Annotated in this window: 43 protein-coding genes and 1 tRNA gene (2 of these 44 only partly in view); 33 read left to right on the top strand and 11 right to left on the bottom strand. The window is 35.5% G+C overall.

What is annotated here, in order from left to right:
• A protein-coding gene (locus AAC601_RS06485; protein ID WP_340152819.1) for a LemA family protein crosses the window boundary here: on the bottom strand, positions 1-582 show its 5' portion. It extends 15 nt beyond the left edge of the window; only the first 582 of its 597 coding nucleotides appear in the window; the start codon lies at positions 580-582; the stop codon falls past the left edge of the window.
• Positions 583-729: 147 nt separating this feature from the next.
• On the opposite strand from AAC601_RS06485, the gene AAC601_RS06480 reads away from it, so the two are divergent.
• From AAC601_RS06480 to AAC601_RS06445, 8 genes are all read left to right on the top strand, one after another.
• Positions 730-1,863: a serine hydrolase gene (locus tag AAC601_RS06480; RefSeq protein WP_340152818.1), complete on the top strand. Its 1,134-nt coding sequence runs from the start codon at positions 730-732 to the stop codon at positions 1,861-1,863.
• A 7-nt stretch (positions 1,864-1,870) separates the two neighbouring features.
• Positions 1,871-2,056 carry a hypothetical protein gene (locus AAC601_RS06475; RefSeq protein WP_303271115.1) on the top strand — a complete coding sequence of 62 codons (186 nt, stop codon included), beginning with the start codon at positions 1,871-1,873 and terminating at the stop codon, positions 2,054-2,056.
• A 229-nt stretch (positions 2,057-2,285) separates the two neighbouring features.
• Positions 2,286-5,426, top strand: coding sequence for a hypothetical protein (locus tag AAC601_RS06470; RefSeq protein WP_340152817.1), 3,141 nt, complete (start codon positions 2,286-2,288; stop codon positions 5,424-5,426).
• Positions 5,423-6,880 carry a hypothetical protein gene (locus AAC601_RS06465; RefSeq protein WP_303271113.1) on the top strand — a complete coding sequence of 486 codons (1,458 nt, stop codon included), beginning with the start codon at positions 5,423-5,425 and terminating at the stop codon, positions 6,878-6,880. Before AAC601_RS06470 ends, AAC601_RS06465 begins: the two co-directional genes overlap by 4 nt.
• The gene (locus tag AAC601_RS06460) at positions 6,843-10,013 is read left to right on the top strand and encodes a High-affnity carbon uptake protein Hat/HatR (protein ID WP_303271112.1); all 3,171 of its coding nucleotides are present in this window, start codon (positions 6,843-6,845) and stop codon (positions 10,011-10,013) included. Before AAC601_RS06465 ends, AAC601_RS06460 begins: the two co-directional genes overlap by 38 nt.
• On the top strand, positions 10,000-11,031 hold the full coding sequence (locus AAC601_RS06455; RefSeq protein WP_303271111.1) for an outer membrane beta-barrel protein: 1,032 nt from the start codon (positions 10,000-10,002) through the stop codon (positions 11,029-11,031). The genes AAC601_RS06460 and AAC601_RS06455 overlap by 14 nt, the downstream gene beginning before the upstream one ends.
• A complete protein-coding gene (locus tag AAC601_RS06450; RefSeq protein WP_303271110.1) occupies positions 11,028-12,215 on the top strand; it encodes a hypothetical protein in 1,188 nt (395 codons plus the stop codon). The genes AAC601_RS06455 and AAC601_RS06450 overlap by 4 nt, the downstream gene beginning before the upstream one ends.
• 18 nt (positions 12,216-12,233) lie before the next feature.
• Positions 12,234-22,217: a T9SS type A sorting domain-containing protein gene (locus AAC601_RS06445; RefSeq protein WP_340152816.1), complete on the top strand. Its 9,984-nt coding sequence runs from the start codon at positions 12,234-12,236 to the stop codon at positions 22,215-22,217.
• A gap of 335 nt (positions 22,218-22,552) precedes the next feature.
• Here the strand turns inward: AAC601_RS06445 and cysQ are convergent, their stop codons facing one another.
• Entirely contained in the window at positions 22,553-23,377 is an 825-nt protein-coding gene (cysQ, locus tag AAC601_RS06440; protein ID WP_340152815.1) for a 3'(2'),5'-bisphosphate nucleotidase CysQ, read from the bottom strand.
• Positions 23,378-23,502: 125 nt separating this feature from the next.
• On the opposite strand from cysQ, the gene cysC reads away from it, so the two are divergent.
• The 19 genes from cysC to AAC601_RS06345 all read left to right on the top strand — a co-directional run bounded on the left by cysC (position 23,503) and on the right by AAC601_RS06345 (position 43,864).
• Positions 23,503-24,093: an adenylyl-sulfate kinase gene (cysC, locus tag AAC601_RS06435; protein ID WP_303271107.1), complete on the top strand. Its 591-nt coding sequence runs from the start codon at positions 23,503-23,505 to the stop codon at positions 24,091-24,093.
• A 10-nt stretch (positions 24,094-24,103) separates the two neighbouring features.
• Positions 24,104-25,009 (top strand): sulfate adenylyltransferase subunit CysD, encoded by a 906-nt coding sequence (gene cysD / locus AAC601_RS06430; protein WP_340152814.1) that lies wholly within the window; start codon positions 24,104-24,106, stop codon positions 25,007-25,009.
• A 504-nt stretch (positions 25,010-25,513) separates the two neighbouring features.
• Positions 25,514-26,806 (top strand): sulfate adenylyltransferase subunit CysN, encoded by a 1,293-nt coding sequence (gene cysN, locus AAC601_RS06425; RefSeq protein WP_340152813.1) that lies wholly within the window; start codon positions 25,514-25,516, stop codon positions 26,804-26,806.
• A gap of 230 nt (positions 26,807-27,036) precedes the next feature.
• Entirely contained in the window at positions 27,037-27,525 is a 489-nt protein-coding gene (locus AAC601_RS06420; RefSeq protein ID WP_303271104.1) for a T9SS type A sorting domain-containing protein, read from the top strand.
• Between the two features lie 4 nt (positions 27,526-27,529).
• A complete protein-coding gene (locus AAC601_RS06415) occupies positions 27,530-28,693 on the top strand; it encodes a hypothetical protein (protein WP_303271102.1) in 1,164 nt (387 codons plus the stop codon).
• A 254-nt stretch (positions 28,694-28,947) separates the two neighbouring features.
• Positions 28,948-30,198 (top strand): Vi polysaccharide biosynthesis UDP-N-acetylglucosamine C-6 dehydrogenase TviB, encoded by a 1,251-nt coding sequence (tviB, locus tag AAC601_RS06410; RefSeq protein WP_303271100.1) that lies wholly within the window; start codon positions 28,948-28,950, stop codon positions 30,196-30,198.
• A 52-nt stretch (positions 30,199-30,250) separates the two neighbouring features.
• Entirely contained in the window at positions 30,251-31,273 is a 1,023-nt protein-coding gene (locus tag AAC601_RS06405; RefSeq protein ID WP_303271099.1) for a polysaccharide biosynthesis protein, read from the top strand.
• Positions 31,274-31,280: 7 nt separating this feature from the next.
• Complete coding sequence (locus AAC601_RS06400; RefSeq protein ID WP_303271098.1) at positions 31,281-32,375, top strand: DegT/DnrJ/EryC1/StrS family aminotransferase; 1,095 nt, start codon at positions 31,281-31,283, stop codon at positions 32,373-32,375.
• Positions 32,372-33,436, top strand: a complete 1,065-nt coding sequence (locus AAC601_RS06395) for an aminotransferase class V-fold PLP-dependent enzyme (RefSeq protein WP_303271097.1) — start codon at positions 32,372-32,374, stop codon at positions 33,434-33,436. Before AAC601_RS06400 ends, AAC601_RS06395 begins: the two co-directional genes overlap by 4 nt.
• On the top strand, positions 33,433-33,927 hold the full coding sequence (locus tag AAC601_RS06390) for a GNAT family N-acetyltransferase (protein ID WP_303271096.1): 495 nt from the start codon (positions 33,433-33,435) through the stop codon (positions 33,925-33,927). The genes AAC601_RS06395 and AAC601_RS06390 overlap by 4 nt, the downstream gene beginning before the upstream one ends.
• Positions 33,928-33,940: 13 nt before the next feature.
• The gene (locus tag AAC601_RS06385) at positions 33,941-35,440 is read left to right on the top strand and encodes an oligosaccharide flippase family protein (protein ID WP_303271095.1); all 1,500 of its coding nucleotides are present in this window, start codon (positions 33,941-33,943) and stop codon (positions 35,438-35,440) included.
• Positions 35,440-36,264: a hypothetical protein gene (locus AAC601_RS06380; protein WP_303271094.1), complete on the top strand. Its 825-nt coding sequence runs from the start codon at positions 35,440-35,442 to the stop codon at positions 36,262-36,264. Before AAC601_RS06385 ends, AAC601_RS06380 begins: the two co-directional genes overlap by 1 nt.
• Positions 36,236-37,273 (top strand): hypothetical protein, encoded by a 1,038-nt coding sequence (locus AAC601_RS06375; protein WP_340152812.1) that lies wholly within the window; start codon positions 36,236-36,238, stop codon positions 37,271-37,273. Before AAC601_RS06380 ends, AAC601_RS06375 begins: the two co-directional genes overlap by 29 nt.
• Before the next feature lie 8 nt (positions 37,274-37,281).
• Positions 37,282-38,445, top strand: coding sequence for a glycosyltransferase family A protein (locus AAC601_RS06370; RefSeq protein ID WP_340152811.1), 1,164 nt, complete (start codon positions 37,282-37,284; stop codon positions 38,443-38,445).
• Positions 38,446-38,454: 9 nt separating this feature from the next.
• Positions 38,455-39,654 (top strand): hypothetical protein, encoded by a 1,200-nt coding sequence (locus AAC601_RS06365; protein WP_340152810.1) that lies wholly within the window; start codon positions 38,455-38,457, stop codon positions 39,652-39,654.
• Positions 39,641-40,762: a glycosyltransferase gene (locus tag AAC601_RS06360; RefSeq protein WP_340152809.1), complete on the top strand. Its 1,122-nt coding sequence runs from the start codon at positions 39,641-39,643 to the stop codon at positions 40,760-40,762. Before AAC601_RS06365 ends, AAC601_RS06360 begins: the two co-directional genes overlap by 14 nt.
• Positions 40,762-41,538, top strand: coding sequence for a glycosyltransferase family 2 protein (locus AAC601_RS06355; RefSeq protein WP_303271089.1), 777 nt, complete (start codon positions 40,762-40,764; stop codon positions 41,536-41,538). The genes AAC601_RS06360 and AAC601_RS06355 overlap by 1 nt, the downstream gene beginning before the upstream one ends.
• On the top strand, positions 41,538-42,764 hold the full coding sequence (locus AAC601_RS06350; protein WP_340152808.1) for an O-antigen ligase family protein: 1,227 nt from the start codon (positions 41,538-41,540) through the stop codon (positions 42,762-42,764). The genes AAC601_RS06355 and AAC601_RS06350 overlap by 1 nt, the downstream gene beginning before the upstream one ends.
• 14 nt (positions 42,765-42,778) lie before the next feature.
• A complete protein-coding gene (locus AAC601_RS06345) occupies positions 42,779-43,864 on the top strand; it encodes an MraY family glycosyltransferase (RefSeq protein WP_303271088.1) in 1,086 nt (361 codons plus the stop codon).
• A 695-nt stretch (positions 43,865-44,559) separates the two neighbouring features.
• Here AAC601_RS06345 and AAC601_RS06340 read toward each other — a convergent pair.
• Positions 44,560-45,357, bottom strand: coding sequence for a (Fe-S)-binding protein (locus AAC601_RS06340; RefSeq protein ID WP_303271087.1), 798 nt, complete (start codon positions 45,355-45,357; stop codon positions 44,560-44,562).
• 34 nt (positions 45,358-45,391) lie between these two features.
• Entirely contained in the window at positions 45,392-46,705 is a 1,314-nt protein-coding gene (locus AAC601_RS06335; RefSeq protein WP_340152807.1) for a 4Fe-4S dicluster domain-containing protein, read from the bottom strand.
• 95 nt (positions 46,706-46,800) lie between these two features.
• On the opposite strand from AAC601_RS06335, the gene AAC601_RS06330 reads away from it, so the two are divergent.
• A tRNA-Phe gene (locus AAC601_RS06330) sits at positions 46,801-46,873 on the top strand.
• A 237-nt stretch (positions 46,874-47,110) separates the two neighbouring features.
• Positions 47,111-48,532, top strand: coding sequence for a HAMP domain-containing sensor histidine kinase (locus AAC601_RS06325; RefSeq protein WP_340152806.1), 1,422 nt, complete (start codon positions 47,111-47,113; stop codon positions 48,530-48,532).
• Between the two features lie 168 nt (positions 48,533-48,700).
• Here the strand turns inward: AAC601_RS06325 and AAC601_RS06320 are convergent, their stop codons facing one another.
• From AAC601_RS06320 to dusB, 7 genes are all read right to left on the bottom strand, one after another.
• Positions 48,701-49,654: a hypothetical protein gene (locus AAC601_RS06320; RefSeq protein WP_340152805.1), complete on the bottom strand. Its 954-nt coding sequence runs from the start codon at positions 49,652-49,654 to the stop codon at positions 48,701-48,703.
• On the bottom strand, positions 49,608-50,843 hold the full coding sequence (locus AAC601_RS06315; RefSeq protein ID WP_340152804.1) for a DUF4221 family protein: 1,236 nt from the start codon (positions 50,841-50,843) through the stop codon (positions 49,608-49,610). The genes AAC601_RS06320 and AAC601_RS06315 overlap by 47 nt, the downstream gene beginning before the upstream one ends.
• A 50-nt stretch (positions 50,844-50,893) precedes the next feature.
• Complete coding sequence (locus tag AAC601_RS06310) at positions 50,894-51,754, bottom strand: pseudouridine synthase (RefSeq protein WP_303271082.1); 861 nt, start codon at positions 51,752-51,754, stop codon at positions 50,894-50,896.
• 73 nt (positions 51,755-51,827) lie between these two features.
• On the bottom strand, positions 51,828-52,391 hold the full coding sequence (gene scpB / locus AAC601_RS06305; RefSeq protein WP_303271081.1) for an SMC-Scp complex subunit ScpB: 564 nt from the start codon (positions 52,389-52,391) through the stop codon (positions 51,828-51,830).
• Entirely contained in the window at positions 52,391-52,777 is a 387-nt protein-coding gene (locus AAC601_RS06300; protein ID WP_340152803.1) for a TraR/DksA C4-type zinc finger protein, read from the bottom strand. Before AAC601_RS06300 ends, scpB begins: the two co-directional genes overlap by 1 nt.
• Before the next feature lie 147 nt (positions 52,778-52,924).
• A complete protein-coding gene (locus AAC601_RS06295; protein WP_303271079.1) occupies positions 52,925-53,818 on the bottom strand; it encodes a DMT family transporter in 894 nt (297 codons plus the stop codon).
• A complete protein-coding gene (gene dusB / locus AAC601_RS06290; protein WP_303271078.1) occupies positions 53,815-54,813 on the bottom strand; it encodes a tRNA dihydrouridine synthase DusB in 999 nt (332 codons plus the stop codon). Before dusB ends, AAC601_RS06295 begins: the two co-directional genes overlap by 4 nt.
• A 38-nt stretch (positions 54,814-54,851) precedes the next feature.
• On the opposite strand from dusB, the gene AAC601_RS06285 reads away from it, so the two are divergent.
• The 4 genes from AAC601_RS06285 to AAC601_RS06270 form a co-directional block, all read left to right on the top strand.
• A complete protein-coding gene (locus tag AAC601_RS06285; protein ID WP_303271077.1) occupies positions 54,852-55,790 on the top strand; it encodes a CPBP family intramembrane glutamic endopeptidase in 939 nt (312 codons plus the stop codon).
• On the top strand, positions 55,787-55,993 hold the full coding sequence (locus AAC601_RS06280; RefSeq protein ID WP_303271076.1) for a DUF2007 domain-containing protein: 207 nt from the start codon (positions 55,787-55,789) through the stop codon (positions 55,991-55,993). Before AAC601_RS06285 ends, AAC601_RS06280 begins: the two co-directional genes overlap by 4 nt.
• Complete coding sequence (locus tag AAC601_RS06275; protein ID WP_303271075.1) at positions 55,974-56,807, top strand: phosphatidate cytidylyltransferase; 834 nt, start codon at positions 55,974-55,976, stop codon at positions 56,805-56,807. The genes AAC601_RS06280 and AAC601_RS06275 overlap by 20 nt, the downstream gene beginning before the upstream one ends.
• A gap of 89 nt (positions 56,808-56,896) precedes the next feature.
• Positions 56,897-57,671, top strand: the 5' portion of a protein-coding gene (locus AAC601_RS06270; RefSeq protein ID WP_303271074.1) for a Glu/Leu/Phe/Val dehydrogenase. Its footprint extends 500 nt past the window's final position; the window shows 775 of its 1,275 coding nt (coding positions 1-775); its start codon is at positions 56,897-56,899; its stop codon lies beyond the right edge, outside the window.

The following is a 57,671-nucleotide window of genomic DNA, read 5'->3' as shown; positions in this document are numbered from 1 at the left end:
TTCTGGTGCCTGCTCTGCTCCTTGATCAGCTTCAAAATAACCCTTCTTGTCAAAACCGTACATTCCAGCCAACATCGCTTGTGGAAATTTTCGAATATATGTATTATAATCTTGCGTTACTTCATTAAAGCGTCTCCTTTCTACGGCAATTCTATTTTCCGTACCTTCCAATTGATCTTGTAATTTGATAAAATTCTGATTGGCTTTGAGGTCAGGATATCTTTCTACAACCACCATCAATCGAGATAATGCAGAACTCAATCCTTGCTGGGCTTGCTGGAATTGTTGAATTTTTTCTGGGCTTAAATCATCAGTATTTACATTGACGCCTGTTGCTTTTGATCTTGCTTCAATTACGCCCTGTAAAGTTTCCTGCTCAAAATCAGCGTATCCTTTAACCGTATTCACCAAATTAGGAATCAAATCAGCCCTTCTTTGATAAACATTTTCTACTTGCGACCAAGCGCCCGTAACTTGTTCCTCTTTTGTAACCATGTTATTGTAGGATCCTGCAAAAAGTCTGTAAAGTATAAATACTACAACGACTATTACGCCTATAGTTATTAAAAGTCCTTTTTTCATCTTAGTTTAATTAAATTTAGTTTTTGTTTCATGAGATAATCATTACGAAGGTAGTAGAGAAATGTTGAATAATAAATTCATTTCGTTTTCTTGGGGAATTTTGATTTTTGAAAGTGTATTTTTGCCCTTTCGTTAATTGTAAGTGTTATGATATTGAAAAAAATTGGTGGATTTGCCCTTTTGCTTTTCATCGTATTAGGAGTGATTTATTTCTTTTTACCTAATTATGCACAAAAAGCATTTCTCCATTTAACAGCTGATATAGATGATTATAAAATATTTGAAAACAGAACTATAGCTGCAAGCAACCCCCAAGCATGGGGAGAATCTACTTTGTACAATCAGTATGAAATGGGGCAAACCTACCAAGAAGAATTAGAGCGGTATGAAACTACCGCTTTTTTAATTGTGAAGGACACGGCACTTTATTATGAAAAATACTTCTTAGGTTATAATGAAAATGAAATTTCGAATTCATTTTCAGCGGCAAAGAGTATAGTCAGTTTGCTTATAGGAATAGCGATAGAAGAAGGTAAAATCAAAAGTGTTTTTCAACCAGTTGGAGATTTCGTGGAATCCTTTCGAGAAGGGGAGAAATCTAAAATTCTGATTAAAGATGTGTTGACGATGAGTTCAGGGATTCGATGGGATGAAGCCTACTTGAGCCCATTTTCTAAAACTACAAATGCATATTATGGTGATGATTTGAAGAAGTTAATTTCTGAATTAGAAGTGGATAATAATCCTGCGGAGGAGTTTGCCTATAAAAGTATTAATACTCAGGTTTTAGCTGAGGTTTTGGAATCTGCTACAGGTCAATCGATAAGTGATTATGCCACCAATCGACTATGGAGAAAAATTGGCGCAGAAACGGATGCACTTTGGAGTTTGGATAAAGAAGGTGGGATGGAAAAAGCATTTTGTTGCTTCAATAGTACAGCACGAGATTTTGCAAGAATTGGCCAGCTGGTTTTGAATAAGGGAAAATGGGATGAGGAACAGGTAGTTCCCTCTGAATATATTGAGATGGCGACTCAACCCGCTCAATTGATGAATGCCAAGGAAACTGTACCGCATTATGGATACCAGTGGTGGATTTTAGATTATAAGGGAAGACAGATCCCCTACGCCAGAGGAATTTTGGGACAATATATTTTTGTTCTTGAGGATAAAAATGCAGTTGTGGTCAGATTAGGTAAAAGCAGAAGTAAGTTTTATACAGACCAACATCCTAATGATGTTTACACTTATGTAGAAGTGGCTTATGAATTATTGAAATAGAAATGTAATGGAGTTTACGAAAATATTAAGGGTTATTTATTGGGTATTAGTAGCCATAATGATTATGGTATTCTACTATAGTTTACGCTATGCGGGCGAAGATGCAATGGAATACACTTTTGTAGCATTAGCCTTTTGGGTTGCTGCTTTTGTCTTAAATAGGTACATAAACAAAAAGAAATCCAAAGAGTAGATTTTTATGGTTTGCATGTAATTTGTCAGTAACTATATTAAAATGGTTACTTAATTATGCAATAATTAGAAAAATATTACTATTCTAAAAAAGATGTTGTAACACCTATTGTACGCCATCTGGATAATTTAACCACTCATCGAAATAAAAGTTACTTTATTCTAGATTAAATAGTACAATCCAGGTATTTGATTTATATTCGACTGCTACATTACACAACATCTGACCATTGAAAAAGCTGATTCTCAATGTATTAAATGCTGAAGACCAAGAGTCTAAAAGAGTATTTTTATTATTACTCATGGGATTCTTTATGGGCTTTTTTGTGTCAGGACTTTCCGTGGGTGCCGAGGCATTATTCTTGAATAACTTTAGTGAAGAAACAGATTTACCCCTGGCCATAGTTGTATCCGGGGCAATTGGAGTATTGGCTACATATCTTTTCAATTATTTTCAATCCAAGATTAGTTTTGTGCGATTAGCAGGCTATACGCTTTTAGTCATCTTCATTTTATTGATATCTGTTGAAGTAGCTTATTCGTACTTACCTAACGTATATCCTCTATATTTTATCACTTTCACCTTTGTATTGCCATTTACGTACTTGATTTTACTGATTTTTTGGGGTGCGTTTGGCAGGCTTTTCGATTTACGCCAATCTAAAAGAATCATTGGAGGAATCGATACTGGACAACTAACAGCATCAATTCTGGCATTATTAGTTATTATCCCATATTTATTGAACAGGCCTGATTTTGCAGAAGAGGACCTGATTACCATGAGTGTTATTAGCCTTGGGGGTATGTTTTTATCCTTTTTATGGCTGATGAATAGCTCGAAAAAATATTTGATTAGAGCTGGAAAAAATGAACTGGTTTCCTTCAAAAAAGTGCTAACAGACAAATATATGCTTTTGATGGTAGCATTTGTTTTAGTTAGTGTAGTAGCGGTAACTTTCATCGATTACTCTTTCTTTAGCGTTGCATCAGCGCAATTCAATGAAAGCAACTTAGCTACTTTTTTGGCATATTTTAACGGTACCATTATAATTTTCAGTTTTCTCTTCCAAACCTTTGCGACCGATAAAATTATTGCTTTGTACGGGCTTAGAGTATCGCTACTGATAAATCCAATCCTTATAATGATAATGGTAGGGGCGGCAAGTCTTATTGGTGCCAGCTTAGGCTTCACTCCAGATGATCCCAACTTTATCTTCTTCTTTGTCACTATTGCAGTAAGTAAGCTTTTTGTCACTTCGCTCAAGGATGCATTAGACGAGCCAGCATTTAAGCTATATTTTCTTCCCCTTGATGTTGAGAGCAGATTTGATATTCAAGTAAAAATTCAAGGAGTGGTTAATGCATTTGCTGGATTGCTGGCTGGTGCAATTATTATTCTACTAAATAATGTCGAGGTGTTCAATCTATTAACCATTTCTGTAGCAGTTTTGCCTTTGTTAGTGATATGGTATCTGGTGACCCGCAGAATGCACAAAGGCTATCAGACAACGCTTCAAGGAACATTAGTTCGAAATAAAGAAAAGAATAAGGTTGATGAAAACGAGAATTCAATTAGTAGGCTATTGCAGAAACAAGTGCAAAGTAAAGAGGAGCATAAGAGGCTTTACAGCTTGAAACTTATGGAAAAACTCGAGCCTGAAGAATTTTCAACTTTTAAGGAGAATTTTACAGGGGATGTTTCTCCTAAAATGAAGGAATATTTAGGAGACGGAAAATCAGCATTTGGCATAAAGTCAAATCTTACTTTAAAAAAATTAGCAGAGAAAGCACGCAAAGAAAACGAATCAAGAGATGTAACTCCGGTAAGTTTTGAGCAATTGAGTAGCTGGGCAAGGTCTTTAGATCCTAATAAGAGGTTATATACAGCCCGAATTTTCAGACAACATGCTGATGCTAAAAATGTATTTCTTTTATTGGATTTATTAAAAGATGCTAACATTGAAGTAAGAATGGAAGCCATCGAGACTGCGCGCCTCTTGAAAAGGCATGAGACTTGGAATGTGCTTATTGACATGCTAGATTCTGAAAAATATGGACATGCTGCCTTAGCAGCTTTGGTCGCTGCAGGAAAAGAAGTTCTGCATCATTTAGAATCTGCTTTTCATAAATCTGGTCAAACTGATAAAATCAGGATGGCGGTTGTTCGTATTATGGGTAAAATCGGAAGTGTTGAGGCAGAAAAATTATTACTTAAAAAAATTGACTATCCAGATAAAAGGATTGTTTATGAGATGCTGAATGGCTTTGGTTATGAAGATTTTAATGCACAAGGCAATCAAGCACAAATAATAATTACCTTAATTGAAGAGGAAATTGGCAAGGCTATCTGGAATATGGCCGCTATTCAAGAGCTTCCTAAGGAAGAAAGGTATGAAATTTTGAGGAAAGCCTTTAAAGAAGAATTAGGGCATAATTTCGAACAAATATTTCTATTTCTGTCCCTGGTTTACGATACGGAATCGGTTTCTTTAGTTAAAGAAAACATTCTTTCAGAAACTGCAGAGGGTATAGCCTATGGAATAGAATTGATGGATATGTTTATTGATTCGGAATTGAAAAGTAAGCTTTTTCCATTGGTCGATGATATTGGGATAAGTGAGAAAATTAAGGCCTTGGATCATTTCTTTCCAAGAGAACATTTTGAGCCTTTAAGATTGCTCAACAATATCCTTAACAGAGATTACAATCAAATTTCAAGGTGGATTAAAGCCTGTGCCTTATATAATCTCGCTTTCCAAAAAGATTATGAGCCCAATTATGCTGTAATAGCCCATGTCTTCAATAGCGATAGATTATTACAAGAAGTGGCCGCTTGGTTATTGTATCATAGGAAACCCAATCAGTTCGAAAAAGTGATTGAAAGGGTGGGCCAGGAAGATCAAGATGACCTGGTGAATACAATTGCGCACAATCAACTTGAAGATGGCTTGAATGATGGCTATTTCCTATTAGTGGAAATCGTTATGTTCCTCAAACAAATTGAAGTGTTTTCCAAAATAAATGGTGATCAGCTATGTGATTTGGCTGACAACACCAGGGTCATCAGAATGGAAGCAGAGGAGACCATAGATTTAACTAATCAGGAGAATAATGCCATTTATGTGGTAGCAGAAGGAAGCTTGAATCTGACTACAGAATTTGAGGCGGACGTTAAACTGATTCAGAATGATGTTTATGGAGAATTATTTGTTCCTGAGAAAAACCTTAAAGCCGAAAAATTAACGGCAGAAGTGCATTCCGTAGTTTTCCAATTAAATATCAATAATTTTTACTCCTTGATGTCTAGAAGCCAGGAGTTTACTAACCAATTGTTTACAGCAATAACCCAATATTATCAATCAAAAGTATGAATGAAAAATTAGAAATAAATATTATTTATGCTGAAGGGGACAATAAGCCCATTCTTGAAAATAGAGGATGGGTAAGCTATTTTGAGAAGTTCCTGTACATGATGCTTAAACAAACCATGAACAGGAAAATCCAAATTAATTTGTATGCCGATACTGAAGGAAATGATCCTGAACCGAATGGGGTATATATTCCAATCTTGTCACCTGATTTTATTTTATCAGGTGCTTGCTTAGATAGAGTCGAAAATCTTTTTTTGGACAATAAAATGGAGGTAATCCATGATCGAATTTTTCCTGTTTTTAAATCTCCATTAGCATATATCGATATTCCAGAAAAGCTTCGAGTGCTAAGAGGGTATATCTTCTATTTGAATAGTGAAAATCAAGAAGAGGAGCTATCAGATTTTTTCTCAAAAGAAGCGGAAAAAGGATATTGGATGAAAATGGTTGACTTGTGCTTTGATATCTATGAAACCATTTTGAATATGAACCATAAGAGTAAAGTTGACAAAGGGCATGGCCGAAAAGCAATATATTTAGCGGAAACAGGGCAAGATTTATCCGGGGCAAGAAACATTATAAAAAGAGAATTAACTAGGCATGGTTACGAGGTTTATCCAAAAAGCCTGCTGCCCCATAATGTAGCTGATGTGAAAAAATCGATCGAAAGTGATTTAAGTAAATCTTCATTTTCAATTCACATGATAGGATCATCCTATGGCACTATTCCTAATGGAACAGAAAGCTCCGTAATGGATATTCAAAATTCACTAGCATCAGAATTTGCAGAAAGAAACCCTCAAAAATTTAATCGATTGATTTGGATTAGCCCAACTTTAAAATTTGCAAGTGAAAAGCAAAAGTCTTTTATACATAATATTAAAAGGGATGATAAGGCATCGTTTGGTGCAGAAGTATTGCAGACCTCATTGGAAGATTTTAAAAATACGCTTTGGGAGGAACTGCTAGATAAAGGTTTGAATAGGAAATTAAGAAATAGCTTCAGAAACAAGGATCAAAGTAAAGCCATTATTTACTTAATTTATGATGAAATTGACATAAGCGATGTTGAGCCTATAAAAAAAGAAATCCTTCAAAACGATGTGGAATTGCTTGTCTTAGAGAATAATGGAGAGCTAATGGAATTGCGCAACAAGCATATTGATGCTTTGAAGGACATGGATGCGGCCATAGTTTTTCAAAAAAATGTAAATAACCAGTGGGTTTATATGAAACTTTTAGATTTGCTAAAAGCTCCCGGTTTTGGAAGATCGAAACCTATTTTGGGTAAGCTTTTTAAATCTGAAATAGCAAAAGGCACTGAGGATGAGTATATTAGCAGATATGAAGTTGAGGTAGACGTTAGTAATAATTCCAAAATTTTAAGTAAATTTATTAGTGACATAAAGTTGGCTTTTGAAAATAGCCAATCAAAACTGGCAGAAGAAAGCTAAAATGGAAGAGGAAAAACTAACCATATCGAATGCCCCTAAATCGCAATATGGAAAAAAGAGCAATCCTTTTCCTGGATTGCGTCCTTTCAAGATTGAAGAAAGCCATTTGTTCTTTGGAAGAGAAGGCCAAAGTGATGAGGTGTTATTGAAACTGTCCAATCATCGATTTGTGGGAGTTATTGGGCCATCGGGGAGTGGTAAATCTTCTTTTATCTACTGTGGAGTTTTACCTATTTTATATGGAGGGTTTTTGACAGGTCGATCTACAGATTGGGAGGTGGTTGTCACCCGTCCGGGAGCGGCACCAATTGACAATTTAGCACAATCACTTTTGAAAACTGATCTTATTGACAAAGAGCTTTCTGAAGAAGATAAGCAGATCAAACGGACGATTATTTCTTCACTTTTAAGAAGTTCATCGGTGGGCTTGGTTGAAACCATCATGCAGTTTAAAGGCGATAAGGAGAAGAACTACCTTATTTTGGTGGATCAATTTGAAGAACTATTCAGATTTAAGGATTCATCTAATATGCAGTCAGTAAATGAAACCTTAGCTTTTATTAATCTATTGATGGAGGCCATCAACCATGCAGATGTACCTATATATGTAGCAATCACAATGCGTTCGGATTTTATTGGTGAGTGCTCTCAATTTCCTGAACTAACCAGACAAATCAACGACAGCCAATATTTGATCCCTCAAATGACAAGGGAGCAAAAAAGGCGAGCTATTACAGGTCCAGTGGCAGTTGGGAATGCTGAAATTGCGCCTAGACTAACTCAGCAACTCTTAAATGATTTGGGAGATAATCCTGATCAATTGCCAATTTTGCAACACGCTCTAATGCGTACTTGGGATTACTGGAGCCACTTTAGGGATTATGAAAATGAGCCACTGGATATTAAGCATTATGAGGCTATAGGGACTATGTCCGAGGCCTTGTCAATGCATGCCAATGAAGCTTTTGAGGAACTCAATGACGAGCAACAAAGAAATTGTGAATTTCTTTTCAAGGCCATAACTGAAAAACGCGGTGGTGGGAGTTATGGAATCAGAAGACCAACTCAACTGAACGAAATTGCTGCTATTGCTAATACTTCTGAGGAAAAAATCATACAAGTAATAGAGAAATTTCGAGATCCCGGAAGGTCTCTATTAACTCCTCAATATGGGGTTCCGCTTCACAGTAATTCCATAGTGGACATTTCTCATGAAAGTATCATGAGAATTTGGAACCGCTTGAAAAACTGGGTGAATGATGAGGCAGATGCAGTAGCCATGTATAAGCGTCTGGCAGAGGCGGCCGATATGTTTCAGCAAGGAAAGACGAGTTTATGGAGACCACCTGATTTACAATTGGCCTTAAACTGGAAGGAAAAGCATAACCCTACTTTGATTTGGGGACAACGATATCATCCAGCCTATGAAAGAACAATTTCTTTCCTGGAGCATTCGGCAGAAGAATACGAAATAGAGCAAAGAGCGAAAGAACTAGAACAAAAAAGGAGACTAAGAACAGCTAGAGTAACGGCTTTTATAATGGCTGCTGCAACCGTGGTTTCCCTATTATTTTTGGTATATGCTTTTTATGAGCGTATTCAAGCCCAGAGAAACGAGGACTTGGCTAAAACAGAAGCGGCTCGTGCAAAAGAACAAACTAAAATAGCCAAGGATCAAACAAAATTAGCTGAGGAAAAAGAAAAAGAAGCGCAAAAGCAAAAAGATTTAGCAGAAGAAAGTGCAGAAACTGCTAGGATTGAAAAAGAAAGAGCTACTATGGCGGCAAAATTAGCTGAAGAAAGAAGAATAGCCGCAGTAAAAGCGGAAGGAGAGGCAAGTGAAGCAGCTATTGTGGCAAAAGAAGCAGAAAAACAGGCAAATCTTGAAAAAGAAAGAGCTGAGGATGAAAAAGCTAGGGCAGATCAATTGCGATATTTGGCCATAGCCAATGCTATATCTGTTAAATCAATGCAGTTGAATGATCCGCAACTACAGGGTCTTTTGGCACAGCAAGCCTATATTTTTAATGAGCGATACAATAAATATGAATATGATCCGGAAATTTACGATGGCTTATATTATGCGCTGAAGGAATTTAATCATCCGCTAACTCAAAAGATTGACGGGCATCTAAAATCGGCAAAAGTAGTTGTAGCAGGCATTTCGGACAATGAATTTTTCTCTGCGGGTTCACAAGGGAGTATCCTTAAATGGAATAAAGTAGAAAATCACTGGATTGCCGATACCATAGCGCCAATAAGAAATAGAAGAGTGGTTAAATCGATGATTTTTGATCATAATAACAATCATATTTATGCGGCTGGTCAATTTATTACTGATGCGGGTGAATCCGTTATTGAACGATATGATTTAAGCCAAAGTAAACCTTCACTTGAAGAAATAAGAGGAGTTAAAGGGGCATTTGTGAAAATGCGATTTGCGGATAATAAATTATGGGTATTGGATGAAGGTGGGAAGTCAATCAAATTATTGGATGAGGGTAAAAGCAAGAAAATCTTTCAATCTGAAATGAAAATTAATGATTTCATAGTGGATGAAAATAAATCATTTATTTGGCTGGCTACTGATACAGGAGAATTGACACGAATCGATAAAACAGGAGAAAACGATACTGTTTTATTTAAGGCTAAAAGTGCATTAAGCACCGTAACATCAAAGTTTAATTTTGTGGTTACCGGGGATGTGAATGGATCTGTAAATTTATTTGCTGATAATAATTTTTCGAAGCCAAATGCACTAACGGGTCATATTGGAGGAATTGATGAGTTGAAAATAAGTGAGAATGGATCGGCCCTGCTTTCAGCTGGTAAAGACAGGACAGTTAGAGTTTGGAATTTGTCAGAAATAACCCAGCCCCCCATTATTTTATCCGATCACAATGACTGGGTATGGTCAACTGACTTTAGTGCCAATAATGAATGGATTTTTTCTGCTTCAGAAGATGGAAGAATACATGTCTGGCCCTATTCAATTGATAGAATGGGAGACAAATTATGCGATGACTTAGATAGAAATATGACTCAGACGGAATGGGCAACCTATGTAGGTAGTGATTTGCCATATGAACAAACTTGTGAAAATTTAGAAAAGTTATCAGATGCAGGGGAATAAGATAATCATAGTGCTACTTTTATTTATGACCGTCTCCTATCATGGATTTGCTCAGAACAATTGTGTTCAAAATTTAAGGGACGCCAGAAACGCTTATGATGAAGGAAAGCTTCAAGATATGCCTAATTTGTTGTCAAAATGTATAGAAAATGGCTTTACAGATGAAGAGAAAGTGGAAGCCTTAAGGTTTATAACTTTATCTTATTTGTTCAGCGAAGAACAAGAAAAAGCGGAAATTGCCTACTTGCGACTTTTAAAAATTAATCCTGAATATCAAGTTAATGAGGAAACAGACCCTACTGAACTCATCATTTTATCTGAAAACTATGATACAGATCCAAAATTCTTTTATGGCTTAAAACTAGGTAGTAGTTATAATTTTATTGAAATCACTGAGTATTATCCGATGTTTGATCTAGCAGGTCGTGGCACTTATGAACCCCCATTTGGTTTAGGGGCGGGTTTATTTTTTCAATATCCAATTAATGATGATTTTACGGCCAATGCGGAAGTTCATTATAATTACAGGGGCTCTGTTTTAATTAGACCCACTGTAACGGACGAAGGAGGTAGTGGTGTACCTCAGACTATTACAGAAAATCAACAATGGCTTGAAGTGCCTTTATTGATAAATTATAAAATCCCATTTGTAAATAAGTTTTTGTTGGAAGTTACAGCAGGCCCATCTATCCATTACCTTTTATCATCCAATTTATCGGTTAACGGTATCGAAGAAATTAATAACTTGGATATGATTGACTTCAGAAATCAATTTAATGCAAGCGGCTTAGTGGGTTTGCGAGGAAATTTTAAGCAATTAGGTAGAAATTATATTACTGTTGAAGCGCTATTTCAATTTAGGTTTTTAGAGGAGGTAGATTTTAATAGTCCCGGCCGTGCACAACTGGATTATGATCTATTGCAAGCGGCTTATGCTGAAAATCAATATAAAGGACATGCATTCATTTTACGGTTTGGTTTTCGATTCCCTAGATTTAATCCTGAGTTAATCAAATGAGAAGTATAAAACAATACATATTAGTACTTGCAATCTTAACGACTGCTGTTGCCTGTAATACAGAAGAGAATCTTATTCCTGCATCTCAGGACGCTTTTATCAAAATTATAAAAGGTCAAGGTTCAGAAGTCCCTTTGAAAATTGAGAAATTATCTGATCAAAATCTCTTAGTAGTTTCCAATACTAGCATTTTCCAACAAACTAGCACGAACGAAAAAATAAGGGTACTGAAGTTAGATTTGGCTGGAAATGAAGTTTCAGACCCGAAATATTTTCCGGAAGAGACGAATCAGAACTGGAGTGCCGCTGATGCCATTGTTACAGCAGACAATAATATTGTTATTGGGGGTACTGTTGGCGATACAAGTCTCATTTTCTTTTCCCTGAATAGTAACTTGCAAATAGTGGATACTCAACATTACAAATTGGAGAATGCGATTTCCTATGAACTTAAAGGCTTTTATTTTGATGAATCCACTAACAAAATCATATTTAGTGGATCCGAAATTCAAGGAGATGAAGAAGGTGGAGAACAGCTTGGGTATACAATCTATGGGGAATTAGACTCCAATGATTTAAGCCTGCTAAACGTTTTTAGAAGTGAAAAGGCAAAAGAACTGCCCGCTACTATATTGTATCGAGATCTTAATGATAGAATTAATTGGGTATATAATAGCAGTTCTTCCACTTTTTTAAGAAGTAATACACCTCAGCTAAGTTTAATTGAAGAATTGGGATTTCTTGAATTTAAAGGAGCCACGAGTATTACCACTAGAAAATTAATCGGAACCAATGAAGGCATTGTTCTTTTTGGTGAATTTGATATCAGTAAGCAAACGCAATTGTTCTATAGTAAAGCTTATACATCAGAGTTTACGCCTTTTGGAGACAAAGGAAATCATCAATTGAACAATGTTAAAAAAATAGAATCCGGCTACTTGGTTACTGGCAAAACAGAAATATTGGAAGAAGGCGCCAATTCGCAAAGTGATTTTTTGATCTCAAGAAGAGGCCTAAATGGAGGGGAGGTATTCACCGAAACCTTTGGAAGCAATTCAGATGAACAACTGCACGATGCGGTTATGGTAAACAATAAGATTTATGCAATAGGATCCAGCATAATAGGAATTAACAATACCTTATTGTTATTGAAAATGGATGAATTCGGAAGGGTAAGTAATTAAGCTGTTTAAGCAGATTTTATGAAAAGATTTTTACATATACTGATATTATTTCTGGTAACTTGCTTTCAAGTGAATGCTCAAGTAACGGGCACAACTATTAGCAATGCTGCTAATATTGATACAGATGAGGCAACACTTAACGGAGATATTCAAACATCTGCAGCTGTTGATGTCAATTATCAGTTTAACTATGGAACAACAAGCGGAAGTCTTAATCTTTCTTCCACATTAATAGAGAATTTCAATGTTGATGGAACTGCCTCTGTTGGTGCAACCCTGCCCGGACTCTCTCCAGAGACACAATATTTTTATGAATTATATGCTGAAAAGTCCTCAGATGATACGGAAAATGAAACAAGTTCTGAAGGATCTTTTTATACTCTTTCCGAAGTTTTCCCCAATGCTATAGCTGATTTTACGACCGATAATATCACAAATGATGAGATACAACTAGACTGGACAGCATCCAGTAGCACAAATACAGATGGCTACATTATTCTTTATGCAACAGGGGCAACGGCACCAGACCCAGACGGCATTCTAGAACTGGGTGTACTTCCAGGAAATCAAACTTTTGCTAATAAAATAGTCATTAATAATGATGGAACAGAGTCAACTACGCTTTCATCATTGGCTGCAGCCACGCAATATTCCTTTTCTATTATTCCTTTTAATAATGATGGTGCTAACACGGAAGAAACTACAAATTATAATCTCTTAGTTTATAGCTCGGTTTCCTCTTATACCTTAGCTACAGAACCAGATGCAAATCCAACAGGATTAACCTACGAAAGTAAACTAGATGAAAGTGTTACTATTTCTTTAACTGAGGAGCCAACTGCAGATGGGTATTTGATTCTATACAGAACTGGAACAAACGGACCAAATAAAAATGGTGTTACCGATGGTATAAAACATGCCGATGCTGCTGATTTTGATCAAGCAACTGGATTTTACTATTCTGATGGGGGGGCAAATACGCTAATTGAAATTCCAGGATTAAGCCCTGCAACAACCTATAGTTTTAATGTCTTGTCATACGCATATGGAACTGACGGGCTGGGTTTTGAAGTCCCCGAAACCTATAATTATGTTACTTCAGATAATAAAATAAATGAGATCACCACCACCTCGGAAATTCCTTCTGCAGAAGTGAACAATTTTGTTAAAACGAGCAGTACTACAACAGGAATGACATTTTCTTTTGATCAATACACGGGATTTGCTGATGATGGAGGAACAGTTGTGTATTTTGAAATTGGAAATTCGGTAGATTTATCTACGCTAGAAAATGGTTTTCAACCGATCGATCAGCCTACAATTGGAACGGATTATCAGGTACAAAACACCGATAATGCAACTTCTATAACTGTTCAAGACGGAAAGTTGTCTCCCGGCACTAAATATTCCTTTAGAATAGTCCCTTTTAATTTTAACGGTACAGATTTCCCTACCATGGGGTATTATACTACCAATGCCCCTATTGTTACCCATTATACCCTTTCCGCACCCGCATCCGGTGGTGATGTAAACGGAGGAAATTTTATTGTAAATAATGAAACATTAAGTAGCGTTGATTTGACTTGGGACGCTGTAACAGGTGCAGATGGATATCTGGTCGTATATGAACAAGGAAATAGCGCCATTGACCTAACAAATTTAGAAGATGGTTTGGCCCCAGGCGATCTTTCAAGCCCAGGTTTTGATTTTGAAGATGTGGGTAGTATCCTCTCTACTACTGTTTCATCATTAAGTTCAGCTACAGAATATGCATTTCATGTTATTCCCTATACCTATGTAGAAGAAACGGGCTCTCCAGTTTCAGAAACTTACAATTATAATACTGCTGCACCTCCATTGAAAACCGCGTCTACCTTGTGCGATCCTCCAGCTGGGACTGCTACTTTTAATGTTCCAACCAATAAAACATCTAGTTCTATTGATTTAAGTTGGTCAGCAGTAACAGGAGCAGATAAATATTTGGTGGTAGCTAAACAAGGTGCAGGTGTTGATTTAACCGTAGAAAATGGTGATGATTTTGAAGCTGAAGCGAGTACAAGCTTCACTACTGCCGGAGCACCCGATTCGGATGGAAATAAAATAATATATTCAGGTAATGGTCTTGCTTTAATGGTAACGGATTTAAGCAATGAAACTGAATATACTTTTGCAATTTATGCTTACAAGAACGGAACCTTTTGTTATGCTTTCGGCCCCGATACTGAAACAATTACAACTGATCCTGCTGACCAAAGCAATACACTTACTTTAATTGGTGCTTCATCCACAATTTCTTCAGTTGCTAATGATGCATCTGGCAGTTTTATTACTGTTATGGATTTTGATATGAATGATTTGGGAGGTGATAATGAAACCACCAATCTTTCAAGCTTTACATTCTCAGCAGGAGCAAACGATGAGTTTGAAAGCTTACCAACTTTTTGGGATAATATAATTGAGGAAGCTAAAGTAGTGAATACAAATAATGGAGAAGAATTATCTGCGAGTATTAGTACCATTGATAATGAAATTTCAGTTTCAATAGCTAATAATAACAATAACAATGCAGGTCAATTTGGTTTTATCGCGGATGGAGGTAGCATCAATATAGAACTACAAATCAGGCTGAAAGAAAGTATCACCGCAGCTGATATAGATGGGAAAAACTTTGTGTTTTCGTTGGATCCAGCTACTATTTCTACTGAAGGTAATTCTAGTCAATTTGCCACAGGTGGAGGTACAAGTATAAAAACCGCTGATTCGGATAATGAGATTGAGGTAATAGCCACTGATTTCGATTTTGCAACAAATCCTCCTTCTACCGTTGACGCAGGTGAAAATGTAAGTCCTCAGGCAGTAGTAGAAGTCACGGATGCTAACGGAAATTTGGATCTCGATTACAGCACAAATTTTACCATCACAAATGACGATGGCATTAATATGCAAAACTTACCAAGCACATTCAACAATGGTGAGATGCAGTTTCCAGTAAACTTTAATTATCAAGGAAGTGGCGATGGTACTTTAACCATTACAGATGATACGGATAGTTTTTTTGAGACTTCAAATGCAGTAAGCGTTAATCCAACAATCGAATTAGCAGAACTAACAGCAGGTTTAAATGGTGGAACGCTTCAAAGTGGCACTTCAGAACAAGCAATTTTAGGCTTTTCAGTGGAAGCATTGGGGAACACTCAATTACAAGAAATTGAGTTTACTACCAATATTGATTTAACAAACGTAATCGGGAATATTCAAATTACCGGTTCTGCAAATAATACTTTCGATGGTACAGGTACTGATGCAGTAATTGCCTCTTCACCAATTGTTGACAACGGAAATAATACTGTAACATTTACTGGCCTTACACAAAATTTCAGTAGTGAAACAAAATATTTTTTCCTCATTGTGGACGTGGATGAATCTGTTAATGAATTTGATAATGCGGATTTGACCGTTAAACTGAATATAACAGATTTAAATTTCGGAAATACAGTTAATAAATTGGCTGGTGATTTTGCTCAAACCTACAGTTTTGAGGATATCACAAAACCACTGGCAAACCAAGTAGCGGCAACTCCAACCTTACTTTCAGGCAAAGATTTAGGGAATGACGCACTTGAAATTGAGATTACCTTCAATGAGGAAATGGATCCTTCTGCAATTCCAACGGTGTCTTTTCCTGTTGAAGACCCCACCAATAGTTTATCTGCTCCGAACGGGAACAGCGCTTGGTCTGCCGGCAATACTGTTTATACATTATTCTATGATTTAACTGATCAAGATGAGTTAGTGGAAAACATTGATGTTTTGATAAAGGATGCAGCGGATAAGTCAGGGAACATCTTAACTGATTTTACCGAGAATGATTTATTCACTATAGATACCGAAAACCCTGAGGCTTCCTCAATTAATCTGGATAGAGCTTTAATCAACAGACCTAATAATACAATTGAACTTCAAATAACATTCAATAAGCAGATGAATGGTGCTATTGACCCTACCATAGTGGTAAATGGGACCAGCAATATGTCGGATAATAGTGATGGAAGTTGGAGCGGAGGGAATTTGATTTATACTATTACCTTCAACCATGATTTGACCGAAGAGGCGTTAAATAACATTAATTTTGATATTACTGATGCTGAGGATGTAGCAGGAAATTTAATGGATCCGGCCACTTCTGGTAATTTTAACATCAATACTAAAAGACCTCGAATTGATTTTATTAGCACTAGCAGTTCCAATGGTCTTTATGGCCCGGGAGATAACATAAATATTCAATTGATTTTTGATGAAGATATTACTGTTAACGGCACCCCATCATTGGATTTAAATACAGGAGGAGAAGCTACTTTTCAAAACTTTACTGACAATATTGTGAATTTCACTTACACGGTTGGAGCTGTAAACTCTGGTGAAAGCACCTCAGATTTAGATGTTGATCAGTTTAATATGAATGGCGGTGAGATTAAAAATTTAGCTGGAAATGATGCTGAAATAGTGTTGCCTTCCAATCCTGACCGATTACAAGATAATGCCGCAATTCAAGTAGATACCGAGCCTGCGAACATCAACAACGTCACATCCACGGATGCAGATGGATTCTACAAAGAAGGGGATATCATCAATATTACGATTGAATTTGATGAAGATGTTTTAGTTAGTGGATCACCACAGCTGGAATTAAATTCCGGAGACTTAGCAGTTTATCAGAGTGGCTCTGCTTCAAGTACGCTTACTTTTAATTACACAGTTCAGGCAGCAGATGGTGGTACCTTGTTTGATGTATCGGATTTAAATTATGTAAATACTAACAGTTTAATTCTAAATGGGGGGTCTATAACAGATCAAGCCGGGATAAATGCTGATTTAGACTTACCATCAACAGGCGGGGCCAATTCTATAGGTGGAAATAAAGATATAACGATTGATACGCAGGCACCAGAATTAGAAACTGATCCTTTTAATCCGGAAAGTGAGAAACTTAATGCATCACAGCAAATGATTTTCACTATTGAACTTGATGAGATTGTAAGTGGGTCAGGAACCGGAAATATCCGAATAGTGGAAATGGAAACTGGAAATGTATTGGAAACTTTAGATGGGGCAACTGCTTTCACTAACAATACGAATACCACATTGAATTTTATTTCTTTGGAAAGTATCCTCAATGACACCACAGAGTATTATTTCGAATTTGATGCAGGAGCAATTGTGGATCAGGCAGGCAATGAATTTGCTGGATTTACGGCTAATAATATTTGGTCATTTACCACTTTTGGTCCGGCAAGAATTGATGATTTTTCTATTGGTGCCTGCGTGGGCGAACTTTTTAGCATTCAAGGGAAATATTTTACAGGTGTCAGCAGGATTAGAACAAATATAAATGGCAGCTCGCCTTTTACCATTTCTACATTTACAATTATTGATGATGAAAACATTGAATTTATCGTTCCGGCTGGAACTGAGCCTGGTACCCTTACCTTGGACAAGCAAAATGGTCAAGCTGGAAATACAGATGATGCTTCTACTACTTCTCAGGACAATATAAAAGTTGGTCCAAGCAGTGCTCAATTTGTCTTGGTTAACATAGGAACCGGTGTAGTTTGTGATGACCCTGAAGGTGGGTCCCCTATTGAAACTGCTGTAAGAGTTGATGTGATTGGGGGTTCTGGCACCTATACCTTGGAATACGATAATGGAACAGAAATCATAACTGTGACCGGCTATACTTCTGGGCAAGTATTGAACGTAAATCCGCCTCAAGCAGGTATTAACACCTATGAGATTGTTTCCTTAACTGATGAAGATGATGATTTAAATAGCTGTTCTGCACCTAATTTAGGCACATCTTTGGATGTTGAAGAATACACCCGATCAACAGTAGAGGCTGGCGGTGTATTTGATTCGGAGTTTGGAGGAGGTCTAATTGAGATTTGCTTAGCTACAACTAATGAAATTGATTTTTCAGATGCTAGTTTGGTGGGGGTTTTGCCTTCTATTAATGGTAATGTTACCACGGGAACTTGGACAATTGATCAAGGGCCTAGCCAAAATGGTGGTGGATTCAGTCCTAACGGCAGTGTTAAAAGCACTACTAATATTCAACCTATTTACTATCCAAGTCTGGCGGATGCATCAGAAGGTGAAATTGTATTGCGTCTGATATCAGATGATCCCGCGGCACCTAATCCTTGTGTGCCAGATGAAGATGTGGTTTTGATCCGTTTTGTTTCCACCATTTCGGTACGTTTGGGTGATGACCTTTCAGTATGTAAAGTGCCGGTTAACGAAACAACTGATATTGCCACAGCCCAACTTAATGCAGCGCTGGGTGGTGGTGCAGATGGAATTGAATGGACTAGGGTCGATCAATATAGTGAAGCTGGAAGTCATGATGGAAGCTGGGGCTTTGCAGATAATGAAAACGATATCTCTTTTAGTTTGACATCCACTAATCCGCAGGCAATTTATAAAGCAAGTCCAATGGAGGTTGAAGATGGAGGAGCTATTTTAGAAGCAATTCCAACGGCTTCAGGCGGTGGCTGCGGAGGAACCCCTGATCCTAGACAGCTGGAAATTATTATTAATGATTTGCCAACGCCATCCAAATCATTTGGAGATGAGATTGTTTGCTCAGGTGAAGAGGCTGTCCGTTATAGAATGACGGCCAGCAGCTCCCAAAGTACCTTCATATGGAGCCTAACAAATACTGGATTAGATAGTGAAGGCCTAAATGATAAGAACGAAATTGATGGATTACAGACCGGTAACTTACTAATTGTTAATTTCCGTGAAGTATTCGAGGAAACACAAGACACTTTGATTGTAAATGAAATCAGTACTTTAACTGGCTGTGTTAGTTTGGCTGACACATTTTTAATTACAATCAAGCCACAACCTATTGCAGAAATACTGTATAATTCTACTACTACTTTATCCAATTCAGCGGATTTGATTTTATTGCAAGGTCAGGGTGGACAATCTGGATCTGTAGAAATAGGAGGGGAGTTTTTTGGTCCTGGAGTTATAAGAAATAGCAATGGGGACTATTTCTTGGATACCAGCCAACTGGATGTTACAGATATTACAGATGAAGAGAATGTCCATGAAGTTATTTATGTTTTTTCTGATGAATTTGGTTGCTCAGCTAGCAGCTCTATTGCTTTTAATGTTTTTGATGCAGAAACTATTTTTCCAAATTTGTCCGCTCAATATTGTGAACTTGATGCTACAGATACTATTTCAGTAGATAATGCCATTATTCCCGAAGGCTTTCTTGTTAGTGATATTAGCGGGCCCGGAATTACCATCATCGGTTTTGAAGAGTTAATTATACGAAATGACACTTTGGAGATTTTAAGAGCAGAGTTTAATCCAAAAACAGCTTTGGAACAAAATGAAGGCAGTACTGACCCTTCTTCCATCTTAATCAAATATTCAATTTCAGATCCTGAAAATCCAGCCAATAATGTAGAAAACATAGGTGAGCAAATTGTTATCGTTAATCCTTTACCAGAATTGTTTTACACTGAGCCTGAGTACGATTTTTGTACCTATGATGAACCGGTAGAGCTAGAGCCTGAAACAGGAAATCCGGGGCTTAATTATTCGTTTGAAATTGTTAATGAAGGCATACCTGAAGCTATTCTTACTGGGAGCAGTGAAACCGGATATGAATTTGATCCTTCACCCATGCTAAGCTATCTGAATGCAGTAAACAGGGATTCAGTAGTTGTTCAAATTAGATATACCTACCAAGATGCAAATACCTGCCAAAATTCAGAAATTTTTGATTTCTTGGTGTGGAGACAGCCGGCCCAACCAACGGTGAATTCAGTTGATTTGTGTTTTGTAAATAATGTAATGGATACTGCCAGTGTGACAAATTATTTTGGAAATAATCCTAATCAAGAATTATTTTGGTACGCAAGTCAAGATTTTTCCTTAGATCCGATAGGAGAAGGATTGACTTTTGTTCCCGATGTCAATTTCTTTGCTACTTCAACAGAAAGGGTGTTTTATGTGGTCAGAAGAAATGTAGATAGTGCTGGAGAAGATGATGATTTATGCGAAAGTGAATCAACTGCAGTTACATACAGAAGAGTTAATAATCCTAATTTTAGTTGGAACAGCTCTGTTTATGAAGCAGACGGTATAATCTTCACAGGCACACCAAATGCAACTGAAATTGATACTTTGGAATGGAAATTAAAAGAATGGCAAGAGAATGGGTTTGTTTCCGTTACAAATAATGTATTTAGTTTAATGAATGATTCCACTACTTCTGTTGATTTCCGGAGCCTGGGAGCTGGGAGATATCAAATGACCTTCCAGATTTATACAATTAATAGTTGCACAGCGGAAATTACCAAAGAGTTTTTGGTTTTACCTAAAGTCGCAACAGCCAGTCAGTATGCTTTCGATTTTGAAAAAGGTAACAGTGAATGGATAAGCTACAGTCCTACCGGGCCTGCTAATGATTGGGACTTAGCCGTGCCAACAGAAAATTCCAATATTAAATCTGGAAATACTGTTTGGATTACCAATAAAGATGGATCCTATAATTCTGGTGCATTATCCTATGTTTATTCCCCGTCTTTTGACTTGAGTTCTGTTTCCAAACCAGTTATTAGTTTTGACTTATGGCTAGATATGGTAGAGGAGGATGATGGTTTAATTTTAGAATATTCTACAGATAACAAAGTGATAGAAGATCCAACAAAGAAATGGCAATTATTAGGGGATTTTGAGGGGAATCAATCGTCAGGCTTGAATTGGTATAATCTTGATCAAATACAATCTTTTCCTGGGACGGGAATCGGGACTGAAAACAACAATCCTTCGTACGTTGGGTGGTCCAGTGAATTTTCTGCTGAAGGGGAAGTAGCAGTTAATAATGCGGTACATGCGTTGGAAGTAATCCCACTTCAAGAACGAAACAATGTGATGTTTAGGTTTCAATTTAAGTCCAGGCCCAATGAAAATGAACAATCAACTAGTAATGATGGGGTGGCCTTTGATAATCTCCGGATTGAAAGCTTGAACAGGAATGTTTTGATCGAATACTTTGGAGATGATGCATCGACTGCAGACGCTGTAGAAATGAACAGCATCCAGAGTGCTTATGAACAATCTAGAGATTTTGCTTGGATTAACTATCGAATCAATGAAAACGACACATTATATACTCAATTCGCTTCCGCTATGCTATCTAGGACGTATTATTATGATGCATATGAAGATGGTGGTGGCATTTCAATTGATGGGAATTTAAATAGAGAAATTAATTTCAGCGGTTCAGGTGAAATTGAATTAGATCAAGCCAGGCTTGTAGCCAGTTTGGCTAGCATGAGAATTGATGCAACGGCCGAACAGGAAAGACTATTGATAAATGTTGATTACGAGCTGACTGAATCGGCATCTCTGAGTGAAAATACCCGATTATTTGTTGCAGTGATTCAAAAAGAAGTATCTGACGGTGATCAAGGGACCAATGAATCTAAAACATATTATCATGTTTTAAGAAAAATATTACCTAATAATGGAGGTCTAATCTTAGAGGATTTTACCAGCGGAGCCAAATCTTTTGAATTTATTGCGCAATATCCATCTGATGAAAACCCTCTTGCAATAGTAGCATTTATGCAAGATATAGAGACCGGGCAAATCATTCAATCAGCTCAGACAGATGATTTTGAAGCATTGTCTTTGGGAAATATCACCTCTAAGAATAGAGCTTTAAAAGATATGGAAATTCAACTTTATCCCAATCCGGCTAAGTCACATTTGAATATGAGCTGGTCAAGACTTATAAATTCAGATTTGAATGTAAAAGTAATGGATTTGACAGGTAAAATTATTGAGGAGATAAAGTTTGTTCAGGGCTCTTACAATTATGAATTGAGCACACAAAAGCTCAAAACTGGTATGTACAATCTGTTAATAACAAATGACAAAGGCGAGCACAAAGTAATGAAATTTGCTGTTACGAATTAATGAATGTCAATTACTTGATATTAAGATTAAGTCGTTGTTTTATTTAGGCAAGTGATTCCTATTTCAGTCTTGTAAGGACGTGATACCCTAACACAGGGTGAAGTCCGGTAAGGAACACTGATGTCTTATCAAAAGCCCTGCAAGGGCGCAATATTGCGCCCCAGAGCTAATGTATATCCACTTTTTTTTACGAATGGCTACACCCTACATTGTAATATGTCGGCTCTTTGGACCTTTGTTCAAGTGCTTCTTTTTCAGGGTTGTACATTCTTAACTTAACGACATTGAGCCTTAGCTTCAAGGTTCTCGTTTTGCTTTTTACAGGAAATACATGGCTATCCCAAACACAAAAAGCTGCCGTTCAGGAGATTTTCCTTATTATAATCAAACCTTTCCTCTTCAGTATTGCCTTTAAAAACCTGTCCGCCCGCAGCTTCTAAAATAGCTTGACCTGCACCTGTGTCCCATTCCATTGTAGGGCCGTGGCGATAATAAATATCGGCTTTTCCTTCCGCTACCATACAGAATTTTAACGAACTCCCTTTAGAGATGCTGTCTTTCACATCATACTTGGCCAGTAATTGGTCCTCTTCCGGAGAAGCATGTGAAGCACTTCTTACAGCAATTCTGTCTGTATTTTTATGATTTACTTTTAATTCAAGCTTTTTTCCAGCCTCTTCTTTGAATGCACCTAATTCACTACCATAATAAAAGGTATCAGTAGCCGGCACATAAATTACGCCCATAATAGGATAATGATCTTTAATAAGCGCAATGTTTACGGTAAACTGACCATTTCTTTTGATGAATTCTTTAGTGCCATCAAGTGGATCAACCAACCAGAAAGTAGTCCAGTCTTTTCTCTCATCAAATGACATTTTTTTACCTTCTTCTGATAAGATTGGATATTGAACATAAAGTGCTTCGAGCCCCTCTTTGATTACCTTATCTGCTGCTCCGTCAGCTAAAGTTAATGGACTATCATCCGCTTTATAATCTACTACCTGACTAAGGTCCGCATCAGCATAAATTTTCATTATGGCAGCACCTGCACTTTGAGCAATATTTTTTACTTCCTCTACTAAATTTTCAATTTCCATACTGTAAACATCTTGATTTTCAATCCTGAACAGGAATTCATTTAAAACTTTTTTTACCAAAAATCGCCTCCTATTAGCCTACAAACCCAATAGACTTTAAATATTTTTAGGGAACCGCAAAATTACGCAAGAAATGCTTATTAGTATAATTTTATCCTATTAACTTTGCCAAAAATTATATCAGTTTGGAAAATATATATCCCATATTCGATACTATCCTGAGTAGATCCGATAAGGAAAAAATGCTCAAGCAAAAGTCCATTGTCATCTGGATGGTAGGCTTATCCGGTTCTGGAAAAAGTACATTGGCCAGGGCTTTAGAAAATAGCTTACATGAAGAAGGCTATTTAACGCAATTGCTGGATGGTGATAATATGAGAACGGGGCTGAATAATAATTTGGGATTTAGCCCTGAAGACAGAACTGAGAATATTAGGAGAGCAGCCGAAACAGCAAAACTGTTTATGAATGCAGGCTTAGTCACGATTTGCTCTTTTATTAGTCCAACAGCGGATATTCGCAAAATGGCTAAAGAAATCATTGGTGAAGGATATGTGGAGGTATATGTTGACTGCCCGGTGGAGGTTTGCGAAGAAAGGGATGTGAAAGGGCTTTATGCTAAAGCCAGAAAAGGGGAGATTCCGGATTTCACTGGTATTAGTGCTCCATTTGATGTGCCTATAAATCCGGATGTGGCTGTAGATACTGCCAATCAAAAGCTAGAAAATAGTCATCAGGATTTAGTAAAAGCAATTATAGAAAAAATTAGATTTTAGAAAATATATTATGTCATCTTACAATTTATCACATTTAGATCAATTAGAGTCAGAAGCTATTTACATTTTCCGTGAAGTAGCAGCACAATTTGAAAAGCCGGTTATTTTATTTTCAGGCGGTAAAGACTCTATTACCATGGTGCATCTGGCTCAAAAAGCTTTCTGGCCAGCAAAAATTCCTTTTCCATTATTGCATATTGATACAGGACATAATTTCCCTGAAGCCTTAGAATTTCGTGATAATTTGGCGGAAAGATATAAAGTGAATCTGGATGTTGGATTGGTGCAAGATTCTATAGATAAAGGAACTGCAGTGGAAGAAAAGGGGCTAAACCCAAGTAGAAATACGCTGCAGTCTATTACTTTATTGGAGAAATTGGAAGAAGGCCAATATGATGCAGCTTTTGGGGGAGGTAGAAGAGATGAGGAGAAAGCTAGAGCAAAAGAAAGATTCTTCTCCCATAGAGATGATTTTGGGCAGTGGGATCCTAAAAACCAACGTCCTGAGTTATGGAATTTATACAACGGCAAAAAGGCACCAGGTGAATCTTTCCGTATTTTCCCTATCAGTAACTGGACAGAGATGGACGTTTGGCAATATATCAAGAAGGAAAAAATTGCCTTACCAAGTATTTATTTTTCTCATAAAAGAGAAGTAGTCAATAGAAATGGTGTTCTGATAGCTAAATCTCCTTATAATACACTTTTGGATGGAGAGAGCTACGAAGAAAGAATCATTCGGTACAGAACTTTGGGTTGTATGACCATCACAGGAGCTGTTGAATCTGACGCAGATGATTTAGATAAAATTATAGAAGAAGTAGCAGCAGCCAGACAAACGGAAAGAGGCGGAAGAGCAGACGATAAACGATCAGAAGCAGCAATGGAAGAGCGTAAAAGACAAGGATATTTTTAAAGTCCTCTGAAAGACGCAATGACGAGAAGTCTTCGCAACGGGTTTGTTTTTTAGTTTGCAGGAAAGTGAACTCTAAAGAAGATGACAGAAATTTTGCGTTTTAGTTAGAACAGAATTGAAACGACCACTTCCGAGGAACTCGGAAAAGCGGGAGGGAGGAAAGTTTAGCGGTCCAGCGTTGGCATTGTGGGAGGAAGCTTTAAACTTTCTTGATTTTTTGTATCTTTTTTATCAAGGAAAAAGATTGAAAGGAAAATCAGTGCTGTAAAGACAATGTAAAAGCACAAATATTTGAACTGAAAGAGGTGTTTTAGCAATCCGCTTTAACATTCATTTTTAATAAAATTATTAGAAGAACTAAGTATTAATAATAAAGAAACATTATTGAAATTGAGAAACGAGGCAAATGAGCTAACAGCAATTTTTACGTCAATTGTAAAGAATAATAAATAGAGATGCTCTTTTTAGTCTCAAGTTTCATATTTCAACTTTAAAGAAAAATATATGCGCGACACAGAAGAATACAACAAAACAGATACTGCCGGTTACTTAGACATGGATTTATTACGTTTTTCCACTGCAGGTAGTGTGGATGACGGAAAAAGCACCTTAATTGGCCGTTTGATGTACGATACGAAATCAATCTTTGAAGACCAGATTGAAGCCGTGGAAAAATCAAGTAAAAATCGTGGGGATGAACACGTAAACTTAGCTTTGTTGACCGATGGCTTGAAAGCAGAACGTGAGCAAGGCATTACTATTGATGTAGCTTATCGATATTTTGCCACCCCGAAGCGTAAATTCATTATAGCAGATACTCCGGGTCATGTTCAATACACCAGAAATATGGTGACCGGAGCTTCTAATGTGAATTTAGCTATCATTTTAATAGATGCCAGAAAAGGCGTAATAGAGCAAACCAAGAGACATTCTTTCATTGCATCCCTTTTGCAAATCAAACATGTGATTGTTTGTATTAACAAAATGGATTTAGTTGAATACAAAGAAGAAGTTTTTGAGCAAATCAAAAAAGACTACTTAAGCTTCGATGCCAAATTGGAAATTCCAGATATCAGATTTATTCCTATTTCTGCTTTGAATGGTGATAATGTGGTCGATAAATCCGAAAATATGGATTGGTACAAAGGGCCGTCTTTATTATGGACTTTGGAAAATGTACAGGTAGCTTCAGATAGAGATTTAATCGATGGAAGATTCCCAGTGCAGTGGGTTATTCGTCCACAGTCCAATGAATATCATGATTTCCGTGGTTACGCAGGCTTGGTAAGTGGCGGTATTTTCCGTAAGGGAGAAGAAGTGGTGGTATTACCATCTGGATTTACCACCAAAATTATATCTATTGAAACCATGGATGGGGAATTGGATGAGGCTTTTCCTCCAATGTCAGTTGCTATGACCTTGGAAGATGATATCGACATAAGTCGTGGCGATATGTTGGCAAAAGTCAATAATCAACCCACCAAAGGGCAGGATATTGAGTTGATGGTCTGCTGGTTGAATGTTGATCCATTGAAGCTAGGTGGAAAATATACTATTAAGCACACTACAAATGAAACCAGAGCGATCATCAAAGAAGTGAAGTATAAAGTTAATGTCAATACACTTGAAAAGAATGAAGAAGATAAGACTGTGGGGGCAAATGACATTGCCAGAATCACTTTGAAAACGGCCAAGCCATTATTATACGATGCCTACCGTAAAAACAGAAATACTGGTTCCTTAATCATCATAGATGAATTTAGTCAACAGACAGTAGGTGCTGGAATGATAATTTGATTTTATTCATGCCAAGTAGTAAATTCTTGGTATGAATTTATGTAAATACTCTTTCAAGACTTAATGCTATTCGGAATAAAAATATATTCGTTTCTAACGCTTAAATTCAACTTTTTTAAAATTTCGTTAGCATACACATAACGGTAGGAAAGTACTTTTATGGATAATTCTTTTTAAATCCCTAATATTTAAGTATTTTCCAAATCAAAAAATCATTAAGGAAACATTTTATGTCCAGCAAAAAAACTTATTATTTATTGATTTTTATTTTTTGTGCTTTTTGCATTTCGAAAGTGAGAGCTCAGAATTTGTTCGCTTCAACTGGTAACAATGTTTCAGGTTCTGGCGGAAGCGTTAGTTATTCTATTGGACAAACAATAGCTAATATTAATAAAGCTGAAGCTGGTTCCGTAAGTCAGGGAATTCAGCAATCATATAAAATCACTACTCTGAATACGAAAAACGATAAAACTAGAGATTTTAGTCTTGAAGTTTTTCCGAACCCAACTAGAAATACTTTAAATTTAAGAATAGACAATATTGGTTTTGAAAATCTCTCTTTTGAGTTATTCAATATAGAAGGTAAAATTTTGGATAAAGGACTTATTCGAAAATCCAACACTTCAATTAACATGAATGAAAGAGAATCTAATACTTATCTGTTAAGATTAACTCATAAAGATGAGGTTGTAGAAATTTTTAGAATAATAAAATTATAATTGTATGAAATATATTTTGACTGCCTTATTTTTCACTTTAATTATTTTGCAAAGTTGGGGACAAGCGCCTGAAAAAATGACCTATCAGGCAGTTATACGTGATAGTAATGGTGATTTAGTTAGTAATCAACTTATAGGGGTTAAAATCAGCATTTTAAAAGGCACAATTGATGGTGAGGCAGTTTACGAAGAAACCCAAAATCCAGAAACAAATGAAAATGGTTTAATGAGTTTAGAAATAGGCGGAAATAATGCAAACGTTGTTCTTGGCTCAATCCATGAAATTGACTGGGCAAATGATCAATATTTTATTAAAACTGAAACGGATCCACGTGGAGGTACTGATTATACAATGAGCGGGACAAGTCAATTATTAAGCGTGCCATATGCTTTACATGCTAATAGTGCCGATAGGCTAACAAGCGAAATTACATACGAGGAAACTGATCCTATATACAGTTCCTCAATTGCTTCGGGAATCCAAGAGCAAGATACAGCTAACTGGAATAACAAATTAGATAATTTTACGGAAGAAGACCCTAATTTTAATAGCTCCGTAGCAAAAGGCATTTCTCAAGCAGACACCATCAATTGGAACAGTAAACTTGATAGTTTTACTGAACTTGACCCAGAATTCAATTCTTCTATTGCTAGTTCAATTACTCAAGCAGATACCTCAAAATGGAATAATAAGCTTGATGAAGAAGTTGATGGTTCAGTTGAAAATGAAATCCAGGATTTTTCTGTGTCCAAAACTGGGGACACCTTATTTCTAAGCAAAAGTAATTGGGTAATTGTACCCAATATTAGTTCTGCTAATTCAAATGAAGTTCCAGCCCCGGTAATATTGGAGGTTCTAGTTGATTTGCAAGTGGTTGCAGAAGGTACAAATATAACTTTGACGACTAAAGTTGACGACCCTTTTTATACAAATGTTAATTATGTCGGGTTGACAGTGCTAAACCCTTCTCAAGAAGTCTTTTATAGTTTCGGAGACCAAGTTGTCTTCAATGAAACTGATCCTGGTGTTTTTGAATATAGTCATACATTTTTAATTAGAAATACAGATGAATCGGGGGAGTACACTTTGATCGATTTAATGATTGAAAATGAAGAGGGAGAGCAAGTATTTAATGAAAATAAAAAGTATTGGACAATAACTAACTAAATTTAACTTGGGTTAATTATTTCTCTTTTTCGTGCTTTTTTTAGGAGATAAAAAATCTTGGTTTAAAAAAATCCTTTATTGAGATACTTGGACCAGAAGTCTTACGGACAGTCGAGATAGTATTTTTTATCTCTCTAATCATAAGTTAATTATTTCAAACTAACTTTCATTTTTCCAATACATTTAATATTAAAAGTACATTCACTTCCTAAGTAGTCAAAAATGACTAATTTTGCATTTCATTTGGATTATTTATGAAGAAAATTGCAGTAATCGGTTTGGGTTATGTGGGTTTACCACTAGCCGCAGAATTCGGAAAATACAGAGAAGTCTTAGGTTTTGACGTTAACAAAAGGCGTATTCAAGAACTTAAAGACGGCTATGATAGGACTTTAGAGGTCGAAAGCGATGAATTGAAAGACGCAAAGCATCTTCAATTCACAGCTGAAATTGAAGACCTTAAGGAGGCGGACTATTATATTATAACAGTTCCTACTCCTATCAACGAATATAAGCAACCGGATTTAACTCCTTTAAAGATTGCTTCTGCCACAGTTGGCAAGACATTAAAAAAAGGAGATATTGTTATTTATGAATCTACGGTTTACCCGGGTTGTACGGAAGATGATTGTGTTCCAATTTTAGAAAAAGAAAGTGGATTAAAATTCAATCAGGATTTCTTTTGTGGTTATTCACCAGAAAGAATCAATCCAGGAGATAAAGAGCACAGGTTACCGACTATAAAAAAAGTGACTTCGGGAAGTACTCCTGAAATTGCAGAGGAAGTAGATCAATTATATAAAGAAATTATCACTGCAGGAACACATAAAGCAGCCACTATCAAAGTAGCGGAGGCAGCAAAAGTAATTGAGAACTCACAGCGAGATTTGAATATTGCTTTCGTAAATGAGCTAGCTTTAATATTTGATAAAATGGGCATCGATACTGCCGATGTATTAGAGGCAGCCGGTACTAAATGGAATTTTTTGCCTTTTAAACCAGGATTAGTTGGAGGCCATTGCATAGGGGTAGATCCTTATTACTTAACACACAAGGCAGAATCATTAGGCTATCATCCGCAAGTGATCTTATCTGGAAGAAGAATCAATGATAATATGGGAGCTCATGTCGCGAGTTCTGTAGTGAAATTGATGGCACAGCAAGGCTCTGTTATCAAAGGCTCTAAAGTTTTGATATTAGGCATAACTTTCAAAGAAAATTGCCCTGACATTAGAAATAGTAAAGTAATAGATGTTATAAAAGAGCTGCAGTCTTATGGCATAGAAGTAGAAACTTACGACCCACAAGCTGATAAAGAAGAGGTAAAACATGAGTATGGAGTTGATTTATTTGACAAGCCAGGCTCAGATTATAATGCTATTGTTTTAGCAGTTTCACATAAAGAATTTAAAGATTTCAACTTATCCAACCGTTTAAATGAAAATGGAGTCACTTATGACATTAAAGGATTTTTTGAAAGAGGATTAGTTAATAAAAGGTTGTAAATGAAGATTTCGTAATCAATCGTTTACAATTATTAAATAAAGCAACATAAATATGTTTAAAGGGAAAACATTATTAATAACGGGAGGAACTGGTTCATTCGGTAATGCAGTATTGAAAAAATTTCTGGATTCAGATTTAAAAGAAATTAGAATTTTTAGTCGAGATGAAAAGAAGCAGGAAGATATGAGAATTCATTATCGCAACGATAAGCTAAATTTCATAGTCGGTGATATAAGAGACTTCAATAGCATTAATAATGCAATGATTGGTGTAGACTATTTGTTTCATGCCGCAGCTCTAAAACAAGTCCCTTCGTGCGAGTTCTACCCCATGCAAGCAATTCAGACCAATATTTTAGGTGCAGAAAATGTGATGGAAGCTGCTGTACTGAACAAAGTTAAGAAGACAATTGTATTAAGTACAGATAAAGCAGTTTATCCTATAAATACCATGGGGATGTCCAAAGCACTAATGGAAAAACTTGCTATTTCTAAATCAAGAGATTCAAGGTTAACGGAATATGGAGGAGTAATTTGTGCCACTAGATATGGAAATGTTATGGCTTCAAGGGGTTCAATAATACCATTATTTATCAACCAAATCAAGGAGGGAAAGAACTTAACTATCACAAATCCCAATATGACTAGGTTTATGATGACCCTAGAAGAGTCTGTAAAATTAGTTTTATTCGCTTTTGAAAATGGAGAACCAGGTGATGTATTTGTTCAAAAATCTCCTGCTTCAACGATTATTACTTTAGCTGAAACCCTTCAAGATTTATTTAAATCAGATAATGAAATTTCAATAATAGGTGCAAGACACGGTGAAAAGATGTATGAGACATTATGTAGCAAAGAGGAAATGTCCAAATCCATCGATTTAGGTGATTATTACAAGATACCAGCTGATTTAAGAGACCTTAATTACACAAAATACGTTCAAGAGGATGGCCCAAAGCTATCAGACAATGAATATAATTCAGATAACACTCAGCAATTAGATAACAGGGAGCTTAAGAAATTACTTCTTAGGCTAGATTACGTGAATGAGGAGTTAGAAATGGCAAGTAAATAATTATTATATGATTCCATTGGTAAAGACCTTCCTTCCAGAACCTCAAGTTTTAATGCCTCAAATCGAAGAGGTTTTATATAGTGGTTACATAGCGCAGGGTGAAGTTGTGGATAAATTTGAAAATACTTTTCAGAAACTTTTTCAAGTAAACAACTGCTTAAGCGTCAATTCGGGTACTTCTGCTCTACACATTGCATTGATTTTGGCAGGGGTTCAACCAGGCGATGAAGTGATAAGTACTTCAATCACTGCAGAGCCAACAAACGTAGCTATCAAGCAGGCTGGTGCCAAAATCATTTATGCTGATATTGATTTAAAAACAGGGAATATAGATCCTGTGTCGGTCGAAATGCTTATTACTCATAGAACGCGAGCGATTATGGTGGTTGACTACGCTGGAGTACCTGTGAACATACCTGAATTCCTAAAAATTGAAAAACAATATAATATTCCAATCATACAAGATTCCGCCCATGCATTAGGAGCTAAATATAAAGGCGAGAATTTAGGAAATCATTTTCGTTACACTTGCTTCTCTTTTCAAGCCATAAAACATATGACAACAATTGATGGAGGTATGTTGGTAATTAAAGATGATGAAAGTTATGAAAAAGCAAAACTAATCAGGTGGTTTGGTTTAGATAAAAAGAAAGATAGGATGTCAAATAATATAACCCTGCAAGGTTATAAATATCACATGAATAATGTTAATGCACAGATTGGCATGGTGCAGCTTCAGTTTATTGAAGATATTCTCAAAAAATATATAGATAATGGTATTCAATATGATGCTCAAATAATTAATGGGCCAAAAGTGGAAAAGCTACAGTATTACGTTGATACAAAGCCTTCTTATTGGCTGTACACTTTGAAAGTTAAGGATAGAGATAACTTGATTAGTGTTTTGAAAGAGAATGGTGTATTCGCATCTCCTTTACATAAAAGAAATGACCTTCATACTTTTCTTAAATCACAATCTAACACAGATTTAACCAATACAAATATTTTCAGCAACGAAATGCTACATATACCTTGTGGTTGGTGGGTTACCGCCCAAGAAAGGAGTTTAATTATAAGCATAATAAATGATTTTAATAAATGATCCCTCTCTTTAAAGCATATATGAATGATTCTGTCATAGGTGGAATCGGGAGCGTATTGAATTCCGGAAGACTTTCTGGAGGAGAATTTACTGAGAAATTTGAAAAGGGGATTTCAACAATTATTAGTAATCCATTTTTCTTAAGTTTATCTGTAAATTCATTAGAATTCGCACTTAAATTGTTAGATCTGAAAGAGGGAGATGAAGTGATTAGTTCTCCTATGTCCTGTTTGGCAACTAATCAACCTATCTTAAATGTTGGTGCCAAAGTTGTATGGGCAGATATTGATCCCTTTACGGGTTCTCTTGACCCTGAATCAGTGCGAGAAAAAATTACAAAAAATACCAAAGCTATTATTCATTTTCATTGGGGAGGATATCCAGGATATATCGATGAAATTAATGCAATCGGAAGAGAGTTTGGTATAAAGATAATAGAGGATGCAACTGAGTCGTTTGGATCAAAATACAAGGATGCTTATTTAGGTAGTAGTCCCGCAGATTTGTGCTGTTTTTCTTTCACCGGAGTACGTTTGCCAAATACAATCGACGGCTATGGAATAGCATTTTCTAGTGAAGAGATTTATGAGAAGGCAAAAAAAATAAGTGATTACGGAATTGATAGAAAAAGTTTTAGAGACGATTTAGGGGAGATATCAACTAATTGTGATATTGATGTAGTTGGACAAGGTGCAAAACTAAATAATATCGCCTCATATGTCGGTTATTCCCAATTGAATAACCTTGATGCATTATTTGAAAAACAACAGAAAAATGCGGAGTATTGGGATAGAATTTATGATGAAAATAGTAGGGTTATTAACAGATTAAATTCAAGAACAGATATATCACCAAATTATTGGGTATATACGATCAATGTAGAAAAGAGAGATGATTTTCTGTTAAAAATGCGCAAAGAGGGATTTTACAGTTCTAAAATGCACCTCAGGAATGATTTTTATAGTGTTTTTGGCAAAAAGCAACCAGACCTTATTGGGGTCAAGAAATTTAGTGAAACGCAATTAAACATTCCTTGTGGCTGGTGGATAGATGTAGAATGAGAGTTGATTTTTTTCGACATAATAAGGTAAGTGAGGCTCAATTGCAGAAAATTGTAGAACTGAAAAATACAGTTTGGCCGTATGGAATTGACAGTCAAAAAGATTGGATTAATACTCACATGAATAATACTGACTATCATGTGGTTCTAGAAGACAATGGCACATTTCTAGCCTATGCTTGCCTAATTAATATCAATGTTTTTTCTAGCGAAGAAAGTTCAGCACCATTTTTAGGTATTGCAGGTGTCTGTTCTAAAACTCAGGGTCAAGGGCATGGACAGAAAATCATGAAAGAAATAGTTAATTTCCTTAGAAAGAATGAGTTAAAGGGTTTGTTGTTTTGTAAAAAGGAATTGGCTCCTTTCTATTCAAAAGCGGGCTTTTTGATTTCAAAAATCAATTTTGAATCAAACAAACCGGACATATTTGCGATGTCTGTGAATCATGAAGAGTCAAATAATCTTCAGTTTTACAACGGTAATTTATTTTAAGGAGAACAAAATTTTGAAGAATAATAATACCTCCTACTCCAATATTCTTAAATCAACCTTTCTTTTTGGAGGGGTTAGGGTATTAACGGTTCTCGTTAACGTCGTTAAAAATAAAATCATAAGCCTATCCATGGGGGCCTCGGGTATTGGAGTATTTGGCATTTTCATGTCTTCCTATACTTTGTTATCTTCTCTATTTGGGTTAGGGATCTCTCAAAGTTTAGTGAGAAATCTTTCAGAAGTGTATAATGATAACTCAAGCACTAGACTGAATCATATACTTGAAAGTATTAATAAATTGCTAATACTTACAAGTACTATTGGACTGATCGGTACGCTGTGCTTTTCCTCTTTTTTGAGTATTTGGACTTTTGATACTGATTCTAAAGTCTTTGAATATTCGATGCTATCTCTAGCTATTTTCTTTAATATTTTCAACCTCGGCCAACTGGCAATTCTCCAAGGAGTCCGAGCATTAAAAGAATTATCTCTCGCTACAATATATGGAGCTATTCTCGGGCTACTCTTATCAATACCTCTATTTTATTTATTAAAAGAGGAAGGTATTATTTATTCGTTTATTATTACAGCATTTGTATCGTTCATTTTTTCAAGTCTTTATGTACGCAGAACGATTAAGATACCGACAACAAAGTTATCTATTAAGAAGGTCCTAATTTCAGGTAAAGGTACCATCAAGCTGGGTATCGCTATGATGTCAGTGTCTTTGTTTGTTAGTTTATTTGGTTTGATTTTTAAAAGTTTTATTAATAAATATAGCGGTATTGAAGCTGTAGGTGTGTTTCAAGCAGGATTCACTATAATCAATAGTTACTTTGGACTGATATTTACAGCAATGGCTACAGATTATTTCCCTAGAATATCTTCAATTAATCAAAATAATAAATTACTGCAAATAGAGGCAAATAAACAGGTAGAAATTCTCCTTCTGCTTCTTGGACCTTTAATAATAATCTTAATAGGATTTATGGATCATATAATTCTCTTGTTATATGACAATAGCTTTCTTCTCGCATCTGATTATGTATCTTGGTCGATTTTGGGAATAATATTCCAGGCAGGTTCACAAACTATGGGTATGGTCATTATAGCAAAAAATCGATCTAAAGTTTTTGTTATATCAGTATTGACCTTTCAAGGATTATTCCTAATCAATAACATCATTGGTTATACTTATCTGGGATATTTAGGACTTGGTATTACGTTTGCATTAAATATGGTAATCCATACCGTGGGAGTTCAAATCATGGTAAAAAAATTATTTGGAATTGTTTATAAAACAATATTTTATAAATTAACCTTTGTAAACATATTGCTTTTTGGATCAGCAATGTTATGCAAAGAAATAGATAATGATTATATAAAATACTCAATTCTATTTACATTATTAGCTCTTGCAATATTGTTTTCTATTAAGTATTTTGAAAGGCTAATGAACATTCCATCCTTAAGTGAATTGATAATTGAAAAGCTGAAATCAAAATTCAAATAATGAAAAAATATATTAGGTTTCTTTACCATGTTTTAAGACTTATAATCAAGGTAAATTTGATAAAGACGATTTTACTTAATTTTAAAACTTTACCTATCCGACATGCTGTAAAACTGCCTATCTTTATATATGGAAAAGCAAAATTTAAAAACTTAAAAGGTGATATTGAAATTATCGGCAATATTAATACTGGTATGATTCAATTTGGAAAAGACATTGACGGCTTTCCTCAAAGTTATTTGCCTATTACTATTCATATAGGCAATAAAATTATTTTTAATGGCCCTGTCATTTTCTCTGGAGGAATTAACCTTACCAACTGGACAGGTATTATTAATTTTGGTCGATGCACTACTTTTGGTAGTGGAGTTGTAATAAAATCAACGACATTAGTTAAAATTGGCAATTACACGCGAATTACACCGAATTGTGTATTGATGGATTCAGATGTTCATTTTGTGACTAATATAAATACAGGCAAGATAAATCGAAACAATGGTGAAATCATTATTGGGGAAAAGGTTTGGGTTAATTCAGGAACAGTTATAACAAAAGGTTGTGTAATACCTGATCAATCAATTGTTGCTAGAAACTCCTTTTTAAATCGTGATTATTCAATAGATTGTAAATCAAATGCTTTCATCGTTGGAAGTCCGGGGAAAATCAAGGCAACAGGTGTTTACAGAATTTTTTCTTTCGATTCAGAAAAGATAATTAAAGAACATTTTTCTCAGAATAAAGACTTAGATTTCTATTATGATATGGGTGTTTTATCCTCCGAAAAAGAAAACAAGGATGTCCAAGAGTTTTTTAAACTTTTTTGACTGTGCTTTAAAAGTAGTTAGTGTGCTTTTCCTTTCTGCTTCCATCTATGGATGTAAAATTGAAGAAATTGCTAATATTGAAAAAGAAGAAAGTTTTACTATTCCAATTGAAATCCAAAATAGTCTTTTTAATTTCTCTAAGCCAAGCATAGTAACTGATCAGGCGATTTTAATGTTGCCAAAGGGTTATTCATCGAAAGTGAGAACTAAGCTGGTAATCTATTGTCACAGTGGAGGCGGTGGTGTCACTTCAGGATTTGTTGAGGCATTAAACTCAGATTATTGTAGATACCTTAATTCACTAGGATATGCAGTACTCGATGTAGCTGGAATTCCTGAAACTGTTGCTTCGTTACTAAAAATTGATCAATATAGAACCGTAGGGAGCAAAATTGCATTAGATTCTTATTTTCAAGCATACAGTTATGTGGTTAAGAACTATAATATAGGAAAAGATGAAGTTTATTTATTATGTAATTCAAATGGCTCATTGGTAGGGTCAAACCTGGTTAACTTAACCAAAATTCCTTTTAAAGCACAAGCTTTTGTTGCACCACTGTTAAGCATTGAACGAAATGCTTGGGATATCAGGAACGGGGCACTTAGTGGGGGAGAGTTTGATAAACTACAAACCCGAGCCAATATAATAAGGTTGTATGGTATGAAAAATGTAACCTCTCTAGAAGATTTAATGATAGCAGAATATGAAAAGGATAAAGTTGGTGATTTGGATCCTTTTAATTATATAATGGCTAGAAAGGCCCCAAGAAGTATTCCAATAAGAATTTTCCAAGCGAAGGACGATCCTACTGCGAGTTTCAAACTCAATGCGCAATACGTTGAAAGATTCAAAGATTTTGATATTGATGCGGAAATGATTGCTCAAGAGACTGGCGGACACACATCTGAGCCACTAAATTACTCAGTGGGTCTGTATCTGTATAAAAATCAAAAATATAATTTGACACCAACAGTCCAGAGAGTTGGTGATTTTTTCTCAAGTTACTAAATTGCATAATGAAAAAGCTTTCCATAGTAATCCCGACGAAAGATAGGGTAGAATATTTAACCATTTGCTTAAAATCATTGCTTGAGATAAACTCAGAAGATTTTGAAATAGTAATTCAAGATAACAGTAATGATAACCGGGAGATCACTTCATTTTTAAGAGAGTTGAATGATGAAAGATTGATTTATCATTATAATTCTGAACAACTATCTGTAATCGAGAATTGTGACCTAGGAATTAAAAACTCCATCGGGTCATATGTAACTTTATTAGGGGATGATGATGGAGTAACTCATGACATAATGAGTGCTGTGGATTGGATGGAAAGTAATAATTTTGATGCTTTAACTTCAAGTAAGCCTATCTATATATGGCCAGATACAAGCCGTCAAAGTAATTCGTTCACAGTTGATTTGGCTGGTAAATTAGTTATCAATTCTTTCAATAATACTTATAGAATAATTGACCCAAATAAAGAAAGACAAAAAGTGTTGTCGATAGGAGCGACATCACTACTCTTGTTGCCAAAATTATACCATGGGATAGTTAGGAGAGATGTACTAGAAAATATATTTAAGACATCTGGTTCGTATTTCCCTGGACCGAGTCCAGATATGGCAAATGCAATAGCCACATCTGTTTTTAGTAAATCTTATGTATATGTTGATTATCCAATATTTGTTTCCGGGAAAGGTGCAAAGAGCACTAGTGGAATGGGCCTTGCTAAGAAACATACTGGTGAAATAGAAAACCAAAAGTTCCTGCCTAAAGAGACCGTAAAAAATTGGACAGAGGAGTTACCTTTTTTTTGGTCAGGGCAAACAATTTGGGCGGAGTCGGCAATACAAAGTTTGAATCGAGTAAATCGGTCGACTGAAATGAAGTGCTTTAATTTTGATTATTTATATTCAGAACTATTTATGTACGAATTTTTCTGGAGAGATAGAATTAATGAAAAAATAAAATATTCCATAAAAAGTAGTCTCAAAATGATTTATTATTTTGTACTTATTTTTAACAAGAGATTGTTTTCTTACCTAAAAAACTTTGTTAGGTACAGGTTGAATTTGAATAAAGAGAAAACTACGAGCTCTCAAATAAACAATATCCAAGAATGTATAAATTTTATCATGGATAAGAAATTGCCTTCAAATAAAATCTGGACAAAGTAATTGAATTCCTTGAAATCAAACATACGATACAATAGAGAATTAGTTTTGGTGCTTTTCATTATTTCAGGAAGTATTAAATCGATATTTATTTACTACAAAATTAATCTTTATTTAGACTTAACTTTACTTGCAGGTTTATTGATGGTTGCTGATTTATTAATTTATAAACACAACATTAAAAATGCTTTCATAACAAATAATCTGCTGCTAGTTTCATTTACTTTTTATGTGTTTTTATCATTGGTTTGGAGTGAGTCTACAGAATTTAAATACATCAAGGTCTTTTTGTTTTTCACCAATATCTTGGGATATTTTTATTCAACTGTAGTTATTGATAAGTTAAATAAGAAATTGTTTTGGGAAATATTTATAGTAATTACGACATTAGCTAGTTTATGGTTTTCAACCTTGTTGAGAGGTTATATTGATGGTTCTAATTATAGCAAAGTGAAACCAATTCTCGGATTTTACTTATCAAGTTCTTTGTATGCAGGAATAAGCATAATAGTATTGTATCTAAAAACAGTTTTTATAAAAAGACCTTACATAAAATATTTCTTTTTATTTACAAATATTGTGCTTTTAGCAATTTTGGGAGGGAGAGCCCCAATTCTTTTTCTTATTTTGACTATTGTCTCATTATCGATAGTAAACTACAAGTCAATATTTCGCAGCATTAGGAATATTAAAGTATCGAAAAATCAATTATTTTCAATACCGTTTGGAGTTTCTGCCCTAATTGGCACAATATTCTTTTTTTATGAAACTATACAAATTTTAGCTGCCAGAACTTTGCAAAGGCTACAGTTAATATTTGAAAGAATTTTTGGATCAAATATTACTAGTGATATGAGTTCTACTAATGAGCGAATTGAACACTATAATTTTTCCTTTGAGAAGATCACAAATGGGTTTTCTGAATTCTTGTTTGGCTATGGATTTGGGAGTTATGGGATCTATAAATTAGGACAGGATATTAAGTTATATCCACATAATATACTTTTGGAAATGTTATTTGAGGTAGGATTAGTCGGTACTAGCCTTTTAATAATGTTCATTTATTTCAATGTACCCAAAAAAATCACCATTTTTGCGATGGCAATAAGTATCTTTTTACTTTTGAATTTCTTGAAGTCGTACTCTATTATTGATATAAGAATTTTCTTCTGCCTGATACCCTTAATTTATTTCAACAATGAAAGAAAATAAGATAGCTCATATTACAAGTGTCCATCCTAGGTTCGATACGAGGATATTTTTGAAAGAAGTACGATCGCTTTCAGAAGATAAAAGGAATGTATGTTTAATAGTCGCTGATGGAAAGGGTGATGAAGTCTCAAACGGAATAAATATTTATGATGTAGGTAAGCCAAATAATCGAGTATCTCGTCTTCTTTTTTCCTGGATAAAGATTACTTATACAGTCTTAAAACGGAGAATAAAGGTGATTCACTTTCATGATCCAGAATTAATATCTGCAGCACTTTTGCTTCGTTTATTTGGAGTAAAGGTAATTATGGATATCCATGAGTTAGTAATACATGACATTGATGACAAGGACTGGTTAAGAAAATTCTTCCTAACAAAAATAGTAAAGTTTATTTACTCGATATTTGAACGTATAGGTATTTTTATATCTTACAAAGTAATTCTTGCAGAGGCGGGGTATACAAACTACTTTCATAATAAATACAAAAGTCAACTTTCTAAATTTAGTGTAGTTAGAAATGTACCCAAAATGGAATTAATTGATTCTAAACCTAAATTAAAAAGAGATGGCAATAAAAATATTCTAATTTATGTAGGATTAATTAGTAAAATTCGAGGAATTGCCGAAATGCTTGAAACAATTGCAATTCTAGACGATACTTTTGAATTATGGTTAATAGGTAGGTGGGATTCGGAAAAATTACATAGCAAATGTAAATTGCATGCGGCTTGGTCAAAAGTAAAATATTTTGGCTTTTTACCGCCGCAAGAAATTTACAGCATTTGCAAATCTGGTGATATAGGGCTGTCAACTCTGCATCCTGTGGAAAATCATTTATACACTACACCAGTGAAGTCTTTTGAATACATGGCATGCAAATTACCAATGTTAATGTCGGATTTTCCATATTGGAAGGAATATTATCTTGACAAAGCTTATTATGTCAATCCCTTGGCACCCAAAGATATTGCAGCTACGATTGTTAGTATTTTAGAGAATACGAAATATAAAAATGAATTAATTGAGAAAGCCTATCATTTTGCTTTCCAGAATAGTTGGGAAAAAGAAAAAGAAATATTATTGAAACAGTATAAAGAAATAATTTGATGGAATCTGAAAATGCACCTTTGGTTTCGATTATTACTCCTTGCTATAATTCGGAACTATTTTTAGAGAGTACAATAAAATCGATAATAGACCAAGAGTACAATAATTGGGAACTATTAATTGTCGATGATTCATCTACAGATAATTCAAGGCAAATAATTTCATCATTTTCAGAGTTGGATTCCAGAATTAAGCCAATGTATTTGTCAAAGAATTCAGGACGAATTTATTGTAGAAATATTGCAATAGAGCAAGCCTTAGGTAAATACATTATTCATATAGACAGTGATGATATTTGGTATGAAAACATATTAAGTATCTCAGTGAAAATTATGGAGGAGGAAAATATTTCCTTTCTATTTTCATCTTATGATAGATTTTTAGTGTCAAAGAAGCAGTTAATATCACCTAGGATTGCTCCAGAAAAAGTTACTCTCGATGAAATTTGTAAGTCGAACCCAATCAGTTGCTTAACTGCAATATATAATAGTCATAAACTTGGTAAGCGTTATTTTTCTAAAGAATTCGAAAGAGAAGATTTAGTATTATGGTTGTCGTTGCTAAAAGATGTTGATTATGCATATGGAAATAGTGAAATCTTAGCTAAATACAATATACGAAAGGGCTCAGTCTCGGAAAACAAATTTAGAATGTTAGGACAACAGTGGGATGTTTACCGGAATTATCTTGGTTTTTCTCCTCTTAAATCCTTATATTATCTTTCGTATTATGCAGCTTATGGGTTAATTAACTATAGAAAGGCACTTTTCAGATAATGGCAATTAAAAGAGCAATTACCGACCTTAATTTATTATTTGTATTATTTTTCATATTTACTATTCCCTTTAAGACACAGTTAAATTCTGCTGTAATTATTGCATTGGTGCCGATTAATATCTACTTGATTCTTTTCAATAGGCCAAAATTCATTTGGGATAACAAAAGAATTTTGTTATTTTCAACTATTCCGCTTTATTGTTTATTGGTATTTAGTCTTCTTATATCTTCAAATGCAGAATTAGGCTTTAAGTATGTCGTTAGAATATCTTCTTTTCTAATAATTCCGATTGCTTACCTCAATCTAAAATTTCATCAAAATTTGATAGGTAAGCTGCTCTTTACCTTCATTTGCAGCATTATTATTTCAATAATCATAATATATACATATGTATTCTATGACATGTCAGTTACATATAGGAATATTAGTTTCTTAAATTCGTGGTGGTACTCAAGCTATAAATTACTTTCTCCATTGAAAATACATACAACCTATTTTGGAATGTATCTATTGATGTCCATTGGTATATTAATAAAATACTTTCTAGAGAACAAATTAAATAGGTTTGTTTTTTATGTAATGGTATCAGTAATTTATTTTGTTTTAATAATGAATACATCTAGAATGCCAATACTTATTGGGGGCCTTTTGTTGATATATTTAGGGTTTATGATTTTCAAAATATATAAGAAAGACTTCATTATTTTCTTCATAGTGTTTACTGGTATTGTATACTATAGTCTTCAATCAAGTTATCTTTCAGATCGATTTAGTGCCTTATTTAATCAGGAATATTCAATGAAAGATACTGAAATTACCGATATTGGGAGTGTTCAATCAAGAGTAGCTGTATTGGAATCAGCGTTCAGCGTTATAAAAAGATCTCCGTTATATGGTTATGGAGTTGGATCGGATCAAAAAGCTTTAAATATTCAATATGAAAAAAATGAATATTATTGGGCACTAAATAAGTCCCAAAATGCCCATAATCAGTTTCTTCAGACTTTTCTTCAAATTGGGATAATTGGTTTATCAAGTTTTTTAGTACTGCTGTTTAATGTTTTAAGGAAGAGTTTCATGATAAAACTACTGCCGATGTGTATCTTTACGCTGATAATTGTGTTTTCATCATTGAGTGAGTCAATTTTAGGATTGCAAAAAGGAATAGTCTTTTTTGCTACCTTTGCAAATGTTTTTATTATCCGAGATATATCTGAACAATAATTGAATAAATAGAAATGCCCCAAACCCTAGCTAGTTTAATTACTTCATTTATTCTAACCTTTTTGGTTACTCCATTGGTTGTAGGCTTTTTTAAAAAGCGTAATATCATGGATAAGCCAGGAGGTAGGAAGATTCATACTGGTGATACACCTTCTATGGGGGGGATAGCAATTTTTATCGGGATGATTATTGCGCTGCTTATATGGATGCCAATGGTTGGCCTGCAGCGATTTAAGTTCTTCTATGGTGCTATGGGTATTATGTTTATAGTGGGTCTTCGAGATGATTTAGTACCAGTTAGACCCATCGTGAAGCTGGCAGCACAGCTGTTATCTTCCTGCATGGTCATTTTCTTAATGGATATTAAACTCAATTCATTCTATGGATTGTTAACTATAGAAGAATTACCCTACATTATAAGCTTCTTCTTTTCATTATTTACTTTAATCGTAATTACCAATTCCTATAATCTAATCGATGGGTTAGATGGCTTAGCTAGTAGTATCGGGATTATTGCTTTTTTCTTTTTTGGGATCTATTTCTTCTTGGTTGGGCAGACGTATTATTCAATGGTTTGCTTCGCCTTCATAGGGGCTTTAATAGCTTTCCTTAATTTTAACTGGGAACCATCCCGTATTTTTATGGGAGATACAGGAGCATTATTAATTGGTTTTGCTTTAGCGGTGGTTACGATAAAATTCATTGATTATAACCACTATTTACCCGAAGAGACTCCTTTCAAATTAACCTCATCAGTTGCAGTTGGGATCTCAGTGATTATTATTCCACTTTTTGATACCTTGAGGGTATTTATTTCAAGAGCAGTTAAGAGGAAATCACCTTTTTCACCTGATAAAACGCATTTGCACCATATTTTAATGAGGCTAGGGTTTAGCCATTCCGGAACTACCCTGATTATGATTGCGACCAATATTGCCATTATTTGTATTGCCCTTGCTTTAGATTTTCTGGGCGATAATATCTTAGTGCCGCTTATAATTGGGCTTTGTATATTGTTAAGTCTTATGCTTGATGAAATCCTACGTGCCAATATTAGAAGAAAGAAAAAAGCTATTACAAAAAGCTTCAGAAGGGATTAGAGTAGTGTCAAGAAGCTAGTATTTGGTATCAAGGTTCAGATTGATTTCTAATTTATATTTTGTAGTTTCTATTTTTCTTTTTTAGTACAACAAGACAGCTCTCCTTCTGCAAAATTGACAGCCTTATAACACCCCTATAATCCCCTCCAGGGGATAGTCTCACGGATTCCAATTTGTGGAATACTTCAATCTAAATCAGGGAGTTCATGAAAAATACCACAAATCTCGCAAGTCAAAAAAATTTTGATCTGAGAGTTGCGGGAAGGAGGACAAACCTGCCTGCTGGCAGGCAGGAATGCGTGCCTGCTTGTGCAGACAAGCCAGACGAGGACGTGGGCTGAAGCTTATTTTTGTCTTGATTTTTCTTTCTTTTTGATCAAGCAAAAAGTATAAAGGCAGAAAATTTATTTTGGTAAATATATCTTCCTATTATTTCTAAAACCTCAAATTTCACTCAAACGCATCAATTTTGATGTTTTACCTATAATTAAATCTCAAAAATGATACTGTAATTTTTATTTTAGCTTATACAAAGGTACTTTTCATTTTTCAAGAGGGACCACTTAAAGGCTATAAACCAGCTAAAGCCGGAAGTCTAACTAGAAAAGTCACAAAGAAAACAGCCAAAGGCTGACAAACCTCTGGCTGAAAAGACTGTGAATACGTGATACTTGATACTGAATTCTCGCTACTAGCTAAAGCCCCTGATTCTTAGCAATCAATTCAGCTAAATCAAAAACTTTTACATTGTGCTCTCTTTCTTTATTTTTAACACCATCGGTCATCATGGTCATGCAGAATGGACAGCCTGCCGCAATTACTTCTGCCCCTGTGTCTAATGCTTCTTCGGTTCTCTCAATATTGATTTCCTTATTACCTTTCTCAGCATCTTTGAACATCTGTGCACCACCAGCTCCACAACAAAGGCCTTTGGTTTTGCATCTTTTCATTTCCACTAGCTCTGCATCTAAGGCTTTGATAACATCTCTAGGAGCCTCATATACACCGTTTGCTCTACCTAAATAGCAAGAATCATGGAAAGTGATTTTTCTTCCTTTAAATTCGCCCCCGTCTTTTAAAGTTACCTTCCCTTCATTAATCAATCCTTGCAAGAATTGGGAATGATGCATTACCTCGTAATTTCCACCCAATTCAGGATATTCATTTTTGATAGTGTTAAAGCAATGCGGACAAGCGGTTACAATCTTTTTAATGTTGTAGCCATCCAATACCTGGATGTTACTCATAGCTTGCATTTGGAAAAGGAATTCATTCCCGGCTCTTCTGGCAGGATCTCCAGTACAGCTTTCCTCAGGGCCTAAAACGGCAAAGTTGATGCCTACCTTGTTCAATATTTTGGTAAATGCAATGGTTACCGCTTTGTAGCGGTCATCAAATGAACCGGCACAGCCCACCCAAAATAACACCTCAGGAGCTTCTCCTTTGGCACTCATTTCTTGCATGGTTGGGACTTTATATGTTGAATCGCTCATAATATCTTGATTTATAATTTTCGTTACCTAAAATTTATTTCTCTTCTTCTTTTAGTTTATCTGCCCATTTGAAACGGTCAGTTGGCGGGAATTTCCAAGGTGCAAAGCTAGTCTCCACATTTTGGAACATTGCATTCCATGATTGCGGTGAACTGCTTTCTTCCATGGCCATATATCTTCTTCCCTGTAAAATGATATCCAACGGATTGATGTTGATAGGGCATGCTTCTACGCAAGCATTACAGCTTGTACAGGCGTTTAATTCTTCTGCTGATATGTAATCATCGCTAAACAAAGAACTGCCTGATTCGGCTTCTTTTCCCGCTTTAATATTGTCCCCAATCTCAGTGATCCGATCTCTGGTATCCATCATAATTTTGCGTGGGGAAAGTTTTTTCCCAGTAATGTTAGCCGGACATTCAGCTGTACATCTACCACATTCAGTACAAGCATAAGAGTTCATTAGATTGACCCAAGTGAGGTCTGTTGCATCTTTTGCGCCTAATCTGGCAACTTCTGCGGGGGGATCACCGGCATCCATACCCAGCATGCTTTTTACTTCAGTAGTTACTTCATCCATATTGTTCATTTTCCCTTGAGGAGTGATTCTGGCAAAATAAGTATTGGGGAAGGCCATAAATATGTGCAAGTGCTTCGAGTAGGTTACATATACTGCAAAAGCTAAAATCCCAATGATGTGGAACCACCATGCGAATCTCTCTGTGAATATTAGAGCATCCACACTCATTCCTTCGAATAACGGGGTTAAAAAGCTACTAAAGAAGAAACTTCCTGTTTGGATATAATGATCATCTTTTCCTTGTAAAAGCTGGTCAGTAGCATTCATGGATAGAATCGCGAACATCAAAATGATTTCTATCACCAAAATTAAATTCCCGTCTAGCTTAGGCCATCCTTTCAATGATCTTAATCTGGGCACGCTCAAAGCATTTCTCCTGAGAAGGAAAGCCACACAAGAAACTAATACAAGGACAGCTAGGAATTCAAAAACATTGATAGCTATGGTGTATGCATCTCCCAAAAAGGGGGCGAAAATTCTATGCGTTCCCGCGATTCCATCAATGATAAATTCTAAAACTTCCAAGTTGATCACTAAAAAGCCTACGTAAATCATCAAGTGTAGAATGGCTGGGATCAACTTTTTGAACATTTTCTTTTGACCGAAAGCGATAAGTAAGGTGTTTTTCCATCGTTGGCCTTTATTGTCACTTCTATCAACATCTTTACCGAGATTGATATTTTTTTTGATGCTTCCTATTCTTTGTGCAAGAAAGTAACCTGCTACCGCAAGTACCAGTAAGAAAGCGATTTGCGAGATGTATTCCATAGTTTTATCTTAATCGTTGAAAATTTTTTATTATATTTTTTTTAAAATCCTTTTGCAGGATAAATATTTCACCTACTTTTGCACCACTCAATCACGGTGCTGTAGCTCAGTTGGTAGAGCATCGGACTGAAAATCCGTGAGTCGGTGGTTCGAATCCACTCAGCACCACAAGCCTTGCCCTCAAAAGCAAGGCTTTTTTTATGTTCTGTATGTGATTGTCTATTAGTCCCATTTTTCATTAATTTTCTGTCTAAGCTTACACTTGAAATTTAAAAATAATAGTTGAGTTTAAAAATAGTATGCATACATACTATTTTTGTAATAATTTAAAATCAATACAGATAAGCTTTTGTTTATTATGTTAGATTATAATTGTTACTTTAGTAAATATAAAACATTTATTCATTGATTGATCAATCTTTATTCAAACAGTATTTCGAAAATATACTTGTAAGTTATTCAGGACAAGCACTTTGGGGAATCGGGCTTGCCTTGATTTTATGGTACTTTTTTAATTTATATCAAAGAAAGCATTTACAACTCTGGTCTTATAGTTGGGTGGCTTTTGCCTCATTTGTCCTCTTTTCCTTATTGACACTTTTTTGCGCGAAAAACGAAAATATTGGACCATTCTGGCAGAATATCTTTACTTTTCTTTTCCAAATTGCTGGTCTGATGCATGTCGTTTGGCTGTTGCAAGGGACATATCACCTTATTCAAAAAAAATCTTTGAGTTTAAAGCAAGAGTATATTCTGTACGTCTTGGTGATATTTATAGCGCTGATTAGCTCACTTTTCTACTTATTGGAGGAAGAGGGAGGCTATATTTTTTCTCTGATTGTTCCCTTTACCATTAAGTCTTTAATCGTTGGAATTGCATTTATTTTTGCCGGGGTTCAGATTATGAGAATTGGAAGAAGGGATAGTGCCGTGGGTAAAAAATTATTATGGATTTCCTTTCTACTTTATGGTTTCGAGAATTTAAATTATGCTCTTGGTGGAGCGTATATGATTTTTGAGGAGAATTTCATTTTGGAGGTAAATACTACATTGGGAGTTTTAGATTTTTTACTTCTTTCATTTATAGGAATTGGAATGATCATATGGTTATTAGAAGAAGAACGTTCAGCCTTGGAAAAAACCAACCGGGAATTGGATAGTTTTCTTTATAGCACCTCTCACGATTTGCGAGCCCCTGTGGCCTCCCTACTAGGGTTAATTAATATTGCTAAGCACGATATTAAAGAAGAATCAGGGCAGCAATATGTCAAAATGATGGAAGAGCGAGTAAAAAAGTTGGATCATATTTTCGGTGATATTCTCAATTACTCACGCAATATCAAAACAGAGATAAACCTAAAAACCTTTAGACTAGGTGAAATGGTTGAAGATATAATTACAGATGTTAAATTTAATCAAGGTGCAGATAGCATCCGTTTAGATTACGATGAACAAATTCACCACACTTTAAGAACTGATTATTATCAGCTGAAGGTAGTATTGGGTAACTTAATTTCTAATGCGGTAAAATATCATGACGCAAAAAAACCTGATCAATTTATTGCAATACGTTTCGAGAAAGTGGATAGGGACGTTCATATTTCCGTTGAGGATAATGGTATAGGTATTGCAGCTGAAAGCCAGCATAAGGTGTTTGATATGTTTTATAGGGCCACAAGTGAGGCTGAAGGGTCTGGTCTCGGCTTGTTCATTGTCCAACAAGCACTAGAAAAAATCAGTGCTCGCATCACTTTAGTTTCCGAACTGGGAAAAGGCAGTATTTTTAAGGTAATCATCGAAAATGCTGGGGTGAAGCTAGATGATTAGCCCCCTTGCCCCCAAAGGGGGAAGACGCACAGATTTACTTTTTTTAATCTCTAATTTTCTACGATAAAAGCACAAGCGGACGCTTGCGCAATTGCAGTATGATTCATCATGGCTTCTGGTTCAAGCGTCCGCTTGGAGCTTTGTGCGAGTTTTGTCCTCTATTTAATTTCAATAATAAGCTTTAAAGGGCTTTAAATAATGTGTTTGATTATCATTCTCATCTGATTCCTTGTATAGTACAGATTCATCATAAATAGCAACTGGAAAATGAGCTAGATCGAATAATTTTTTAACTCCTGAACCTAAATAAAAGCCATAAAGCTCAAATTTATTTTTGTTGTTTTCTTTCACTAAATAATGTTTTCCTTTAGCTGTATCGGGAAAATAGTACCAAACACCATCCTCATTTTCAGGGAAATCATAGTGGCTTACCTCTTCAGTTTTAGGGTTTAGAAAATAAACTTTTTGGGATTTAAACCAGACAATGGCAAACTGACCATTTACATAATATTGTTTTTGATTAAGATGTCGTTGGATATCGGTTGGGTTGTCTTTGTTATTTCTGATTTTTTTTGGTATTTCTTCAATCAATACCTTTCTCTCATGTTTGAGTTGGCTTCCAATATACTTCCTACCTTCCCTATTTTCTTCCCAACCAAATTTTTTATCTTTCCATATTAGTATTTTTTCAAAATCACCTCTTTCAACTTCTGCTTTTTTAATACTATCCTCTTTAAATCCGGAATTAGTGAATGGAATTAGATAGGAATCAGAAATTGAGGTCAGTAATATGTGATTTTTTAAGGTAATAATGTCATGAAAATAGACTTCTTTATTCAAACTATCAATAATTAAGTTTTCAGCATTTAATAGTCTTAATATTGGGGCTTCAGTTTTCTCTTGTGCTGCATAAGCTATCTTATAACCACTTTTAAGGGGAATTAGATTGTGAATACTTTCATTGTAATTGGAGTAATAATGATGCTCTTTCAGCCCATGTTGTCCAGTAACATTTTGAACAAGTGCAACTGCAAAAAATAAAGTAACAAATGCAAGTTTTTTAGAAATCGATGTTTTATTCACAAGCGATTTCATAAACATAATATTGTCTATGATTTTCACTGAAATTTGGATTTAAAGGATTGTTATAACTTATATATAGTTTATTATCTATTGCGAAGGATTCCAAGAAAAACATAGCTTCTGAGTCGGAAAAGTCTTTTTCAAGAATTAAATTTAAATCCTCATCTAAGATTTGAACAGAGAAATTTAAATCGAGCGGGTCTCTATTTTCGCCATCTAAAGTTTTAGCACTTTGACCTAGTTTTATAAATCGATAAACATAATCACCAGTACTATTGGCAAGCATATGCGTATAAAAATCACTTTCTGTAAGAAAATCTCTTTCCTGCTCAAGAGGTGGGTCATAGCCAATTTCTTCAGCTCCAACGACTAAATTATTGGAATACTTGCTTTTCAAGTTTAAGGCTTTGATTAATTTTAATGAGTCTGAATCATAGAGTACTAAGTCATTTAAGCTAGGATAAAAATTGATGATCTTATTGGAAGTAAATATACCACCCATTCCGAACATCGGGTAAAATGACTTTTCTTTAAATTCAGTGGGTAATTTACCGAATTTCCGGGTTTTGTTATTTTCTAAGTTAAAGGCGATTTGTGTAAATGTGGCTTGCGTTTCCATTTCAATCATCAAACCTTTATAGAGGTAAAAATATAGTTCGTTTTTTTCAGTTGTAAAATGCATCCTGTAGTGCCCAATCTCTGATTCATGCCCAAACCAATACTCTTTATATTTATCAGGTAAATGTTTATTTAAATCCCATTTACTGCGTAATTCACCACTTTGGTTTATCAAGTAAATCATCTTCTGATTCATTCTACCTGATAAAATAAAAATGGAATCTAAGCTTTGAATAAAGAAGTCATCTACATGAGATATTCCTTCGGGGCCTTCTTTTTCAATTGGAATTGAAATGGATTTTGCTTGATCAGTATTTATGGGAAAAAGGTTAAACGCTTGTGTTCCATTGCTGAAAAAGGAAAGATAATGCTGGTCGTTTTCACTATACAATCTCCCGTTCATCATCAAAGGGCTGATTTGAGAACCCAGTTCAAATTTTAATGTATCCGATAAAATGAGGTTACATTTTTGTTTTGAATCATTAGCCTCTTCAAGCTGATAATAATAATCGTTATCTTTTTCTTCTATTGGCGAATTACAACCCCCATTAAAGAGTGTGGTAAATATATATAGAAAAAATACGGATAGATGAAATGGAAATGAACGCATTCAAAAAGGTTGATTTAAGGTTTCATCCTAAAAGTATTAAAATAATTCTGTTACCTCAAATGCTTCAAATTAATAACTTCTTTCTCTTTTAAAAATCTCCATTTACCTCTTGCTAAATCCTTTTTGGTCAATCCTGCGAAGGTGGTTCTGTCTAATTTGACTACTTCATAACCTAAATGTTCAAATGTCCTTCTCACAATACGATTACGTCCCATCCTGATTTCCATACCAAGGCTTTGGGCATCCGGGGTAAGCAGGGCAAGATTATCAACTTTCACCTCTCCGTCCTCCAAAGTAATCCCTTCCTGAATTTTCAGGAAATCTACTTCAGTAATGGGTTTATCTAACTCAACTTGGTAGATTTTTTTGACTTTATGTTTTGGGTGCGTGAGCTTTTTGACCAGTTCTCCATCGTTTGTGAAAAGTAAAAGGCCCGTTGTATTTCGATCTAATCGACCAACAGGATAGATTCTCTCATCACCTGCTGCTGAAATCAAATCCATTACTGTTTTTCTGCCTTTAGGATCATCCATAGTGGTAATAAAGCCCTTTGGCTTATTAAGCAATACGTAAACAAGTTTTTCCCTTTTGATCGGTTTTCCCTCAAAAGCCACATCATCCGTTGGCTTCACTTTAAAGCCCAATTCTTTTACTAGCTTGTTGTTAACTTTTACTTTTCCGTCAGCTATATGTTTGTCGGCCTCCCTTCTAGAGCAAATACCAGCATTTGCAATATATTTATTTAATCGAATGCCTTCTTTGAGCTCCTTTTCTTTTACTTCCGCTGACTTTAATTTTTTAATGTCATATTCAGGAGTTTCCGCTTTTCTTTGGTTGGAAAACTTCTTAACCTGATGGGATTTTGAGGGTCTTTGTGGTTTCTGGCCTTTTGGGGACTTCTTATTTTGCATAGGGAAGAAATTTTTACGCAGACGTACTTAAGTCTGTCATTATTTCAAGTACAAAACTACGCTTCTATTCTGACTAATCCTCGTTTTCTTTTCCTATTTGGTTTTCGTCTTGGGAAAAGTCCTTCGGTGTAGGCAAATCTTTCAAATCATTGATGCCGAAATATTCCATGAAATTTTGGCTGGTACCATATAATATGGGTCTCCCAATTGCATCTGCTTTGCCTTTTATTTCAACCAATTCTTTTTCCAAAAGCTTTTGAACTGTGTAGTCGCAGTTCACACCTCTGATTTGTTCCATCTCGCCTTTAGTAATAGGTTGCTTGTAGGCAATAATGGAAAGAGTCTCTAGCGCGGAAGTAGATAGTCTCTTCTTTGATTGTTGTTTCAGCATGATGCCGATACTGGCTTGATAAGCAGGCTTAGTCATAAACTGATATCCGCCCCCTATATTTTCTACTTGAAAAGAGTATTCGTCAGCTTCATATTTTTTAAGAATCTTCTGAACTGCATCTTCAATATCTTCTTTAGGAATATCTGCTTCAAACATTTCAGATAAGCATTTTTGAATTTCTTGTAACTTCAAAGGAGAAGTTGCACAGAAAATCAATGCCTCAATATGGTTGAGCAGAAAATCCATTAATTATCCTGAGCTAACTTTGCCTCTATAGATTGTGTAGTATGTGGAACAGCTCTTAACCTTTCTTTAGAAATTAATTTACCTGTTACTGAACAAATCCCATAAGTACCATTTTTTATTCTTACTAAGGCATTTTCTAAGTTAGTGATAAATTTCTGCTGACGAGCTGCCAACTGGTTCATACTTTCTTTTTCCATGGTGTCTGCGCCATCTTCCAACACTTTTACATTTCCAGACGTGCCATCGGTTCCAGAATCATCGGAACGGGTAATGGTAGATTTAATGTATCTTAATTCTTCTTTAGCTTTATCTAATTTGCTGGTGATTAATTCTTCAAATTCATTAAGCTCATCTGCACTATATCGGGTTTTCTCATTATCACTCATAACATGTATAGATTAGTTTTAATTGCGGCAAAAATAAATGCTTTCCGTGAAAACAAAAACTATTTAATGAATAAATCAGCTATTATTTCGGTGTGAAGCGAATAATTATCGATGTATTATTTTAGTAATGTTAGAATTATCCAAATATTATTTTTTGGGGCGATTCGCAAAGGCAACTCCCAATATAATAAGTACAATTCCAATGTAATGACCAAATACCAAAATTTCTCCATCTAATAGTCCCCAGATTATGGCAACGACAGGAATCAAGTAAGTTACGAAACTGGTGAAGACAGGCGAAGTCAGTTTAACTAGTCGGTTAAATAAAATCAGTGCAAAGGCGGTTCCTATTACTCCTAGAATAGTAATGTAAAGCAATGCTCTCCATGCACCGTCTTCATATTGCATTTTCGACACAAAATCACTGGATCCAAACAAATACCCGCCTGCTAAAGGAGCGATTAGCACCAAAGAGATACTTGTGATCATCCGTGGTGTCAACACACTAAATTGAGTCTTAATTATATTTAAATTAAAACCATAACATAGCGTGGCTAAAATCACGAATATGGCATAAAAGTTGAAATTGCCCAGTTCACCACCTGAACCAGCAACTATCAAAACTATGGTTCCGCCAAAGCCCATTGCAATACCCAAGCTATCGCGTAATTTTAAACTGCCTTTAAAGAAAATCACCCCAACTAAAAGCGCAAAAATTGGAGTTAAGGCATTCAGAACTCCTGTAATTCCACTTTCTAATTGTGTTTGAGCATAGGCAAAAAGAAATGCTGGGCCAAAACTTCCCACCATACCGGAAATAAACAACCATTTCCATTGTCTTTTATTTAAGGATTTAAGTTTCGGTAGGGACAAAGGCAATAGCACTAAGGCGGCAGAAAATATTCGAATTGCTCCCACTTCCCCTGCAGAAAACACCAAAAGACCTTTTTTGATTAGAATAAAAGAACTTCCCCAAATGAGCGCTAGTAGAATTAATAATCCATAAACTAGTACAGGGCTAGCAGACTCTTTTTCGCTCATATTCTTTCCATCATTTGATCGGCAAAAACATTATTTACTTCATCCAGGGTTTCTAAAACTGATTCGTAATTCTCACCTTCCACTAATCGCGTTCTATACGGTTTAAAATGTGGAATTCCTTTAAAGTAGTTGGTATAATGTCTTCGCATTTCATAAATCCCAACTTTTTCACCTTTCCATTCTACTGAGAATTTAAGATGCTTTTTGGCTGTTTCTACACGATCTTCCAAATTGGGAACAGGTAAAATTTCTCCTGTCTTTAGGAAGTGTTTGATTTCGTTGAAAATCCATGGGTAGCCTATGGCAGCACGTCCAATCATAATACCATCCACTCCATATCTGTTTTTGTATTCCAAGGCTTTTTGTGGTGAATCTATATCACCGTTACCAAAAATTGGTATGTTGATTCTTGGGTTGTTTTTGACATTGGAGATTAGTGTCCAGTCTGCTTCCCCTTTGTACATTTGCTGGCGAGTCCTTCCATGGATGGATAATGCTTTTATTCCTACATCTTGCAATCTTTCGGCTACTTCTTCGATGTTTTTGGAGGACTCATCCCAGCCTAGTCGGGTTTTAACAGTAACTGGCAAATCCGTAGCTTTAACCACTGATTCAGTCAGTCGCACCATCAAGTCTACATCTTTCAAAACGCCAGCTCCCGCGCCTTTAGTCACCACTTTTTTAACTGGGCAACCAAAATTAATATCGACTAAATCAGGTTGAGTTGCATTTACTATGCTGGTAGCCATAGACATAGCTTCTTCATCTCCACCGAATATTTGAATACCTATAGGTTTTTCGTAATCGAAAATATCGAGTTTTTGTCTGCTTTTAATGGCATCCCGTATCAATCCTTCAGATGAAATAAATTCTGTGTACATCAGATCAGCGCCATTGTCCTTGCATACTGCTCTGAATGGCGGATCGCTTACATCTTCCATCGGTGCCAAAAGCAATGGAAATTCGCTTAATGATATGTTTCCTATCTTTACCAATTTGATAATCTTAATTTTGGTGTAAATTTACGCACTATATGAATTCTTTAAAGCATAACAACCCACAAATTCTCCATAAAAATCCCTGGACCTCCATTTTTTACCTTGTACTGCTGTTTTTGGCTTGGAATCTTTTCAGTCAATTAATTGGGACAGGTATTGCTGTGGTGGTGGCGGGAGTAGATTTTATGGAAAGCCAAAAGCTTTTGGAGCCGCCATTCAGTGCTAACAGTAAATTATTTATGTATGTAGCTCAGGGGATAAGTCATTTTCTTGGATTCACTTTGTTTGCACTCTTTTTTATTAAAGTGATGGACAAAATGAGCTTGAAAACTTATTTCAATAACAGGAATGTTGGTTTACAGCCATCAATTTTGATTGTATTGACCACCTTTTCTTTTATGATTTTCAATTCCATAGTTATAGAGTGGAATATGAACATTGAATTCCCGGAATTTATGAAAGGCTTTGGAGAATGGGCCAGAAACATGGAAGATCGCCTGATGCAACTCACAGAATTGCTTAGTTCTTATGGAAGTTTTGGGGAAATGTTAATTGCTTTGGTCATCATAGGAATATTACCTGCAGTTGGTGAGGAACTAGTTTTTAGAGGTCTTTTGCAAAATAAAATACAAGCAGCTACCAAAAATGCGCATTTAGCCATTTGGATTAGTGCTATCATTTTTGGAGCCTTTCATATGCAGTTCTTTGGAGTGGTGCCAAGAATTTTATTAGGAGCCCTGTTCGGTTACATTTATCTTTATTCAGGGAATATATGGTATCCTATTTTAGCACATTTTGTTAATAATGGTTTGGCAGTGGTGGTGATGTATTTCGGACCAAAGTATGTTGAAGATTTTGACCCGATGGAAGTAGACACAGCAGTTCCATTGTATGTTTCAATTATCGGCTTATTCGCTTGTCTCGTTTTTTTCTTTTATTTTAAGAAATTTATGAAGGGAACAGCGCAGGAATGAAGAATTGGAAGACTGTTTTCAAAACGGATAAGCTTTATCAGGCGCAAATCGTAAAGGATTATTTGCAGGATAAGGAATTGCATGCCATTATTGTAGATAAAAAAGATTCAGCCTATCTGTTTGGCTATTACGAAATCGCAGTTACAGTGGACGAGGTAATGCGGGCGATTAAACTAATTGAAGATGATATCAAATTTGAGTAAATACAATAATTTAACCCAAAGGATTATAGCAGCATTATTGGGGGTAGCAATAATTCTTTCGGCTATAATTTATAGTGAGTGGACCTATTTTATAGTATTCTTTATACTTTGCGCTTTGACCCAATTAGAGTTTTACAAGCTCGTTGGCTTAGACGGGATGCTCCCGTTGAAATTTTGGGGAACTATAACCGGCCTTTCAATTTACAGCATTACATTTTTAGTGTATGCAGAGCATTTGGATCCAAGAATATACTTCGCCATTGCACCGATTGCATCTACTGTTTACTTTGTAAAGCTTTACAAAAAGAATGACAAAAAGCCATTTACTAACATAGCCTATACTTTTTTAGGTATTATTTACGTGGCAGCACCATTTGCATTACTGCATATTGCAGTTTTTTACAACGGTACCTACAGCTTTCAAATCATCATTGGGGCACTTTTTATTCAGTGGGCTAGTGATACAGGAGCATATTTTGCTGGTGTAAAGTTTGGAAAGCGAAAACTATTTGAAAGAATTTCCCCTAAGAAAACATGGGAGGGAGCTTTAGGTGGGACGATACTCGCATTTGTTTTTGCGATCATCATGGCGGCCAATTTTGATGAAATTGCAGATTGGCAGTGGTTATGCATTGCAGGCATTATAGTTATAGCAGGAACTTATGGTGATTTAGTAGAGTCTCTTTTTAAAAGAAGTATTGAAGTAAAGGATTCAGGCTCCATAATTCCAGGCCATGGCGGTTTTTTGGATAGATTTGATGGACTTTTGCTATCCGCGCCATTTATTTCTGCTTTTTTGATGCTTTTTGAATGATTTTTACAACATTAGCATCATAAAAAGTAAAAATCAGTCAACAAATAACTAATTTTACCGGAAAGTTTTTAAAAAAAACAAATACTACTATGGGTTATATCGAACCGGCTCCAATTAAAGACTTAGAAAATCCTTTCGAGTCCATGATGTCGCGATTTCATATCGCTGCTCAACATTTAGGTTTAGACGATGAAATTTACAATGTATTGAAATCACCTGCTCGACAGGTAATTGTCAATCTCCCCATCACCATGGATGATGGATCTATTCAAGTTTTTGAGGGTTATCGCGTTATTCACTCCACTATTTTAGGCCCATCAAAAGGTGGTGTTCGCTATGATATGGGCGTTAATATTGATGAGGTAAAGGCTTTGGCTGCGTGGATGACCTGGAAATGTGCGGTAGTGGATATTCCTTATGGAGGTGCAAAGGGAGGGATTAAATGTAATCCTAGGGCGATGTCTGCTGGAGAAATTGAAAGATTAACACGTTCTTACACTGAGTCTATGGTAGATGTGTTCGGAGAGGATAGAGATATTCCAGCTCCGGATATGGGTACAGGTCCGCGAGAAATGGCATGGATGATGGATGCATATTCTAGATCAAAGGGTATGACTGTCAACGCTGTTGTAACTGGGAAGCCGTTGGTTTTAGGAGGTTCTTTGGGTAGGACTGAAGCTACGGGTCGTGGCGTAATGGTTTCAGCCTTAGCAGCTATGGAGAAACTGAAAATTAATCCATATAAAGCAACTATGGCAGTCCAAGGATTTGGAAATGTAGGTTCCTTTGCCGCTTTATTGTTGGAAGAACGAGGAGCAACAATTACTGCTATTTCTGATATTTCAGGGGCTTACTATAACGAAA

The sequence above is a fragment of the uncultured Marivirga sp. genome, from assembly GCF_963974845.1.
GTDB lineage: Bacteria > Bacteroidota > Bacteroidia > Cytophagales > Cyclobacteriaceae > Marivirga > Marivirga harenae.
This window is presented reverse-complemented; position numbering and strand designations above follow the sequence as displayed.

Coding starts and splice junctions, on each gene's coding strand:
- AAC601_RS06480 (WP_340152818.1), top strand. CDS start 730: ATGATATTGAAAAAAATTGGTGGATTTGCCCTTTTGCTTTTCATCGTA.
- AAC601_RS06475 (WP_303271115.1), top strand. CDS start 1,871: ATGGAGTTTACGAAAATATTAAGGGTTATTTATTGGGTATTAGTAGCC.
- AAC601_RS06465 (WP_303271113.1), top strand. CDS start 5,423: ATGAATGAAAAATTAGAAATAAATATTATTTATGCTGAAGGGGACAAT.
- AAC601_RS06455 (WP_303271111.1), top strand. CDS start 10,000: ATGCAGGGGAATAAGATAATCATAGTGCTACTTTTATTTATGACCGTC.
- AAC601_RS06450 (WP_303271110.1), top strand. CDS start 11,028: ATGAGAAGTATAAAACAATACATATTAGTACTTGCAATCTTAACGACT.
- AAC601_RS06445 (WP_340152816.1), top strand. CDS start 12,234: ATGAAAAGATTTTTACATATACTGATATTATTTCTGGTAACTTGCTTT.
- cysD (WP_340152814.1), top strand. CDS start 24,104: ATGTCATCTTACAATTTATCACATTTAGATCAATTAGAGTCAGAAGCT.
- cysN (WP_340152813.1), top strand. CDS start 25,514: ATGCGCGACACAGAAGAATACAACAAAACAGATACTGCCGGTTACTTA.
- AAC601_RS06420 (WP_303271104.1), top strand. CDS start 27,037: ATGTCCAGCAAAAAAACTTATTATTTATTGATTTTTATTTTTTGTGCT.
- AAC601_RS06415 (WP_303271102.1), top strand. CDS start 27,530: ATGAAATATATTTTGACTGCCTTATTTTTCACTTTAATTATTTTGCAA.
- tviB (WP_303271100.1), top strand. CDS start 28,948: ATGAAGAAAATTGCAGTAATCGGTTTGGGTTATGTGGGTTTACCACTA.
- AAC601_RS06405 (WP_303271099.1), top strand. CDS start 30,251: ATGTTTAAAGGGAAAACATTATTAATAACGGGAGGAACTGGTTCATTC.
- AAC601_RS06400 (WP_303271098.1), top strand. CDS start 31,281: ATGATTCCATTGGTAAAGACCTTCCTTCCAGAACCTCAAGTTTTAATG.
- AAC601_RS06395 (WP_303271097.1), top strand. CDS start 32,372: ATGATCCCTCTCTTTAAAGCATATATGAATGATTCTGTCATAGGTGGA.
- AAC601_RS06390 (WP_303271096.1), top strand. CDS start 33,433: ATGAGAGTTGATTTTTTTCGACATAATAAGGTAAGTGAGGCTCAATTG.
- AAC601_RS06380 (WP_303271094.1), top strand. CDS start 35,440: ATGAAAAAATATATTAGGTTTCTTTACCATGTTTTAAGACTTATAATC.
- AAC601_RS06375 (WP_340152812.1), top strand. CDS start 36,236: ATGTCCAAGAGTTTTTTAAACTTTTTTGACTGTGCTTTAAAAGTAGTT.
- AAC601_RS06370 (WP_340152811.1), top strand. CDS start 37,282: ATGAAAAAGCTTTCCATAGTAATCCCGACGAAAGATAGGGTAGAATAT.
- AAC601_RS06360 (WP_340152809.1), top strand. CDS start 39,641: ATGAAAGAAAATAAGATAGCTCATATTACAAGTGTCCATCCTAGGTTC.
- AAC601_RS06355 (WP_303271089.1), top strand. CDS start 40,762: ATGGAATCTGAAAATGCACCTTTGGTTTCGATTATTACTCCTTGCTAT.
- AAC601_RS06350 (WP_340152808.1), top strand. CDS start 41,538: ATGGCAATTAAAAGAGCAATTACCGACCTTAATTTATTATTTGTATTA.
- AAC601_RS06345 (WP_303271088.1), top strand. CDS start 42,779: ATGCCCCAAACCCTAGCTAGTTTAATTACTTCATTTATTCTAACCTTT.
- AAC601_RS06340 (WP_303271087.1), bottom strand. CDS start 45,357: ATGAGCGATTCAACATATAAAGTCCCAACCATGCAAGAAATGAGTGCC.
- AAC601_RS06335 (WP_340152807.1), bottom strand. CDS start 46,705: ATGGAATACATCTCGCAAATCGCTTTCTTACTGGTACTTGCGGTAGCA.
- AAC601_RS06315 (WP_340152804.1), bottom strand. CDS start 50,843: ATGCGTTCATTTCCATTTCATCTATCCGTATTTTTTCTATATATATTT.
- AAC601_RS06310 (WP_303271082.1), bottom strand. CDS start 51,754: ATGCAAAATAAGAAGTCCCCAAAAGGCCAGAAACCACAAAGACCCTCA.
- scpB (WP_303271081.1), bottom strand. CDS start 52,391: ATGGATTTTCTGCTCAACCATATTGAGGCATTGATTTTCTGTGCAACT.
- AAC601_RS06300 (WP_340152803.1), bottom strand. CDS start 52,777: ATGAGTGATAATGAGAAAACCCGATATAGTGCAGATGAGCTTAATGAA.
- AAC601_RS06295 (WP_303271079.1), bottom strand. CDS start 53,818: ATGAGCGAAAAAGAGTCTGCTAGCCCTGTACTAGTTTATGGATTATTA.
- AAC601_RS06285 (WP_303271077.1), top strand. CDS start 54,852: ATGAATTCTTTAAAGCATAACAACCCACAAATTCTCCATAAAAATCCC.
- AAC601_RS06280 (WP_303271076.1), top strand. CDS start 55,787: ATGAAGAATTGGAAGACTGTTTTCAAAACGGATAAGCTTTATCAGGCG.
- AAC601_RS06275 (WP_303271075.1), top strand. CDS start 55,974: ATGATATCAAATTTGAGTAAATACAATAATTTAACCCAAAGGATTATA.